At 48.1% G+C, this 57671-nt stretch carries 48 protein-coding genes, 2 tRNA genes, 3 rRNA genes and 3 pseudogenes (2 of these 56 cut by a window edge); 38 read left to right on the top strand and 18 right to left on the bottom strand.

Going from position 1 to position 57671, the window contains the following annotated elements:
- From PT300_02265 to PT300_02250, 4 genes are all read right to left on the bottom strand, one after another.
- Positions 1 to 140 carry the start of an OprD family outer membrane porin gene (locus tag PT300_02265; protein MDF7679499.1) on the bottom strand. The gene continues 1201 nt to the left of window position 1, outside the view, so the window shows 140 of its 1341 coding nt (coding positions 1-140); its start codon is at positions 138 to 140; the stop codon falls past the left edge of the window.
- Positions 141 to 425: 285 nt separating this feature from the next.
- Positions 426 to 1607 (bottom strand): nucleoside transporter C-terminal domain-containing protein, encoded by a 1182-nt coding sequence (locus tag PT300_02260; GenBank protein MDF7679498.1) that lies wholly within the window; start codon positions 1605 to 1607, stop codon positions 426 to 428.
- A gap of 251 nt (positions 1608 to 1858) precedes the next feature.
- Entirely contained in the window at positions 1859 to 2731 is an 873-nt protein-coding gene (locus PT300_02255; protein MDF7679497.1) for a transcriptional regulator, read from the bottom strand.
- Positions 2732 to 2896: 165 nt separating this feature from the next.
- On the bottom strand, positions 2897 to 4201 hold the full coding sequence (locus PT300_02250) for an SLC13 family permease (protein MDF7679496.1): 1305 nt from the start codon (positions 4199 to 4201) through the stop codon (positions 2897 to 2899).
- Positions 4202 to 4644: 443 nt separating this feature from the next.
- On the opposite strand from PT300_02250, the gene PT300_02245 reads away from it, so the two are divergent.
- The 3 genes from PT300_02245 (at position 4645) to yiiM (ending at position 7362) form a co-directional block, all read left to right on the top strand.
- Positions 4645 to 5730, top strand: a complete 1086-nt coding sequence (locus tag PT300_02245; GenBank protein MDF7679495.1) for a tyrosine-protein phosphatase — start codon at positions 4645 to 4647, stop codon at positions 5728 to 5730.
- A gap of 257 nt (positions 5731 to 5987) precedes the next feature.
- A complete protein-coding gene (sodA, locus tag PT300_02240; GenBank protein MDF7679494.1) occupies positions 5988 to 6608 on the top strand; it encodes a superoxide dismutase [Mn] in 621 nt (206 codons plus the stop codon).
- A 79-nt stretch (positions 6609 to 6687) separates the two neighbouring features.
- Positions 6688 to 7362, top strand: a complete 675-nt coding sequence (gene yiiM / locus PT300_02235; protein MDF7679493.1) for a 6-hydroxyaminopurine reductase — start codon at positions 6688 to 6690, stop codon at positions 7360 to 7362.
- Between the two features lie 54 nt (positions 7363 to 7416).
- On the opposite strand, the gene cpxA is transcribed toward yiiM, so the two are convergent.
- Together cpxA and cpxR are read right to left on the bottom strand one after the other, a co-directional pair.
- Entirely contained in the window at positions 7417 to 8790 is a 1374-nt protein-coding gene (cpxA, locus tag PT300_02230) for an envelope stress sensor histidine kinase CpxA (protein ID MDF7679492.1), read from the bottom strand.
- Positions 8787 to 9485: an envelope stress response regulator transcription factor CpxR gene (gene cpxR / locus PT300_02225; protein MDF7679491.1), complete on the bottom strand. Its 699-nt coding sequence runs from the start codon at positions 9483 to 9485 to the stop codon at positions 8787 to 8789. Before cpxR ends, cpxA begins: the two co-directional genes overlap by 4 nt.
- 143 nt (positions 9486 to 9628) lie before the next feature.
- Here cpxR and cpxP point away from each other — a divergent pair, with 143 nt between their 5' ends.
- Positions 9629 to 10129 carry a cell-envelope stress modulator CpxP gene (cpxP, locus tag PT300_02220; GenBank protein ID MDF7679490.1) on the top strand — a complete coding sequence of 167 codons (501 nt, stop codon included), beginning with the start codon at positions 9629 to 9631 and terminating at the stop codon, positions 10127 to 10129.
- 179 nt (positions 10130 to 10308) lie between these two features.
- On the opposite strand, the pseudogene PT300_02215 reads toward cpxP, so the two are convergent.
- Positions 10309 to 10443: pseudogene (locus PT300_02215) on the bottom strand (site-specific integrase).
- 348 nt (positions 10444 to 10791) lie between these two features.
- Between PT300_02215 and PT300_02210 the strand changes: the two are divergent.
- The 8 genes and pseudogenes from PT300_02210 (at position 10792) to PT300_02175 (ending at position 18108) form a co-directional block, all read left to right on the top strand.
- Positions 10792 to 11223, top strand: a pseudogene (locus tag PT300_02210) (integrase core domain-containing protein).
- Between the two features lie 116 nt (positions 11224 to 11339).
- Complete coding sequence (gene ysgD / locus PT300_02205; protein ID MDF7679489.1) at positions 11340 to 11396, top strand: YsgD/CorL family protein; 57 nt, start codon at positions 11340 to 11342, stop codon at positions 11394 to 11396.
- A 147-nt stretch (positions 11397 to 11543) separates the two neighbouring features.
- Positions 11544 to 12494, top strand: a complete 951-nt coding sequence (gene corA, locus PT300_02200) for a magnesium/cobalt transporter CorA (GenBank protein MDF7679488.1) — start codon at positions 11544 to 11546, stop codon at positions 12492 to 12494.
- Positions 12495 to 12684: 190 nt separating this feature from the next.
- Positions 12685 to 14511: an ATP-dependent DNA helicase RecQ gene (gene recQ, locus PT300_02195; protein MDF7679487.1), complete on the top strand. Its 1827-nt coding sequence runs from the start codon at positions 12685 to 12687 to the stop codon at positions 14509 to 14511.
- A gap of 65 nt (positions 14512 to 14576) precedes the next feature.
- Complete coding sequence (gene rhtC / locus PT300_02190) at positions 14577 to 15194, top strand: threonine export protein RhtC (GenBank protein MDF7679486.1); 618 nt, start codon at positions 14577 to 14579, stop codon at positions 15192 to 15194.
- A gap of 89 nt (positions 15195 to 15283) precedes the next feature.
- Entirely contained in the window at positions 15284 to 16306 is a 1023-nt protein-coding gene (pldB, locus tag PT300_02185) for a lysophospholipase L2 (GenBank protein ID MDF7679485.1), read from the top strand.
- 14 nt (positions 16307 to 16320) lie between these two features.
- Entirely contained in the window at positions 16321 to 17124 is an 804-nt protein-coding gene (yigL, locus tag PT300_02180; protein ID MDF7679484.1) for a sugar/pyridoxal phosphate phosphatase YigL, read from the top strand.
- 84 nt (positions 17125 to 17208) lie between these two features.
- Positions 17209 to 18108: a carboxylate/amino acid/amine transporter gene (locus tag PT300_02175; protein ID MDF7679483.1), complete on the top strand. Its 900-nt coding sequence runs from the start codon at positions 17209 to 17211 to the stop codon at positions 18106 to 18108.
- Here the strand turns inward: PT300_02175 and metR are convergent.
- The gene (gene metR / locus PT300_02170) at positions 18014 to 18949 is read right to left on the bottom strand and encodes an HTH-type transcriptional regulator MetR (protein MDF7679482.1); all 936 of its coding nucleotides are present in this window, start codon (positions 18947 to 18949) and stop codon (positions 18014 to 18016) included. The two genes, PT300_02175 and metR, sit on opposite strands and share 95 nt — an antisense overlap.
- Positions 18950 to 19245: 296 nt before the next feature.
- On the opposite strand from metR, the gene udp reads away from it, so the two are divergent.
- From udp to tatC, 8 genes are all read left to right on the top strand, one after another.
- Entirely contained in the window at positions 19246 to 20007 is a 762-nt protein-coding gene (gene udp / locus PT300_02165; GenBank protein ID MDF7679481.1) for a uridine phosphorylase, read from the top strand.
- A 137-nt stretch (positions 20008 to 20144) separates the two neighbouring features.
- Positions 20145 to 21596, top strand: coding sequence for a DNA recombination protein RmuC (gene rmuC / locus PT300_02160; GenBank protein ID MDF7679480.1), 1452 nt, complete (start codon positions 20145 to 20147; stop codon positions 21594 to 21596).
- A 79-nt stretch (positions 21597 to 21675) separates the two neighbouring features.
- Positions 21676 to 22431, top strand: a complete 756-nt coding sequence (gene ubiE / locus PT300_02155; GenBank protein MDF7679479.1) for a bifunctional demethylmenaquinone methyltransferase/2-methoxy-6-polyprenyl-1,4-benzoquinol methylase UbiE — start codon at positions 21676 to 21678, stop codon at positions 22429 to 22431.
- A 12-nt stretch (positions 22432 to 22443) separates the two neighbouring features.
- Positions 22444 to 23049, top strand: a complete 606-nt coding sequence (locus PT300_02150) for an SCP2 domain-containing protein (protein MDF7679478.1) — start codon at positions 22444 to 22446, stop codon at positions 23047 to 23049.
- Complete coding sequence (gene ubiB / locus PT300_02145; GenBank protein MDF7679477.1) at positions 23046 to 24689, top strand: ubiquinone biosynthesis regulatory protein kinase UbiB; 1644 nt, start codon at positions 23046 to 23048, stop codon at positions 24687 to 24689. Before PT300_02150 ends, ubiB begins: the two co-directional genes overlap by 4 nt.
- Positions 24690 to 24835: 146 nt before the next feature.
- Positions 24836 to 25087 carry a Sec-independent protein translocase subunit TatA gene (locus tag PT300_02140; GenBank protein ID MDF7679476.1) on the top strand — a complete coding sequence of 84 codons (252 nt, stop codon included), beginning with the start codon at positions 24836 to 24838 and terminating at the stop codon, positions 25085 to 25087.
- 3 nt (positions 25088 to 25090) lie between these two features.
- Positions 25091 to 25540 (top strand): Sec-independent protein translocase protein TatB, encoded by a 450-nt coding sequence (gene tatB, locus PT300_02135; protein ID MDF7679475.1) that lies wholly within the window; start codon positions 25091 to 25093, stop codon positions 25538 to 25540.
- Between the two features lie 2 nt (positions 25541 to 25542).
- Positions 25543 to 26319 (top strand): Sec-independent protein translocase subunit TatC, encoded by a 777-nt coding sequence (gene tatC, locus PT300_02130; GenBank protein MDF7679474.1) that lies wholly within the window; start codon positions 25543 to 25545, stop codon positions 26317 to 26319.
- A 96-nt stretch (positions 26320 to 26415) separates the two neighbouring features.
- Here tatC and rfaH read toward each other — a convergent pair whose 3' ends face one another.
- A complete protein-coding gene (rfaH, locus tag PT300_02125) occupies positions 26416 to 26904 on the bottom strand; it encodes a transcription/translation regulatory transformer protein RfaH (GenBank protein ID MDF7679473.1) in 489 nt (162 codons plus the stop codon).
- Positions 26905 to 27179: 275 nt separating this feature from the next.
- Here rfaH and ubiD point away from each other — a divergent pair, with 275 nt between their 5' ends.
- The 11 genes and pseudogenes from ubiD (at position 27180) to rrf (ending at position 39083) form a co-directional block, all read left to right on the top strand.
- Positions 27180 to 28649: a 4-hydroxy-3-polyprenylbenzoate decarboxylase gene (gene ubiD, locus PT300_02120; GenBank protein MDF7679472.1), complete on the top strand. Its 1470-nt coding sequence runs from the start codon at positions 27180 to 27182 to the stop codon at positions 28647 to 28649.
- A 54-nt stretch (positions 28650 to 28703) separates the two neighbouring features.
- The gene (gene fre, locus PT300_02115; protein ID MDF7679471.1) at positions 28704 to 29405 is read left to right on the top strand and encodes an NAD(P)H-flavin reductase; all 702 of its coding nucleotides are present in this window, start codon (positions 28704 to 28706) and stop codon (positions 29403 to 29405) included.
- Positions 29406 to 29548: 143 nt separating this feature from the next.
- Complete coding sequence (gene pepQ, locus PT300_02110) at positions 29549 to 30880, top strand: Xaa-Pro dipeptidase (protein ID MDF7679470.1); 1332 nt, start codon at positions 29549 to 29551, stop codon at positions 30878 to 30880.
- Positions 30880 to 31495: pseudogene (locus PT300_02105) on the top strand (IMPACT family protein). The gene pepQ and the pseudogene PT300_02105 overlap by 1 nt, the downstream one beginning before the upstream one ends.
- Before the next feature lie 40 nt (positions 31496 to 31535).
- Positions 31536 to 32987: a Trk system potassium transporter TrkH gene (gene trkH, locus PT300_02100; GenBank protein ID MDF7679469.1), complete on the top strand. Its 1452-nt coding sequence runs from the start codon at positions 31536 to 31538 to the stop codon at positions 32985 to 32987.
- A gap of 11 nt (positions 32988 to 32998) precedes the next feature.
- The gene (gene hemG, locus PT300_02095; protein MDF7679468.1) at positions 32999 to 33544 is read left to right on the top strand and encodes a menaquinone-dependent protoporphyrinogen IX dehydrogenase; all 546 of its coding nucleotides are present in this window, start codon (positions 32999 to 33001) and stop codon (positions 33542 to 33544) included.
- Positions 33545 to 33883: 339 nt separating this feature from the next.
- A 16S ribosomal RNA gene (locus PT300_02090) occupies positions 33884 to 35422 on the top strand.
- A 73-nt stretch (positions 35423 to 35495) separates the two neighbouring features.
- A tRNA-Ile gene (locus tag PT300_02085) sits at positions 35496 to 35572 on the top strand.
- 63 nt (positions 35573 to 35635) lie between these two features.
- A tRNA-Ala gene (locus PT300_02080) sits at positions 35636 to 35711 on the top strand.
- A gap of 154 nt (positions 35712 to 35865) precedes the next feature.
- Positions 35866 to 38868: ribosomal RNA gene (locus tag PT300_02075) — 23S ribosomal RNA — on the top strand.
- Positions 38869 to 38967: 99 nt separating this feature from the next.
- A 5S ribosomal RNA gene (gene rrf, locus PT300_02070) occupies positions 38968 to 39083 on the top strand.
- Together the 16S, 23S and 5S rRNA genes with 2 tRNA genes alongside form the textbook arrangement of a ribosomal RNA operon.
- 64 nt (positions 39084 to 39147) lie before the next feature.
- Here the strand turns inward: rrf and mobB are convergent.
- Positions 39148 to 39663: a molybdopterin-guanine dinucleotide biosynthesis protein MobB gene (mobB, locus tag PT300_02065; GenBank protein ID MDF7679467.1), complete on the bottom strand. Its 516-nt coding sequence runs from the start codon at positions 39661 to 39663 to the stop codon at positions 39148 to 39150.
- Positions 39660 to 40238 (bottom strand): molybdenum cofactor guanylyltransferase MobA, encoded by a 579-nt coding sequence (mobA, locus tag PT300_02060; GenBank protein ID MDF7679466.1) that lies wholly within the window; start codon positions 40236 to 40238, stop codon positions 39660 to 39662. Before mobA ends, mobB begins: the two co-directional genes overlap by 4 nt.
- Positions 40239 to 40309: 71 nt before the next feature.
- Between mobA and PT300_02055 the strand changes: the two genes are divergently transcribed.
- From PT300_02055 to dsbA, 3 genes are all read left to right on the top strand, one after another.
- A complete protein-coding gene (locus tag PT300_02055) occupies positions 40310 to 40579 on the top strand; it encodes a YihD family protein (GenBank protein ID MDF7679465.1) in 270 nt (89 codons plus the stop codon).
- A 120-nt stretch (positions 40580 to 40699) separates the two neighbouring features.
- Positions 40700 to 41686 carry a serine/threonine protein kinase gene (locus tag PT300_02050; protein MDF7679464.1) on the top strand — a complete coding sequence of 329 codons (987 nt, stop codon included), beginning with the start codon at positions 40700 to 40702 and terminating at the stop codon, positions 41684 to 41686.
- Positions 41687 to 41790: 104 nt separating this feature from the next.
- On the top strand, positions 41791 to 42414 hold the full coding sequence (gene dsbA, locus PT300_02045; GenBank protein ID MDF7679463.1) for a thiol:disulfide interchange protein DsbA: 624 nt from the start codon (positions 41791 to 41793) through the stop codon (positions 42412 to 42414).
- 36 nt (positions 42415 to 42450) lie between these two features.
- Here dsbA and PT300_02040 read toward each other — a convergent pair whose 3' ends face one another.
- Positions 42451 to 43359: an acyltransferase gene (locus PT300_02040; GenBank protein MDF7679462.1), complete on the bottom strand. Its 909-nt coding sequence runs from the start codon at positions 43357 to 43359 to the stop codon at positions 42451 to 42453.
- Between the two features lie 394 nt (positions 43360 to 43753).
- On the opposite strand from PT300_02040, the gene polA reads away from it, so the two are divergent.
- A complete protein-coding gene (polA, locus tag PT300_02035; GenBank protein MDF7679461.1) occupies positions 43754 to 46540 on the top strand; it encodes a DNA polymerase I in 2787 nt (928 codons plus the stop codon).
- A 420-nt stretch (positions 46541 to 46960) separates the two neighbouring features.
- Here the strand turns inward: polA and yihA are convergent, their stop codons facing one another.
- A complete protein-coding gene (yihA, locus tag PT300_02030; protein MDF7679460.1) occupies positions 46961 to 47590 on the bottom strand; it encodes a ribosome biogenesis GTP-binding protein YihA/YsxC in 630 nt (209 codons plus the stop codon).
- Between the two features lie 224 nt (positions 47591 to 47814).
- Between yihA and yihI the strand changes: the two genes are divergently transcribed.
- Both yihI and hemN read left to right on the top strand, forming a co-directional pair.
- A complete protein-coding gene (yihI, locus tag PT300_02025; protein MDF7679459.1) occupies positions 47815 to 48315 on the top strand; it encodes a Der GTPase-activating protein YihI in 501 nt (166 codons plus the stop codon).
- Positions 48316 to 48497: 182 nt separating this feature from the next.
- On the top strand, positions 48498 to 49871 hold the full coding sequence (gene hemN / locus PT300_02020; GenBank protein ID MDF7679458.1) for an oxygen-independent coproporphyrinogen III oxidase: 1374 nt from the start codon (positions 48498 to 48500) through the stop codon (positions 49869 to 49871).
- 50 nt (positions 49872 to 49921) lie between these two features.
- On the opposite strand, the gene glnG is transcribed toward hemN, so the two are convergent.
- The 3 genes from glnG to glnA all read right to left on the bottom strand — a co-directional run bounded on the left by glnG (position 49922) and on the right by glnA (position 53977).
- Positions 49922 to 51331, bottom strand: a complete 1410-nt coding sequence (gene glnG, locus PT300_02015) for a nitrogen regulation protein NR(I) (GenBank protein ID MDF7679457.1) — start codon at positions 51329 to 51331, stop codon at positions 49922 to 49924.
- An 8-nt stretch (positions 51332 to 51339) separates the two neighbouring features.
- A complete protein-coding gene (glnL, locus tag PT300_02010) occupies positions 51340 to 52389 on the bottom strand; it encodes a nitrogen regulation protein NR(II) (GenBank protein MDF7679456.1) in 1050 nt (349 codons plus the stop codon).
- 178 nt (positions 52390 to 52567) lie between these two features.
- Positions 52568 to 53977 carry a glutamate--ammonia ligase gene (gene glnA / locus PT300_02005; GenBank protein ID MDF7679455.1) on the bottom strand — a complete coding sequence of 470 codons (1410 nt, stop codon included), beginning with the start codon at positions 53975 to 53977 and terminating at the stop codon, positions 52568 to 52570.
- A gap of 383 nt (positions 53978 to 54360) precedes the next feature.
- Here glnA and typA point away from each other — a divergent pair, with 383 nt between their 5' ends.
- Positions 54361 to 56184 (top strand): ribosome-dependent GTPase TypA, encoded by a 1824-nt coding sequence (gene typA / locus PT300_02000; GenBank protein MDF7679454.1) that lies wholly within the window; start codon positions 54361 to 54363, stop codon positions 56182 to 56184.
- Between the two features lie 212 nt (positions 56185 to 56396).
- On the opposite strand, the gene PT300_01995 is transcribed toward typA, so the two are convergent.
- Together PT300_01995 and PT300_01990 are read right to left on the bottom strand one after the other, a co-directional pair.
- Positions 56397 to 56864, bottom strand: a complete 468-nt coding sequence (locus PT300_01995) for a DUF6392 family protein (protein ID MDF7679453.1) — start codon at positions 56862 to 56864, stop codon at positions 56397 to 56399.
- Positions 56861 to 57671 carry the 3' portion of an S-type pyocin domain-containing protein gene (locus tag PT300_01990; protein ID MDF7679452.1) on the bottom strand. Its footprint extends 59 nt past the window's final position, so only the last 811 of its 870 coding nucleotides appear in the window; its start codon lies off the right edge, out of view; it ends in the stop codon at positions 56861 to 56863. The genes PT300_01995 and PT300_01990 overlap by 4 nt, the downstream gene beginning before the upstream one ends.

Raw genomic sequence — 57671 nt, 5'->3', positions numbered from 1 at the left:
ACTTTCATATGGCTATCGGTGACCACACGTTTCATACCATCGGGAATGGTCACATCAGCCGCATACAGCGCGGGTGATATCGCTGATAGCAACGCGATAGCGATCAGCGATCTTTTTCTGACGAAATTCGAGGTAGACATATTAAAAACTCCAGGAATTGTTTAAATATATAATGTATGCCTTTACTATTGCTCCGTGACAACATTTATGCTCATAGTTTTTATAGTTGCTGGTACTCGTATTCGAACTAAAAAATTTTCTTCATAGTGATAATCAGAAAACCAATAATTATCCTAATCAACACCCACATAATCATTGCAATGAAAATAAATCCCATGCCGAATAAGTGGTATGACTTAATTGCTGAATTCGCGATAACAAACACACCATACACAATCCATGAAGTTTTGTGATACCGCTATTAGTCAGAAAAACAGACCGACAATGGTCGCATTCAGGAAACTGACCAGCGTCGCACCATATAATAGTTTTAATCCAAAACGTGCTGCCACATTCCCTTGCTGATTATTGAGTGCCTTAATTGCGCCAACAATAATACCGATAGAAGAGAAGTTAGCGAATGACACCATAAACACAGACAGTATCGCGATAGTACGTTCGCAAAACAACGCTTTTGTCTCTGCCAGATTCAGCATGGCGACAAACTCATTACTGACAATTTTTGTTGCCATCAGTCCCCCGGCATGCACGGCTTCATGCCACGGTATACCCACCAGAAAGGCCAGCGGCGCGAAAATATAGCCGAGGAAATCCTGGAAAGAGATACCTAAAATCGAGGTAAAGATAGCGTTTAGCATAGTAATTAATGCGATAAAACCGATCAGCATCGCCCCAACGATAACCGCAACCTTGAATCCATCGAGAATATAATCGCTTAACATTTCGAAAAAGCTCTGACGCTTCTCTTCTGCGGCGCAGAGGATATCCTCTTCCGGACTCACCTGATACGGATTCAGTACAGAGGCAATAATAAAACCACCAAATAAGTTAAGAACCAGTGCCGTCACGACATAACGTGGTTCCAGCATCGACATATAGGCGCCCACAATAGACATCGACACGGTTGACATGGCAGAGGTGCAAAGTGTGTATAGCCGGTGTGCGGGAAGCTGGCCGAGCTGCTGCTTAACGGAAATGAAGACCTCAGACTGACCGAGTATCGCAGAAGCAACAGCATTATAGGATTCAAGCCGTCCCATTCCGTTGATTTTACTCAGTGCAAGACCAATATAACGAATCAGGATATCCAGTATTTTCCAGTGTTGCAGAATACCGATCAGTGCCGAGATAAAGATAATAGGTAACAGAACGGAGAGAAAGAAGGTAATTTCGCCATGATTCTGCAGGCCACCAAAAACAAAGCTAACCCCCGATCCGGCATACTGCATTAAGTGGGCGAATCCTCCGGAAACCAGCTCGATAGCGTGGTTACCGAACTCTGTCCTCAGCAAAAATCCGGAGAGCAGAAACTGGCAGCATAACATGACCAGCAAAGGCTGGTAGCGAATCGCACGGCGATTATTACTAAGTAGCATCGCAAGGACAAAAATAAACAGAATACTTGCGATACCAATGAGATATTTCATTCCATTCCCCAATAATCTGGTCTGAGCCAGCAAACTAATGTTAGGATTATAACATTACCGCTGGCGCTTAAAGTGATTTGCATCACATAATTACCGGAGATATCGGTTAATTTTGTGGTTTAAATGACATGATAATGTTATTTAAATAACAATTCTGGTATGATTTCTTTCAGAAGTATTAAGAGTCTATCCACCCGGCGTTGCTGGCTGCGCCGGGCAGGGATAGGCTTTGAGTTTACAGGCATCTCTTTTCAGCAGAGGGTGCGCCCGACACTCACCGGATGACACCATCGTTTTTTATATTGACCCGACATCATGCCATAGGAATAGGTCAGTGGTTTTTTTATATCGTTAGCTAAACATAAATTTTCCCACATCAACATAGTACCTATCGGGTGTTGGTGCAGGGAAATATCGTAGCCGATATTAATAAAATCTAAAAAATGTGATTTTTCAGTTTCTGTCGATAAGATTAACTGGATCCCGACAGCTTCTCCGGCAAAAAACGCGATATGACCAAAGAAATGTGATTTTTCGTGTAACTGACAGAACAGGGATCGAATTAATGGATCGGGTTTAATCGTTAAATTTCTTCTTATGGCATAAAGGCGGTAATAATTTTCAAACAAAAAATCAGCATCCACCGTGTTGATATTTTTAAATTCCCCCCCTTGCTCGATGAATTTCCGTACTTCTCTTTTGCGGGTCGATTTTGTTTTTGATGATAATTCATTAATATTTTTTGCAATGGCTACCTGTCTTTTTGAAAATAATGAAAACGAGCTGTTATAAAATTGTTTATTTCTTAGGGATAGTGATTTTGTTTTAAACGGCAGTATGCATTTAATGTTCTCATTAAATGGCAGGTAAATAGCGTATTTGGGCAACGACATCCAGCCAAGACTATTTTTCGGGTTTTTGTGATCATGAGCTAACCAGCCATTATCGGTACACACAGCCCCTTCAGTGATCCCATTTTTAATATATGCGTAAAACTTCAGACTGGCGCCGTGAGCTAACGCCATCTGTATATATTCTGGCGAGCTTTCGGCATTGAAATCGAATTTCCGGCAGGCACGTTCATATTCGCTGAAATCACATTTTTCCCATCTCAAAAATTTCATACTCTACCCATCACTCTGTTTTTACTTGTTTTCTTGCCGATAAGGTTAACATAAAACGGACAGCGCAATAGTTTGTTAATATCACAACAGAAAATTGAACATAAAAACAGCGTTTCTTTTTGGGCTGAATCAGATTTGTGGCATAAAGCGGACTTTCAGCTTATCTCACAGCATCTCCAGCCACTGATACCATAAATAATTCAGCGGTAAGAGCAGTAGATAACTGGCCGCAGCCAGCGAAAGACACAAGACGATTCCGGCACGAGCGGGGACTTTCCCCAATGCCATCGCCACCACGATGGGCGATGCCTGATAAGGCAGAAGGGGTGTCGAATAGCCCAATACCTGAATCATAATCACACTTAACAACGGAAAACCTGTCACATCAGAAAAACTTTGCGCAAACGTGGTGTACAAGGCCGGGACACCATTCGCCGTCATGATAAAATCCATCGCGCTGGTGATAGCGGTCAGGGCGAGAAAACTGGTAAACGGGCTGGCTTTATCCAGCGGCATAATATGGAGCAATGTATTCCCCACCACGTTACCCATTCCGGTATGGGTGACGGTCATTGCCAGCCCCAGTATCCCGGCAACATAGATACAGGCACGAATATTGACACCGCTGGAAAATTCTTCGCCACTGATAAACCCTATCCGTGGTAACAGCGTGATCACCACCGCGACCAGTCCGATCCAGGCCGGGCCGATCCCATGCCAGCTCTCACTGACCCATAATGCCAGCACGGTAGCCAGCAGCCACGCCAGCCGTTTTTCATCCTGGCTTACCGGCGGTTGTGGTGGCAACTGATGAGGGGCAACGGGATGCCCGGGAAATAGCCAGCAAATGAGGGCAATTAATATTCCCCCCTTTAGCCAGCCGAGTATTGGCGTGTGCAGGAATAAATAGGGCAGATAGTTAAGGTGAATGCCATAAGCGCCTTCGGCAGTGCCACTCATCACCAGGTTCGGCACATTAGCGGGCAGAATGGTGGCGGATAACTGAAAGGTGCCAAAACCCGTCGCCAGCGCCAGTCCATACCAGGGGCGTGTTCCGCTTTCGATGCCTGCGCGTTTCGCCATTGCCGCGACAACCGGCATTAACAATGTAATACGCCCCATGTTTGATGGCATGACGAAAGCCAGGGCATAACTGAGAAGGACGATACTGGCGACCATTAAAGGCCAGGAGTCAGTCAGACGTGTCGATAACATACAGGCCACCCGATCAGCCAGTCCGGTTTTACGGATGGCAATACCGAGGACAAATCCGCTGAACACCAGCCAGAAGGCTGATGATGTAAAGCCACCAAAGAGGATCTCTGCGGGCACAATTCTGGCTATCATCGCGGCAGCGAAAAAAAGTAGTGCGGTAATAAATTCTGGCAGTAATGAGGTGGCCCACAGCAGAATAGCAATAGTGACAATCAGTGAGGAAAGAAAGAGCGGATGAGAAAGCCAGAATAACATACCTGTCCCCTGTTATTTTTTAACCATCATACGATCTCAGTGAAAACAGGTAAACATCTGTTATGATTTGTTATTCATCAGCGGTACGCTTTTCGGTGCGGATACACCAATAGCGGTATATTCGCACGCTTTTTTGTCGTGGTAATGGTAGTGTAATTGGTATCATCTGGCAGAGACGGGATAATCACCGCTATTGTTATTTTTTGTGCGTGAGTTCAATTTTTAAATATTATCAATGAGCGTATCCTGTTTATCGTCAATAAATAATGCAGTATTTTTCACAATATCAGCTCAAATAGACTCAGAAATAACTTAGCGCCTGGCCTATTAGTGACCATTCTGGCTCTGTATCCGGTGTCACATCTACGCTGCGGTTTCCCGGCGCTGTCGGTGTCTGGATGGGTTATGCCACGAACGCAGGCTCACATCAGGAGTACAAGGTAATGAAGAGAATACTGGTTTCAGGAATTTTACTGGCTATCACCTCACATCCGTTATCGGCACAAAGTAGTGAGCGCCAGAATGATAAATTGACAGCTTCCTCTGCTGGCGAAGAAAATAAAGACCCGGCATCAGAGTATAACAGGCTGGATGTCACCACAATGGCTAAGGTTGTCAGAGATAAAGCGACTAAAAATGCGTTGCTTATCATTAATATTAGTGAATCCTGGAAATTATATGCCGGAACATCACCTGAAAATATAAATGAGGATACCCCGATCCTTACTGGTATTGGTAAAGGACAATTTCCACTCAATATAGACAATAATACACGTTCATACTTCAGACTGGTGACGGAGAACGGAAGTGGTATTATCTCGGAAAATCATCTCCCTATGGCGGGTGGATACAATTTTCGTGATTTAGGTGGTATCCGAACGAAAGATGGCCATCATATAAAATGGAATAAACTCATCCGTTCTGATGAATTAGGCCATCTGACAGATAGTGATTTATCCTATCTGGCAAGTTTACCGCTTAAAACCGTGGTCGATTTCAGAAGACCTGATGAAATTCGTCAGTTACCTGACCGCTTACCACTAACGGTAAAAAATGATATATCATTAAATATTGTCTCTGCCAATCTCAAGCCGGGTTCTAATTCAAAGGAGGATGTGCGAAAATGGATGGTTTTTATTAATGAGGAGCTGGTAACCGATAAAAAAATTCAGCATACCTACAAAGAATTTTTTAAACTGGTACAGGATCAGACACAATTACCTCTCTTATTTCATTGTTCTGCAGGAAAAGACAGAACCGGGATGGGCGCCGCTCTGATACTTTATGCATTAGGTGTCGATGAAGAGACGATCTTTCAGCAGCATATGTTATCTAATCAATACCTGAAAGAAAAATACGCCCCCATTATTAAAGCACATCCCGAATTACAACCTCAGTTTGAAGTTCAGGAGGCTTACTTCAGAAAGGCATTTGACAGAATTAAGAAAGATCATGGTACAGTGGAAAATTATTTAACCACGGTTCTCGGTGTGAATATCGCTGAGATGAAACAGATCTATTTATATTAAGCGCCTGGCCCATAAGGCTATTTGACCGGCCATTTTGGCCCTGGGCAGTGGTCAGAATCACATCCACGCGCGCTGTCGGTGTGCGTCAGTAACGCCTGGTGGGCCTGGCTCTGATGACGAAAACAGAGCATAATAGATATAACAGTATAAAAAATAGGTCATTGATAAGCGTTTTCAATATCAGTTAATTAACTATAATGGGCTAACTGATGATGCGGTTTTAACATTAACTACCGCCTGACAATATGGAGATGATGATGAGCTATACACTTCCTGCCCTGCCATATGCCTATGATGCCCTCGAGCCTCATTTTGATAAACAAACGATGGAAATCCACCATTCGAAACACCATCAGGCTTATGTTAACAATACCAATAGCGCACTGGAGAGTTTACCGCAATTTGCCGACCTGCCTGTAGAAGAGCTGATCACCCGACTGGATCAGCTCCCGGCCGATAAAAAAACCTTTATGCGTAACAATGCCGGAGGGCATGCTAACCATAGTCTGTTCTGGAAGGGCCTGAAACTGGGCACCACCCTGAAGGGCGAACTGAAAGCCGCCATCGAACGTGATTTTGGCTCGGTTGATAATTTTAAGGCTGAGTTTGAAAAAGCAGCGGCTTCGCGTTTTGGTTCCGGCTGGGCGTGGCTGATACTGAAAGGCGATAAACTGGCGGTTGTTTCTACTGCTAATCAGGACTCTCCCCTGATGGGTGAAGCTATCGCGGGTGTTTCTGGCTTCCCGATTCTGACGCTGGACGTGTGGGAACATGCTTACTATCTGAAGTATCAGAACCGTCGTCCGGACTATATTAAAGCGTTCTGGTCTGTGGTTAACTGGGATGAAGCTGCCGCGCGTTTTGCGTCTAAAAAATAAGGTAGCGTAGTACTTGCACTGTTGGTGAAGCGAGTCCTGATGGCTCGCTTTTTTTATCGGGATTATCAGGGGAAGTGAAGTGCGTTATCCGTTAAATATCTATATTGGGTCTGTTCGTGACTATCCCTGTGGGGATCCAAGTGCGATCGAAAAAATTCAGGTCAATGGTCAGTTAACACTGACTCCGACGGGATTGTCCGGCGATCACCAGGCGGAAAAGGGGGTTCATGGTGGGCCAGATCGTGCGCTTTGTCATTATCCGCGCGAACACTATCTTGACTGGTGCCGCCAGTTTCCGCAACAGTCGGATCGTTTTTGTGCTCCGGCCTTTGGGGAGAATATCTCCACGACAGGATTGACTGAGGAAAATGTCTGCATTGGTGATATTTTCCGCTGGGGTGAAGCATTGATTCAGATCACCCAGCCACGATCACCCTGTTTTAAGCTCAATTTCCATCTTGATATAAAGGATATGTCGCAGCGAATGCAGGATAGCGGTAAAACTGGCTGGCTTTACCGCGTGGTGATGGGCGGCCAGGTCTCCAGCGATATACCCCTGGAGCGGATATCCTGCGTGAGTGATGTCAGCGTCTATGAAGCTGGCAGAATTGCCTGGTATCAGCCGTTTGATACCGAGCAATATCAGCGTCTGCTATCTGCCGCCGGGCTGTCGGTAAGCTGGGTTCGCACCCTACAGAAGCGACTTCTGAACCGGAAAATCGAGGACTTCTCTCCCCGGTTATGGGGAAAATAAAGGTTCGCTGGCGGCGCGGGTGACACTCGCGCACGCCGCCCTGTTTGCGTCGTATCAGGTACGTTTGTACAACGGCAGCCAGAGCGTCAGCCGCAAACCGCCTAACGGACTGTCATCTGCTTTGACCCAGCCACGGTGCTGTTGTATTGCCGCTTCGACAATCGCCAGTCCCAGCCCTGTACCGCCGGACTCCCGATCCCGGGCCTCATCAGTACGATAAAAGGGTCGGAATATCTGCTCACGATCTTCTTTGCTGACACCCGGCCCGTCATCATCGACGTTGACGGTAATGCCGCTTTTATCGACCGAGAAGCTGACCTCAATCCTGTTATGCGAGTAACGTAGCGCGTTGCGGATGATATTTTCCAGCGCACTCTCCAGTGTATTGGCATTACCATACAGTGGCCAGGGGGCGGGTGGATAGGCGACGGTGAAAAGCTTCCCTACCTGCTCCGCTTCGAATGCCGCATTATCCAGCACTTCCTCCCATAACTGACTGGCTTTTATCGTTTTACTCATCAGGGCACTGCTTGCCTGATTGCGCGACATCACCAGCAGATCGTTGATCATGCTGTCCAGGCGCTGAGCTTCGGTGCCGATACGTTCAAGCTCATTACTCTCACCACTGCGGCGGCGTAGTAAGGCGACGCCGAGCTGCAAGCGGGTAAGTGGTGTGCGTACTTCGTGGGAAATATCGGACAACAAACGTTGCTGGCTGGTCATCATGCGTTCCAGTGCAGTCACCATCTGGTTAAAACTGGCTCCCGTAGCGACAAATTCCTGGGGACCAGCTTCCAGTTCAGGATGCTGGCGCAGATTCCCCTGTGCCACTTCATCGGCCGCATTTTTCAACTTACGTGCGGGTTTGGCCAGACTCCATGCAAGCCATAGCAGCAGGGGGGAGCTGACCAGCATCGTGACCATCAGCAGTAATAACGGGCGATCAAACAGTAAGTTGATAAAATCTGATTGTGAGGTACTGGCAGGGCGAATCATATAGAGCTGGTAGCTGTCTTCGCCATCTCTGACGAAGAAAGGGCCGACCATTTCCAGACGACCATAGCTTTTCTTTTGCGGATGTTCGGCATTATCGGATTGACCGATAAAGTTACGAATAATCTGCATCTCATTGCGTTCCGCACCGATGATACGCCCTTCACTGGTGACCAGCAGTAAACGTTGCCCGGGGGGGGCCCATTTTTCAATCGCGTGCGACAGACGACGCCACCACATCAGATCGTTGGGTGGATTGGTAGCGAGTTCTGCCTCAACGTGTTGTTCAATCATGATACCCTGACGCTGCTCACTTTCCAGCAATTCAGTCATCTTGCGCATATCCAGCTTAGGCAGCATTAACACCAGCATAAGCACCAGTGCCAGAGTGAGCCAGAAAATAGCGAATATGCGAGCCGTTAAACTTCCGATCATGAAGCTGAGACCATCAGATAACCGCGACCACGTAGTGTCTTAAACCACGGATGACCATCTTTGCGCTCTGGCAGCTTACGCCGTAGATTAGAAATATGCATATCGATAGCGCGGTCAAAAGGCGTCAGCCGTTTGCCAAGCACCTCCTGGCTCAGATGTTCACGGGATACCACCTGCCCAAGGTGTTGTGCCAGCAGATAGAGTAGTGTGAACTCCGTACCGGTCAGTTCCAGCGTTTGACCATCAAAATTAGCCTCCTGGCGACCCGGATTCAGACTCAATGCATCAACCTCCAGCGTCGATGAACCGACATCGGTCGTTTGTTGTTGTTCACTCCAGTATGAGCGCCGCAAAATAGCACGGATACGCGCCACCAGTTCACGATCATTAAAGGGTTTCGGTAAATAATCATCCGCCCCTAATTCAAGACCGAGCACCCGATCCAGCTCGCTACCACGCGCCGTTAACATAATAACAGGTGTCTGGTGGGTCTGACGTAATTCTTTCAGCGTATCGATACCGTTTTTCTTTGGCATCATGACATCAAGCAAAAGCAAATCAATACTTTCATCCATAAGGGCCAGTGCCTGCTCTCCATCATGCGCCAGCAGCACATTAAACCCTTCCAAATCGAGTAACTCTTTTAATAAAGCCGTGAGTTCCCGGTCATCATCAACTAACAGGATTTTATTCATCGTTTAGAAACCTCCGAGGCAGAAAGTACGTCATCAACGCGCGCTAATCCATGAATTTACGTTGTTTTACACCCCCTGACGCATATTTGCAGCCTGGATTGTAGACTGATTTACATCGAATCACGATAAGAAGCGCTGGGGAAATGATGTGCAATGTTATTACTGCCGTCATCATTGCCTCGATGTTGATGCTCAATCTGTCTGTTCCGGTCGCTCAGGCTAGTAATAACTGGCTTATGGGGGACGACAGAACGCAATGCAGCGGTCAGGATGACATATTCGATGGTGTAAGCTTAACCGAACATCAACGTCAGAAGTTACGCGATTTGATGCAGCGAGTACACCGTACAAGGTGGCATATTAATATCAGCGAAGCAGAGGCTATGTATCGTCTTGTTACCGCAGAAGATTTTGATGAGATAGCGGTACGTGATCAGGTCAATAAGATAGCCCAGAAGCAAATTGCCGGGCAGGTAGAACTGGCGAAGATTCGCAATTATATGTACTACCAGTTAACGCCGGAACAGCAATCTGTTCTCAATAGGGAGCATCAGCAGTGTATGAATCGACTGCGTAAAATGATGACGCAAGAAAATTCCGCCACGATGTTGTCAGCGAACGACAACCTCATGGAAACCAGGTAGTAAACACAGAGTTGTTAATGTATTTTTCCTTGCCATAGACACCATCCCTGTCTTCCCCTCCTTAATGGAGGGTTTTTTTTGTCGGTTACTTAGAAAAAATCCCTTATAAATCAATCCTTCTTACAACAGCGATAAGCAGTTACAAGAAGAATATAGCGTTACGGATGTAGACAACATTGTCACGCCGCCAGCCCGCCGCCGAGAGGGTTTAACGTTACTGCGTGTTGCAGGTAATCGGGGGCCAGGTGAGCATAAACCATCGTCTGTTGTATGCTGGCGTGCCCCAGAATTTGCTGTAACGCAATAAGGCTCCCCCTCAGTGTCAGGATAGTTGTCACTCCCTCTGAAAAATCAGTCTGAGGGCTATGGAGTGACAAATGAAAAGAATATAACTGGCGTAATCAGGCCAAATCAGAGGGAAAACCCGTACCCGGAGCAGACAAAAATAGTGAACAGTGGCCTGCGGAAGCCCGCTTCGCCGCCATCGTGGAAACCGCCACGCTTTCTGAGGTGGAGAAGAAGCAGCATACTGCCGTAAAAAAGGCCTGTATCCGGAACAACTGACGCAGTGGAAGCAGGCCTTTTTACAGACATCTGCGCCGGAAGATAAAGCAGCCCTGAAGCAGAGCCAGAAAGAGATTAAACAACTGAAGAGGGAGCGGGTCCTGCATGCGGACAATGGTGCGGCGATGAAATCACAGACGCTGCAGGTGAAGCTGCATGAGCTGAATATCACGCCGTCGCACAGCCGGCCACGGGTAAGTAATGATAATGCGTATGTGGAATCGCTGTTCCGGACGCTGAAGTATGTGCCACAGTGGCCGTCATCGGGGTTCGCAATACTGGAAGCAGCCCGGGAATGGGTGGAGAAATTGACCCGCTGGTATAACGAAGAGCATCGTCACAGCGGAATACGTTATGTCACGCCCGCAGAACGGCATCGTGGTGAAGACAGGGCTCTGCTGAAACAGCGTGATGAGCTGTATCGTCAGGCACAGAAAGCGCATCCGGAGCGCGGGTCAGGGAAGACAAGAAACTGGCAGCCGGAGGGCCAGGTGACATTAAATCCGGAACGGGAAAAACAGGCAGTTTAAATTAAACAGGGGTGACAACTGTCTTGACACTTACCGGATAAAACAGTTGCTTTGTTGACGCGGTTTTAGCTCTGGCGTACCATGCGGCCAGTATTATAAATAAGAGGACGATTGCCTTGGACACACCCAGTAGATACTGGCTCACCTTCCTGTCCATCAGGAATAACCGCTAAGGCTTTCCTCCTGTGCTGATAGCCTTAGCGGTTGTCAGCGACGTTTTACCTTTCCTGTCGCTCAGAGTCAGACATCATGGTCTGAAAATAAAAAATTTTCAGTGTGCCCAAACCAACGTCCGGTAATTTTTATCTGGGGGCCTGGCGATGCTGAGTGCATTTCAACTGGAACATAACCGTTTAACACGTCTTGAAGCGGGGGATATCGATCATCTTGCGAGCTCGATTTGGGTGGATTTGGTCGCGCCTGATGATGAAGAACGATATCGTGTGCAGGTAGAGTTAGGACAGAACCTGGCAACCAGCCTGGAACTGGAAGATATTGAAGCATCAGCGCGTTTCTTCGAAGATGAAAATGGCTTACATATCCACTCTTTTTTCTTTTTTGAAGACGCGGATGATCATGCGGGAAATTCCACGGTAGCATTTACCCTTCGCGAAGGACGGTTGTTTACCCTGCGTGAGCGCGAAGTGACAGCCTTTCGTCTGTACCGTATGCGTGTACGTAACCAGTTACTGGTTGATGGTAACGCTTATGAACTGTTGCTTGATTTATTTGAAACTAAAATTGAACAGCTGGCGGATAAAATCGAAAGTATCTACAGCGATCTTGAGCAACTTAGTCGCGTGATTATGGAAGGCCAGCAGGGCGATGCGTTTGATGAAGCACTTTCGACGCTTGCTGCACAGGAGGATATTGGCTGGAAAGTCCGTTTGTGTCTGATGGATACCCAGCGTGCGTTAAACTTTCTGGTCCGCAAAGCCCGTTTGCCGGCTGGACAGCTGGAGCAGGCACGGGAGATCCTGCGCGATATCGAATCGCTGTTACCACACAACGAATCGTTGTTCCAGAAAGTCAACTTCCTGATGCAGGCGGCGATGGGATTTATTAATATTGAACAGAACCGCATCATTAAAATTTTCTCGGTTGTTTCAGTGATATTCCTGCCGCCGACGCTGGTGGCTTCCAGCTATGGGATGAACTTCGAATTTATGCCGGAATTACACTGGCGCCTGGGCTATCCGGGGGCCGTCATGCTGATGATGCTCGCTGGTCTGGCACCGTATCTCTACTTTAAACGTAAAAAGTGGTTGTAGCCTGACAGCTTCCCCCCTGATCGGTCACCGATGCCAGCGTGGTGAATGTTGCGCGATAAAATCGTGGCTGGAAGTGAAACATCGTCAGTCATTGTGGGCAGCGACTCGTGATAGTCCGTTTTAATGATTGCACTCTGTGGCGTGGGCGCTGAAAATAGCGCCTGTTTTCTTTCGGTCAGATGGAGTCAATGTGGCGCAGGCGCAAGCATTAAATAAAATGTTGCTGGCAAAGCGAGTTTTACAGGAAACTTTCGGCTACCAGCAATTTCGCCCAGGCCAGCAAACCATTATTGAGACAGCACTTAGTGGTCGCGATTGCCTGGTGATTATGCCTACCGGTGGGGGTAAATCACTGTGCTACCAGGTGCCCGCCCTGGTAACAGGGGGGCTGACGGTGGTGGTATCGCCATTGATTTCGCTCATGAAAGATCAGGTCGATCAGTTACTGGCCAATGGTGTGCCAGCGGCTTGCCTTAACTCAACACAGAGCCGAGAGCAACAACAGCAAGTCATGGCCGACTGTCGTCGCGGGCAAATTCGTTTGCTGTATATCGCTCCTGAACGTTTGATGCTGGATAACTTCCTTGAGCATCTCAGTGGCTGGGCTTTGTCTATGCTAGCGGTGGATGAAGCGCACTGTATTTCGCAATGGGGGCATGATTTCCGCCCGGAATATGCCGCTCTCGGCCAGTTGCGCCAGCGGTTGCCGCAAATTCCATTTATGGCGCTAACCGCCACCGCCGATGAGACCACCCGCAGTGATATCATTCGACAGTTAGGACTGATTGATCCCCTGATACAAATCAGCAGTTTTGATCGTCCGAATATCCGCTATATGCTGATGGAGAAATTCAAGCCCTTCGATCAACTCCTGCGTTATATCCAGGGACAGCGCGGTAAATCGGGCATTATTTACTGTAACAGCCGGGCAAAAGTGGAGGATATTGCCGCCCGTTTGCAAAATCGCGGTATGAGCGTTGCGGCTTATCACGCTGGGCTGGAAAACACCCTGCGCGCTGGGGTACAGGAAAAGTTTCAGCGTGATGATCTGCAGCTTGTTGTCGCCACTGTTGCTTTCGGGATGGGAATTAATAAACCTAACGTACGTTTCGTGGTGCATTTTGACATTCCGCGCAATATCGAATCTTACTACCAGGAAACCGGGCGTGCTGGCCGTGACGGGCTGCCCGCAGAAGCGATATTGTTCTATGATCCGGCTGATATGGCCTGGTTGCGTCGCTGTCTCGAGGAGAAATCTGCCGGGCCATTGCAGGATATTGAACGTCATAAACTCAACGCGATGGGCGCTTTTGCTGAGGCGCAAACCTGTCGACGTCTGGTATTGCTGAACTATTTTGGTGAGGGACGTCAGACGGCGTGTGGTAACTGCGATATCTGCCTCGATCCGCCAAAACAGTATGATGGTTTACTGGATGCACAAAAGGCGCTGTCAACCATTTACCGGGTTAAGCAACGGTTTGGGATGGGTTATGTGGTCGAAGTGCTGCGCGGAGCGAATAATCAGCGTATTCGTGAGATGGAGCATGATAAGTTACCCGTATATGGTATTGGCCGTGAATACAGCCATGAATATTGGGTGAGTGTGATCCGCCAGTTAATTCATCTGGGGCTGGTGACGCAAAATATCGCCTGCTATTCGGCACTGCAATTAACGGAGGCGGCGCGTCCGGTGTTACGTGGCGAGATACCATTGCAACTGGCTGTACCGCGGATTGTTTCGCTGAAGCCGAAGATCATGCCAAAATCGTTTGCTGGCAACTACGATCGCAAGCTATTTGCCAGATTGCGTCAGTTGCGTAAAACGATTGCTGATGATGAGAATATCCCTCCCTACGTCGTATTTAATGACGCGACACTGATCGAAATGGCGGAACAGTTACCGGTAACCGCGAGTGAGATGCTCAGTATCAATGGTGTTGGAACCCGTAAGCTGGAGCGTTTTGGTAAGGCATTTATGGCGCGTATCCGGGCGCATATCGATGGCGAAGATGAGTAGCCAGCTAAAGAAAAAAGTGTCACGATAATGGCGGTATTGTTGGCGCTATTATCTGGGAGCGAATTATGTTAATGCTTTTTTTCACCGTGGCACTGGTGCATATGGTGGCACTGATGAGCCCCGGCCCGGATTTTTTCTTTGTTTCCCAAACGGCAGTCAGTCGTTGTCGTCAGGAAGCGATGATGGGGGTGCTGGGGATTACCTGTGGCGTTATGGTCTGGGCGGGTGTTGCCCTGCTCGGCCTGCATTTAATCATCGAAAAGATGGCCTGGTTGCACACCATTATTATGGTTGGCGGAGGGGTGTATTTGTGCTGGATGGGCTATCAGATGCTGCGTAGCGCGCTACAGAAAAGCACGGTAACCACAACACAGGTGGCACTGGCGCATAATAGCGGTCATCGTTTTATCAGAGGATTATTGACCAATCTCTCTAATCCCAAAGCGATTATCTATTTTGGGTCGGTGTTCTCATTATTTGTTGGTGACACTATCGGCGCGGGGGAACGCTGGGGTATTTTCCTGCTGATTATTATTGAAACATTTGTCTGGTTTAGTATTGTAGCCAGTCTGTTTGCACTTCCTCCGATGCGTCGTGGTTATCGACGTATGGCCCGATGGATTGATGGCATTGCCGGAACGCTGTTTACCGGTTTTGGTATTCATCTAATTATCTCGCGTTAATCCATCATCAGTGACTATATCATGAGGAGCTGTCGGCGCAGATATATCATCAGGGTATAACTTCGGTATCAGGAAGAGGCATAAATTAAATGTTTCAGCAGCAACAGGATTGGCTCACGCGAGAAAATACGTTTTCCGCTTTTACTCACGGCGCATTGCACGATTTCTGGCAGCGACGGGAAGAAGACATATTTAATGGCACAGATAATCTTCCGGTACATTTTATTCGATTTCGTGCCAGTGATCATGATCGGGTTGTCGTCATTTGCCCTGGGCGGAAGGAAAGTTATGTCAAATATACAGAGCTGGCCTACGACTTATTTCATTGCCATTTCGATGTGGTGATTATCGATCACCGGGGTCAGGGATATTCCGGACGACTATTAGCAGACACGCAACGTGGGCATGTGGCGTGTTTTAGTGATTATGTTGATGATCTGGCGTTATTCTGGCAGCAGCAGATCGCTTCAGGCCCCTGGCGGAAACGGTTTATTCTCGCGCATTCGATGGGGGGGGCTATCGCGACGCTATTTTTACAGCGTTATCCACAGCATTGTGATGCGATAGCACTCTGCGCGCCGATGTTCGGGATTAGGTTCCTGCTTCCGCCCCGCATGGTGCGCGCGATACTGCGCTGGGCAGAAAATCACCCGCAAATGCGGGAAAAGTATGCCTTCGGTACGGGTCACTGGCGGGGATGGCCTTTTTTTGTCAATATGATGACTCACAGCCGTCAACGTTATTATCGAAACAGAGCGTTTTACACAGACGATCCGCAGATCCGCATTGGTGGCCCAACCTGGCACTGGCTTCAGGAAAGTGTTTTCGCCGGTGAAGTTGTGCTGGCTGGCGTTGCGAAAGAGACGACACCCGTTCTGTTACTGCAGGCAGAGAATGAGCGCCTGGTCGATAACCGTATGCATGATCGCTATTGCGCGCTACGCGCCGCCGCTGGTCATCCTTGTGAAGGGAGTAAACCACAGGTGGTAAAGGGCGCATACCATGAGATTCTTTTGGAAAAGGACGCCATGCGCGCTATGGCACTCACTGCCATTGTTGACTTTTTTAATCGACACGATGAAGCCGACAACCCTGCTCGTCGTTCTGTTTAGAGGTGAATATTGATATGTATCAGGTTGTCGCATCTGACCTGGATGGCACGTTGCTTTCCCCCGATCACTGTTTAACACCTTATGCCAAAAAGACGCTGAAACAGCTCACAGACCGGGGGATTCATTTTGTTTTTGCTACTGGTCGCCACTATGTGGATGTTGGGCAGATCCGCGATAATCTGGCCATTAAATCTTACATGATTACTTCTAATGGTGCATGCGTACACAATAGTGAAGGGGATCTGATCTTTGCCCATCATCTCGACAGCGATATCGCCGCTGATCTGTTCGCTATTGTGTATCATGATCCGTTGATCTTCACCAATGTTTATCGCGAAGAGCAATGGTACATCAACCGTCCTCGCCCACAGGAGTTAGATTTTTTTAAAGAGGCAGTATTTAACTACCAGTTATTTAGCCCGGCGGATCTTGAACCGCAGCAGGTCAGTAAAGTCTTTTTTATCAGTGAAGATCATCAACATCTGCTGGCTCTGGAAGAGAAAATCAATGCCCGTTGGGGCACGCGTGTGAATGCCAGTTTTTCAACACTCTCCTGCCTTGAGGTTATGGCGGGAGGGGTGTCGAAAGGGCATGCACTGGAAGCCGTCGCTAAAATACTGGGCCACAGTTTGCAGGATTGCATTGCTTTTGGTGATGGTATGAATGATGCGGAGATGCTCTCTATGGCAGGCAAGGGATGTATTATGGCGGGAGCCCATCAGCGCCTGAAAGATCAATATCCACACCTGGAAGTCATCGGCAGCAATACGGATGACGCGGTGCCGCATTATCTACGTAAACTCTATCTGAGTGAATAAAATTGACGACTGATTATTAGTTAGTCAGATGTCAACTTAGCTCTTCGCTACAATGGGTGCTCTTTTTCCTGATGAGTATTCATTGTGGCGTTATTAATCATTACTACCATTCTGTGGGCTTTTTCTTTTAGCTTAATTGGTGAATACCTGGCTGGCAGTGTGGATAGCTACTTTTCCGTACTGATACGTGTAGGCCTGGCCGCGCTGATGTTCCTGCCATTTTTACGCACTCGTGGTCAGTCATTATCGACGCTCATCGCTTACATACTGGTCGGTGCCATACAGCTTGGCATCATGTATCTGCTGGCGTTCCGTGCTTATATGTATCTAACGGTCTCCGAATTTCTGTTGTTTACGGTATTAACACCGCTCTATATCACCCTGATTTACGATTTACTGCGTGGTCATAAATTACGCTGGGGCTATTTGTTAAGTGCCGGTCTGGCGGTACTGGGAGCGGCGATTATTCGTTATGATCAGGTTAGTGAGCATTTCTGGACCGGACTATTATTAGTTCAGTTATCAAATATCAGTTTTGCGATTGGGATGGTGGGGTATAAGCGTCTGATGGAATTGCGTCCGATGCCACAATACAATGCTTTTGCCTGGTTTTATCTGGGCGCGTTACTGGTCGCCGTCATTGCCTGGCTGACACTAGGTTCTTCGCAGAAACTCCCCACCACCCCGGTGCAGTGGGGTGTGCTGGTATGGCTTGGCGTTGTGGCCTCGGGGCTGGGCTATTTTATGTGGAATTATGGTGCCACGAAAGTAGACGCGGGGACGCTGGGGATCATGAATAATATGCACGTTCCTGCCGGGCTGCTGGTCAATTTTGTTATCTGGCAGCAACGACCCCACTGGCCGAGCTTTATTAGCGGTGCGGTGGTGATCATGCTTTCGCTATGGGTTCATCGCCGTTGGATCGCGCCGCACACCGCACAAATGGCAAATGATCGCGGGCGTGCTCCCGTGCTAAGCGAATAAATGCTTCGATTGCAGGCTGATGCTGCTCGCCATCGCGTACCGCAGCGTACAACCGACGCCATAATCCTGCGCCCAGGGTTTTAGTGACCACCAGACCCTGGCGTTCCGCGTTTTCTACCACCCAATGTGGCAGCGCGGCAATACCCATCTGTGCGGCGGCCATCTGAATGAGCAACAGCGTATTATCAACGCTTTTTAATTGCGGGGTGATCCCGGCGGGTTGCAGGAAGTGTCGCCAGATATCGAGGCGATGGTGCTGTACCGGGTAAATCAGCAGCAGTTCAGTGGCCAGATCTTCTGGTGCGATAGTCGCCCTGGTGGCCAGCGGATGCTGTGGCGCCACCACCAGCCGCATTTCAAAGTCAAATAGAGGCGAATAATGCAAAGGACAGCCTGGCAGGATATCGGATGTCATCACCAGATCCAGTTCATTTTGTTGCAAGGCCGGTTGAGGATCAAAGGTGACGCCAGACTGAAAATCCACTTCGATGTGTGGCCAGTGATAACGGAAATTCGCCAGCGCAGGCGTCAGCCATTGAATACAGCTATGACACTCAATAGCAATACGCAGACGAGTCCGTTGCGGCTGGCGACAGTTTTGCAACGCGTGATGAATTTGCGGCAGGATCTGGGTGGCGAGCTGGAGGAGGATCTCCCCTTGTGGTGTAAAGCACAGTGGCTGACTTTTACGTACAAACAGACGAAAGCCAAGCCGTTGTTCCAGATCGCGGAACTGGTGGGATAACGCAGACTGGGTTTGATGGACAATGGCCGCGGCACCCGCCAGCGATCCGCTGTCACGCAGTGCTTGCAGCGTTTTCAGGTGTTTAATTTCAATCATAAAAATTTTTTCACCCCGGAACCAGGCATGAATGCTTGAGAACGATACAGTACCTTCACATTGTGGATGTGTAAACATCTGGACGTCTAAATATAATGATGTTTTACTGACAGAGATACCCGGTGTATTGTCATTAATGGCAGACAGATACCCTGTTGGTTAATGTGATATAACACTCATAATGACAGAATGTAGTTGCCATAATATTTATCACAGGTGATTGTTATTACAATTCTAAATTAATAAGTTAGATGGGCTGGGTCTTTTCTTATCATTCAGCCTGTAGAGGAATTTTTATGTCTCAATCTGATGTTTTTCATCTTGGCCTCACCAAAAAAGATTTACAAGGAGCTCAACTTGCTATTGTTCCTGGTGATCCTGAACGTGTAGAAAAGATCGCGGCACTCATGGATAAGCCAGTAAAACTGGCATCACATCGTGAATTTACCTCCTGGCGTGCAGAGCTGGCGGGAAAACCGATCATTATTTGCTCGACCGGAATTGGCGGTCCGTCAACGTCAATTGCCGTTGAAGAACTGGCACAGCTGGGAATTCGTACTTTCCTGCGTATTGGCACAACAGGCGCGATTCAGCCACATATTCAGGTCGGGGATATTTTGGTGACGACAGCTTCTGTGCGTCTTGATGGTGCGAGCTTACATTTTGCCCCGATGGAATATCCTGCCGTCGCTGACTTTGCCTGTACCACCGCCCTGGTGGAAGCCGCGAAATCGACCGGCGTGACTCCCCATATTGGTGTTACTGCTTCATCGGATACTTTTTACCCGGGGCAGGAGCGTTATGATACCTTCTCTGGCCGTGTGGTCAGCCGTTTTCAGGGGTCGATGAAACAGTGGCAGTCAATGGGCGTCATGAACTACGAAATGGAGTCGGCGACACTTCTGACAATGTGTGCCAGCCAGGGATTGCGTGCTGGAATGATTGCCGGCGTGATCGTGAATCGTACCCAACAGGAAATACCGAATATCGAAACGATAAAACAAACCGAGAATCATGCAGTAAAAATTGTTGTCGAAGCTGCGCGTCGCCTGCTGTAACTGTGCGTTTTTTTACACTGAGCCGGAAAATATCCGGCTTTTTTTGCGTAATATCTCCCAGAAAATATCTTTTCAACTGGACGTTTGTACAGCACAATTCTACTTTAGATTAAGCGTTGATAATCCCGGGAGAGCAGGTGGATATCTCACTGATAATAAGTTCTTTTTTGGCATTGATGGTGGGGCTGGTGGTGGGGCTGATAGTAGGCTGGTTACTGGCCAAATCAAGATCCTGGCAAATTCGTTCTGCTCTGATGGAAGAGCAGCGTGATCTGGATATTGCGCTAAGTGCCGCACGTCAACAGCTCGCCCAGCAAAATGGCTGGCGTGATGAGTGTGAATCGCTGAATAACGAACTGCGTAATCTGCGGGCAATCAATAGCGCTCTGGAGGCGGATCTGCGTGAAGCGACTACCCGTCTGGAAGCGACGCAGTTACATGCGGAAGATAAAATTCGTCAGATGGTCAATAGTGAGCAGCGTCTGAATGAGCAGTTTGAAAATCTGGCTAACCGTATTTTTGAGCACAACAATCGTCGGGTGGATGAACAAAACCGTCAGAGTTTACACACCTTGCTGACGCCATTGCGTGAACAACTGGATGGTTTCCGTCGTCAGGTACAGGAGAGCTTTGCTCAGGAGTCACGGGAACGGCATACCCTGGAGCATGAACTGCGTAACCTGCAGCAGCTTAATGCCAGAATGGCTCAGGAAGCACTGAATCTGACCCGGGCATTAAAAGGCAATAATAAAACGCAGGGTAACTGGGGAGAGGTGGTTTTAGCGCACGTCCTCGAAGCTTCCGGTTTACGGGAAGGCTATGAGTATCAGACTCAGGTCAGTATAGAAACCGAAAACCGTTCGCGTATGCAGCCTGACGTTATTGTGCGTCTTCCTCAAGGAAAAGATGTGGTGATTGACGCCAAAATGACCCTGGTGGCTTATGAACGCTATTTTAATGCCGGGGAAGATGACCCTACTCGTGAAGAGGCATTACGGGAACATATCGTCGCAGTGCGCAACCATATCCGCCAGCTGGGTCGCAAGGACTATCAACAGCTTTCTGGCTTGCAATCCCTTGATTATGTCTTGATGTTTATTCCGCTAGAGCCCGCTTTTCTGCTGGCAATAGATAGACAGCCTGATCTGATTAGCGAAGCATTACAGCATAATATTATGCTGGTCAGCCCAACCACGCTACTGGTGGCACTGCGTACCATCGCCAATCTCTGGCGCTATGAACACCAAAGCCGCAATGCACAAGATATCGCTGAGCGTGCAGGTCGTCTATATGACAAAATACGCCTGTTCATTGATGATATGTCTGATATCGGACAAAGTCTCGATAAAGCACAGGATAACTATCGTCAGGCAATGAAAAAGCTCACTTCCGGACGTGGCAATCTGTTGATCCAGGCAGAGGCATTCCGCAACCTCGGTGTTGAGGTAAAACGCAGAATTAATCCTGATTTAATTGCGCGATCTACGGAACAAGGTAGTGGATATTATCCCGATAAAAATAAAAATGGGCAGGAAAATAGCGAATTACACTCTTCTTCAGCATCTGATGATATATCAGACAAGCCATAACAGTGATGCTGAATCATAGGGGAAATACGCGGGATCTGTTACACTCGGCAAATCCTTTCTTGATAAGCAGGCAACCAGGATGGCTAAGGATTTACAAGAAACAACACACTTTGGTTTTAAAACTGTCGCTAAAGATCAGAAGGTTGGTATGGTAGCCCACGTCTTCCATTCTGTCGCGACAAGATATGACGTGATGAATGACCTGATGTCATTTGGCATTCATCGTTTATGGAAGCGTTTTACTATTGATTTCAGTGGCGTTCACCAAGGGCATACCATTCTGGATCTGGCGGGCGGAACGGGGGATTTGACGGCGAAGTTTTCCCGACTGGTCGGTGATAATGGTCGTGTTATGCTGGCAGATATTAACGATTCAATGCTGAAAACTGGCCGTGAGAAACTCCGTAATATCGGCATTATCGGTAATGTTGATTACATTCAGGCCAATGCCGAAGCTCTGCCATTTGCCGATAATACGTTTGACTGTGTGACGATTTCATTTGGTCTGCGTAATGTGACTGATAAAGACAAAGCGCTGAGTTCGATATATCGTGTGCTAAAACCCGGTGGACGTTTGCTGATACTGGAGTTTTCAAAACCGATAATTAAGCCACTGAGCAAAGTCTATGACGCCTATTCTTTCCATATACTGCCACGAATAGGGGAACTGATTGCAAATGACAGCGAAAGCTATCGCTATCTGGCGGAATCTATCCGTATGCATCCGGATCAGGATACACTGAAAGTGATGATGCAGGACGCCGGTTTTGAGAATGTCGAATACTATAATCTGACGGCGGGTATTGTGGCGTTACATCGTGGTTATAAGTTCTGAGAAGGGGAGTCTATGCCTTTCACCCCGCTGATCGCGGCCGGTATTGAAACTGCACTGAATACAGTTCTCTGGCGTGATAAAGCGTTAAAACCAGTTCGTCAACGTTTACTGGGAAAAGTGTTACGTATTGAGCTGAAAGAGTTATCAGTGCCTGTTGTACTGGTATTTAGCGAATGTCAGCTGGATATATTAAGCGAATGGGAAGGTCATACTGACTGTACTGTCATCACTCATCTCAGTGTGCTGCCACAGCTGCGTCATCGCCAACAGCTTATGACACTGATCCGTCGTGGTGATTTACAGGTTCAGGGTGATCTGCAAGTGGTACAGAATATGGCCACTTTATGCGACCAGGCTGAATTCGATCTGGCAGAATTGCTCTCTCCCTATACCGGAGATATCGTCGCAGAGGGCATCAGCAAAATCCTGCATGGTGGAGAACGTTTCCTGCGACGTAATATACAGTATCAGCGTCGTCATATAGCAGAGGCGATGACTGAAGAGTTGCGTCTGGCGCCCGGCGCGCTGGAGGTTGCCTGGTTTATTGAAGAAGTTGCCGCCGCCGACCATTCACTGACAGCGCTGGAAAAACGGCTGGAAATATTGGAGGGCCAATGACCCCAGGAGAGTTACGGCGTCTGTATTTGATTATCCGTACCTTTTTGAGTTATGGGCTTGATGAGCTTATTCCCAAATTGCGTATTACGCTGCCGTTACGTATCTGGCGAAAAGTGTTATTTTGGATACCGAATCGCCATCCGGATCAACCCATTGGTGAGCGTTTACGCCTGGCACTCCAGGAACTAGGCCCGGTGTGGATAAAATTTGGTCAGATGCTTTCAACCCGTCGTGACCTGTTTCCCCCTCATATTGCTGATCAGCTCGCTTTACTCCAGGATCGGGTGACGCCTTTTAATGGCCAGCTGGCTAAACAACAGATTGAGCAGGCAATGGGCGGCCTTGCTGTCGAAACCTGGTTTACAGACTTCTCCATTGAACCACTCGCCTCAGCTTCTATCGCTCAGGTTCACACCGCGACACTGAAAGAAAATGGTAAAGAGGTGGTCATCAAAGTGATCCGCCCGGATATCGTGCCAGTGATTAAAGCGGATATGAAACTTATCTATCGTCTGGCGCGCTGGGTACCACGTTTATTGCCTGATGGCCGTCGCTTACGCCCACAGGAAGTGGTACGTGAATACGAAAAAACATTGCTGGGAGAGCTTAACCTGCTACGTGAATCGGCCAATGCCATTCAGTTGCGGCGTAACTTCGCAGGTAGTCCGATGCTCTATATACCGGAAGTTTACCCGGATTATTGCAGTGAAAATATGCTGGTGATGGAGCGAATATATGGCATTCCGGTTTCTGATGTTGCTGCGCTGGAAGCACAGGGAACGAATATGCAATTGCTGGCGGAACGTGGTGTGCAGGTTTTTTTCACTCAGGTATTTCGTGACAGCTTCTTTCATGCAGATATGCATCCTGGCAATATTTTTGTCAGTCATCGTCATCCTGGAAATCCGCAATATATTGGGATCGACTGTGGCATTGTTGGTTCGTTAAATAAAAACGACAAACGTTATCTGGCAGAAAATTTCATCGCTTTTTTCAACCGCGATTATCATAAAGTTGCAGAGTTGCATGTGGATTCTGGCTGGGTACCTGCGGATACTAACGTTGAAGAGTTTGAATTTGCGATTCGTACTGTTTGTGAGCCCATCTTCGAAAAGCCGTTGGCGGAAATTTCGTTTGGTCATGTACTGCTGAACCTGTTTAATACAGCCAGGCGTTTTAATATGGAAGTTCAGCCGCAATTGGTTCTGTTGCAAAAAACGTTACTTTACGTAGAAGGAGTAGGTCGACAGCTCTATCCTCAGTTAGACTTGTGGAAAACAGCGAAGCCTTTTCTTGAGTCATGGATTAAAGAGCAGGTGGGTATCCCATCGTTGATACGGGCTTTTAAAGAAAAATCACCTTTCTGGATCGAAAAAATGCCGGAAATACCAGAACTGGTATACCAGACATTGCAACAAAGTAAACAGTTACAGGCCAGCGTCGACAATCTGACACGTGATCTTCATATCTTGCGTGTGCGTCAGGGGCAGTCGCGTTATTTGTTTAGTATCGGCGCTGTTTTGTTACTAAGTAGTACACTGCTCTTCATTGAATGCCCGGAATGGGGCATGATACCTGGCTGGCTTCTCGTCGCGGGTGTGATGAGCTGGCTGATTGGCTGGTGGAAGATGCAGGGATGATGATACCTGAAATTATCCAGAGCTTGCGTCATCTTAACCAGATAAGAAGCGCATCCGCAGTACAGGCAGGGATTGCAGCATGTCAGCCAGCAGAGAAGCAGTTTGAAGGATAAGTAGAGAGATCACGGGTTATTAAGGGGAGAAGTATGGGTAGTATCAGTATTGGAAAGTTATTAATTGTTGCGGTCATTGTGATTCTGATTTTCGGTACCAGAAAACTGAGTTCGCTGGGGTCAGATTTGGGTGCATCGATCAAAGGCTTTAAAAAAGCGATGAGTGATGATGAACCATCGAAAGAGGACACGCAGGATGCTGATTTTATGGCTGAACATATTGTTAATAAACAAGATGATACCACAAAAGATGAAGTAAAACATCACGACAAAGAGCAGGTATAATTCGTGTTCGATATTGGTTTTAGTGAACTACTTTTAGTCTTTGTGATCAGTCTCATCGTACTGGGACCACAGCGGTTGCCTGTGGCAGTAAGAACGGTAGCGACCTGGATTCGTACCCTGCGATCGCTGGCTGCTACTGTACAAAATGAGATCACTCAGGAATTAAAATTGCAGGAGTTTCAGGAGAGTCTGAAGAAAGTAGAAAAGGCAAGCCTGGATAATCTGACGCCGGAACTAAAAGAGTCGATGGATGAACTCCGCCAGGTGGCAGAATCCATGAAACGCTCTTACTCCCTTCATGAACCTGAGAAAGAAAGTGACGAAGCAAATACCCTTCATAACCCGGTGGTGAAGGAAAATACCGTACCATCTGAATCGCTCACAGCCAGCAAAGAAGACGACAGTATGGTAACCGCTACCGATCCCTCTACTGAATCAAGTGATAAATCGTAAATATGGGCGTAGATGATACTCAACCACTCATTGGGCATTTGATTGAGCTGCGTAAGCGCCTGATCAACAGCATTATCGCAATTACTGTGATTTTTCTGGCGTTGGTTTATTTTTCCAACGATATTTATCAGCTGGTATCCGCGCCGCTTATCCGGCAGATGCCGACGGGTGCGACGATGATTGCTACCGATGTAGCTTCACCTTTCTTTACGCCGATTAAACTGACCTTTATGGTATCGGTTATCCTGTCAGTGCCGGTGATTCTCTATCAGGTCTGGGCATTTGTTGCTCCCGCCTTATATAAACATGAGCAGCGCCTGGTGCTACCGCTATTAGTTTCCAGTACCCTTTTATTTTATATCGGTATGGCGTTTGCTTATTTCGTTGTATTCCCGCTGGCGTTCGGTTTTCTGACCCATGCTGCGCCAGAAGGCGTGCAGGTTTCTACGGATATTCGCAGCTATCTTGATTTTGTCATGGCGTTATTTATGGCTTTTGGTGTGTCATTTGAAGTGCCTGTTGCCATTGTACTGCTGTGCTGGATAGGAGTGACGACACCAGAACAGTTGCGTAAGCAGCGGCCTTACGTACTGGTGGGAGCATTTGTCATTGGTATGTTACTGACACCACCGGATGTGTTCTCGCAAACGTTACTGGCTATCCCGATGTACTGCTTGTTTGAGATTGGGGTTTTCTTTGCGCGCTTCTATACCGGTAAACGTCTCACCCGTGATGAAGACGCAGAGACTGAAGCAATGGAAAGCCAAAAACAAGAGTAATATCATCACCTGCCAGTGCATGCTGGCAGGTGATCTGCGATTAATGATCATCGCGGTGGTTTACGAGTGATGCTGAAATTAGCCTGAGTGATATCGTCAGACTTTCTGAAAGTCTGTATTTTTGACACTTTTACGTATCTGTTGATTAAGCAGGCTCAGCAGTAAAATAGAACGTGTTTCACCATCTGGCTCGCTAAATATCGCTTGCAGACCCGCAAATGCACCATCGGTAATCAGGACATCATCGCCTTCGTAGGGTGTCTGGGGATCAGTAATACTTTCTGGCTTATAGGTAGATAGCTGGTGGATAATAGTAGAGGGGACAATGACCGGTTGTGCGCCAAAGCGAACGAAACATTTGACGCCACGTGTCGCGCTGATGGTCGTCGTGTGGATAATCTCTGGATCGAATTCGACAAACAGATAATTAGGGAATAGTGGTTCTGTAACAGTCATGCGTTTGCCACGAATAATTTTTTCTACCGTGGTGGTCAGCAACAGGCAATCCACCGTCTGGCGCTGGAGATGTTCCAGAGCACGCTGAATTTGTCCACGTTTGCAGTATAGTAAATACCAGGCTTGCATAATAACCTTTTCCATTCTACGGCCAGAAAGCATAACAAAATCTGGTAGTGATAGCGAAAGCCAAATGAGTAAAATCAAAATGGTATGATGTTTTATGTCACATTGAATGACAATACGATATTGGTTCTGGCCAGTAGCGTATCCCTCAAATTCAAACTGCTTCTGTGCAGGTTATGTGCTGCATGCTATCGCTGATTTCCTGGCTGAGCATTTCGAGGCAACCTGAATGATTACAGGTATATTCAGCTATCCGTTTAGAGGTCAATAATAACGCTATGAAATATCATGATCTACGCGATTTTCTGACATTGCTGGAACAACAAGGGGAACTGAAAAGAATATCCCTGCCAGTCGATCCATATCTTGAGATCACTGAAATTGCAGATCGTACTTTACGGGCTGGAGGGCCAGCGCTGCTTTTTGAAAATACTGAAGGATATAGCATGCCGGTATTATGTAACTTGTTTGGGACACCACAACGAGTTGCTATGGGAATGGGGCAGAAAGAGACGAGCTCACTGCGTGATGTGGGTCAGTTACTGGCTTTTCTTAAAGAGCCAGAACCGCCAAAAGGGTTTCGCGATCTGTTCGATAAATGGCCACAGTTCAGACAGGTGTTGAATATGCCAACAAAACGTTTGCGTATGGCACCTTGCCAGCAAAAGGTTATTGCGGGGGATGACGTTGATCTGACGCGCATTCCTGTGATGACCTGTTGGCCGAAAGATGCTGCACCGTTGATCACCTGGGGGTTAACCGTCACCCGTGGCCCGAATAAAGAACGACAGAATCTGGGTATTTATCGTCAACAGGTGATAGCAAAGAATAAACTGATTATGCGCTGGCTCTCCCATCGTGGGGGGGCACTGGATTTTCAGGAGTGGTGCCAGAAACATCCTGGAGAACGTTTCCCTGTCTCTGTAGCGTTAGGGGCCGATCCGGCAACCCTTCTTGCCGCCGTTACGCCGATCCCCGATACGCTTTCAGAATATGCCTTTGCAGGTTTGTTACGCGGCACAAAAACAGAGGTAGTAAAATGTGTTTCTAATGATCTTGAGGTGCCTGCGGGGGCAGAAATTGTACTGGAAGGATATATTGAACCTGGGGAAATGGCGCTGGAAGGTCCCTATGGCGATCACACCGGTTACTATAACGAAACAGATAATTTTCCTGTATTTACGGTGACTCATATCACTCAGCGGAAAGATGCTATCTATCATTCGACTTACACCGGACGCCCGCCCGATGAGCCAGCGATATTAGGTGTGGCGTTAAATGAAGTATTTGTTCCCATTTTACAAAAGCAGTTCCCTGAAATTGTCGATTTTTACCTGCCGCCAGAAGGATGTTCTTATCGTCTGGCGGTAGTGACGATAAAAAAACAATACGCCGGACACGCTAAACGTGTGATGATGGGGGTCTGGTCGTTCCTGCGTCAGTTTATGTACACGAAACTGGTCATTGTCTGCGATGATGATATCAACGCACGTGACTGGCAGGATGTTATCTGGGCGATCACGACACGCATGGACCCGGCTCGCGATACCGTGATGGTGGAAAATACACCTATTGATTACCTCGATTTTGCTTCGCCGGTTTCCGGTCTTGGTTCAAAAATGGGGCTGGACGCGACAAATAAATGGCCAGGGGAAACCCAGCGTGAATGGGGATGTCCCATCCAGAAAGATCCTGAGGTCATTGCGCGTGTCGACGCTATCTGGGATGAGCTGGCTATTTTTAAATAACAGAAAATAGAGTACGACCACTGCTTTATTTTACAGATTTACCAGAGGGAATGAATGACAACTTTAAGCTGTAAAGTGATCTCGGTAGAGGAGATGACAGCGACGGTATATCGCGTTCGATTAGCGCCACAGGCAGCCTTTTCTTTCCGTGCGGGTCAATATTTAATGGTCGTCATGGGCGAACGTGATAAGCGTCCGTTTTCTATCGCCTCAACGCCAGTGGAAAAGTCGTATATTGAACTTCACATCGGTGCTTCTGAACTCAATTTATATGCGATGGCGGTCATGGATCGGATACTGAAAGAGCGTGAAATTGTAGTGGATATCCCCCATGGAGACGCCTGGTTACGTGAAGATAATGATCGCCCACTTCTTCTTATTGCCGGAGGAACCGGCTTCTCTTATGTGCGTTCTATTCTTCTCACTGCTCTGGCACATCATCCGGATCGTAATATCGCCGTATACTGGGGAGGACGTGAGTCTAAACATCTCTATGATTTAGCGGAATTAGAAGCGTTAAGAATGAAATATCCTCATCTGAGCATTGTCCCAGTCGTTGAGCAACCGGACGCGGACTGGCAGGGATACACAGGGACGGTACTGGATGCGGTTATGCAGGATCATCACATGATGGAGGCATACGATATCTATATCGCGGGTCGTTTTGAGATGGCCAGAATTGCCCGTGAAAAATTCTGTCAACAATGCCATGCCCGGCAGGATCGCCTGTTCGGTGATGCATTTGCTTTCGTTTGATCCGGTTTGCTGTGTTGATTGCCTGTGATAGTAAGGCAATCAACACTGACTGAAACTGATATCCCTGCTGCCGTGTTATCACCTTGTCAGAGAGCAATATGTTAAGATGCACAGGATCACTGTCTCATAAAAAAAGGTGAAAAATGGAATTACTGGCTGCGCACTATAAAAATCATATTGCTACTCTACAGGAACGGACGCGCAACGTTTTATCACGCTTCCATTTTGATGCATTACTGATCCACTCTGGCGAACTGGTGAATATTTTTTTAGATGATCACCCTTACCCTTTTAAAGTCAACCCGCAGTTTAAGTCCTGGGTTCCGGTGACGCAGGTTCCAAACTGCTGGTTATTAGTCGATGGGGTTAATAAGCCGAAATTATGGTTCTATTTACCGGTTGATTACTGGCATAGCGTTGAGCCATTGCCAACGGCTTTCTGGACGCAAGAGGTGGACGTTATTGCGCTGGCGCGAGCGGATGACATAGGTCGCCAGCTACCCGCATCACGTCACAATATCGCCTATATTGGCCCCGTCCCTGAGCGGGCAAGAGGGTTAGATATCGCTACTGATAATATCAATCCACAAGGTGTTATCGACTATCTGCATTACTACCGTGCTTTTAAGACCGATTATGAACTGGCCTGTATGCGTGAAGCACAAAAACAGGCAGTCAATGGCCATCGGGCCGCAGGTGAAGCTTTCCTTTCTGGAAAAAGTGAATTTGATATCAACCAGCGTTATCTGACTGCGACGGGTCAGCGTGATACTGGTGTCCCCTACGATAATATTGTCGCACTCAATGAACATGCTTCGATACTGCATTACACCCGACTGGATCATCATGTACCGCCGGAAATACGCAGTTTCTTGTTAGATGCTGGTGCGGAATATCATGGTTACGCTGCTGATATCACCCGTACCTGGGTCACCGATCCTGATAGTGATTTTGCTCATTTGCTCGCAGATGTTAATGCTGAACAACAGGCGCTGATTAGCACTATGCGGGCAGGCACCCGCTATGTGGATTATCATATTCAGTTCCATCAGCGTCTTGCCAGACTGTTGCATAAGCACCAGATCATCATGAATATGAGCGAAGAGGCGATGGTCGAAAACGATTTGACCGGGTCATTTATGCCGCACGGTATTGGCCATCTGCTTGGTTTACAGGTACATGATGTGGCGGGTTTTATGCAGGATGATACGGGTACTCATCTGGCTGCGCCATCACAGTACCCTTGGTTGCGTTGCACCCGCATGCTTCAGCCACAGATGGTCATGACTATCGAACCGGGTATCTACTTCATCGAGTCACTGTTAGCACCGTGGCGTGCCGGTCAGTTCAGCAAATATTTCAACTGGCAAAAAATTGACGCACTCAAACCATTTGGTGGTATTCGTATTGAAGATAATGTTGTCATCCACGAAAACAGGATTGAAAATATGACTCGTGATCTGAAGCTAGCGTAATGGATAGCTGGTTGATACCGGCCGCACCGGTAACGTTTGTTGAAGAAATCAGGAAAAGCCCGTTTTATTACGCAGTTGATGCATACAGATGGCATTACCGCTGCCAGAGCCTTTATCGAATCTATTAAGAAAGATCACCCGCAAGCCCGCCATCATTGTGTGGCGTGGATAGCCGGGCCGCCTGATGACTCCCGGCAATTCGCATTTTCTGATGATGGAGAGCCGCCAGGTACGGCAGGTAAACCGATGATGGCTCAGTTAATGGGGAGCGGTGTGGGCGAAATCACTACGGTAGTGGTACGTTACTACGGTGGTATTTTGTTAGGTACCGGTGGGCTGGTAAAAGCTTATGGAGGTGGCGTTCGCCAGGCACTTGCTGACTTGACAACGCAGCGTAAAACAGCGTTGACTTTTTATGATTTACAGTGTGAATACAGCCAGCTGGTCGGGATAGCGTCGTTATTGTCGCAGTTCTCGGGGAAAATTATTAGCAGTGAATATCAGGCATTTATCCAGCTTCGTATCGCGTTGCCAGCCACTGAAGTTGCCTCATTTTCGTTAAAGCTGACTGATTTTAGTCGTGGCTCATTGCAATTATTGACGATTAACCAATAATTCCCGGCTGATTTTTTAGACATCAAAGGAAGCGCCAGAGATGCATTTTCGCGCGATAACCCGAATTGTTGGACTGCTGGTCATGCTCTTCTCGGGAACCATGATCCTGCCAGGGCTGATAGCGCTGATATACCGTGATGGCGCAGGCCGGGCGTTTACTCAGACCTTTTTGGTTGCCCTGGCAATCGGTTTACTTTTATGGTGGCCGAATCGTCATGAAAAGAGAGAACTCAAATCCCGGGAAGGTTTTCTGATTGTTGTCCTGTTCTGGACGGTGCTCGGCAGTGTTGGTGCGTTACCATTTATCTTCTCTGAGCAACCGAATCTGACCGTCACGGATGCTTTTTTTGAATCTTTTTCAGGGCTGACAACCACCGGAGCGACGACGCTGGTAGGGCTGGATTTCTTACCTCATGCCATTCTTTTCTATCGTCAGATGCTACAGTGGTTTGGCGGTATGGGAATTATCGTGCTGGCAGTAGCGATACTCCCGATACTGGGTGTCGGCGGGATGCAGCTTTACCGGGCAGAAATGCCTGGACCGCTGAAGGATAATAAGATGCGTCCGCGTATCGCCGAAACAGCAAAAACGCTATGGCTAATCTATGTCCTGCTAACCATAGTCTGTGCGCTTGCACTATGGTTTGCCGGAATGTCTGCGTTTGATGCTATCAGTCACAGCTTTTCGACTATCGCAATCGGTGGCTTTTCTACCCATGATGCCAGCATTGGTTATTTTAACAGCCCGATAATTAACTCAATTATTGCTATTTTCTTGCTGATCTCCGGTTGTAACTATGGCTTGCACTTTTCATTACTGAGTGGGCGTAGTCTCAAGGTTTACTGGCGTGATCCAGAATTTCGCATGTTTATTGGCGTACAACTCACCCTGGTACTGATTTGTATGCTGGTATTGTGGTTGCATAATGTATATGGCTCGGTGCTTGCTACGCTGAATCAGGCTTTTTTTCAGGTTGTCTCAATGGCGACTACGGCAGGCTTTACGACCGACAGCATTGCCCATTGGCCGCTATTCCTGCCAATACTATTGTTATTTTCAGCATTTATCGGCGGTTGTGCGGGTTCGACAGGCGGAGGATTGAAAGTTATTCGTATCCTGTTGTTATTTAAGCAAGGGAATCGAGAGCTTAAACGCCTGGTGCATCCGAATGCCGTTTATAGCATCAAATTAGGCAGCCGTGCGTTGCCCGAGCGTATCCTTGATGCCGTATGGGGATTTTTCTCTGCCTATATCCTGGTTTTTATCGTCGGTATGCTGGCGATTATTGCGACAGGTATTGATAATTTTTCTGCTTTTGCTTCTGTTGTCGCAACATTAAACAATTTGGGGCCAGGATTGGGTGCCGTGGCCGATAATTTCGCGACGATGAATCCTGGCGCAAAATGGATACTGATTACCAATATGCTCTTTGGCCGTTTGGAAGTATTCACTTTACTGATACTCTTCACTCCCACTTTCTGGCGCGAATAACAGGAATATCTGTGAAAGCATTGATTTTATTCTCCACACGCGATGGACAAACTCGCGAAATAGCCGCCTTTCTGGTATCTGAATTAAAAGAGCTTGGCGTTGAGGCAGACATGATGAATCTCAACGACACGAAAGAGATTGCATGGCATCACTATCATTGTGTGGTAATTGGCGCCTCAATTCGTTACGGGCGATTCCATTCGGCGGTATATCATTTTGTGGAAAAGTACCATCAAATTCTGAATGCATTACCAACAGCCTTTTTCTCGGTTAATCTGGTTGCACGAAAACCAGGTAAACGTACCCCTCAGACGAATATTTATACGCGCAAATTTCTGTCCCGTTCTTCCTGGCAGCCACAATGCTGCGCGGTATTTGCCGGAGCACTGCGTTATCCACGTTATCGCTGGCATGATCGTTTTATGATCCGTTTGATCATGAAGATGACTGGTGGTGAAATAGATATCAGCAAAGAAGTGGTGTATACCGATTGGCAGCAGGTCACGCTTTTTGCCCATGAATTAGCCGAACTGGTAGAAAAGAGCGCGAAAAAATAGCCTGCTGGCGAGAATCTGAGCAGTTAAGAGAATTTTTACAAACAGGGCTTGTCAACGGCGAAGAACAGCCTATAATGCGCCCTCACTGACCCGGAATAACGGAGCGAATCCACCGGAAATCAGGCAGAGGAAGTGAAAAAGCACTTGACTCTGAAGCGCGTGAGAGTATTATATGCGCCCGCTTCATTGAAGCGCAGCTCTTTAACAATCAGTCAGACAATCTGTGTGGGCACTCAGGAAGACAGAGCCTGACCGTCGGTGACGGTCAAGCAAATTTAAAAAGTCTCTGAGTGAACACGTAATTCATTTACGAAGTTTAATTCACGAGCGATCAGACCTGAATTGAAGAGTTTGATCATGGCTCAGATTGAACGCTGGCGGCAGGCCTAACACATGCAAGTCGAACGGTAACAGGAAGCAGCTTGCTGCTTTGCTGACGAGTGGCGGACGGGTGAGTAAAGTCTGGGAAACTGCCTGGTGGAGGGGGATAACTACTGGAAACGGTAGCTAATACCGCATAATGTCGGAAGACCAAAGTGGGGGACCTTATGGCCTCACGCCACCGGATGTGCCCAGACGGGATTAGCTTGCAGGTGAGGTAATGGCTCACCTGGGCGACGATCCCTAGCTGGTCTGAGAGGATGACCAGCCACACTGGAACTGAGACACGGTCCAGACTCCTGCGGGAGGCAGCAGTGGGGAATATTGCACAATGGGGGAAACCCTGATGCAGCCATGCCGCGTGTATGAAGAAGGCCTTCGGGTTGTAAAGTACTTTCAGCGGTGAGGAAGGATGGAAGTTTAATACACTTTCATTTTGACGTTATCCGCAGAAGAAGCACCGGCAAACTCCGTGCCAGCAGCCGCGGTAATACGGAGGGTGCGAGCGTTAATCGGAATAACTGGGCGTAAAGGGCACGCAGGCGGTGTGTTAAGTCAGATGTGAAATCCCCGGGCTTAACCCGGGAACAGCATTTGAAACTGACAGGCTGGAGTCTCGTAGAGGGGGGTGGAATTCCAGGTGTAGCGGTGAAATGCGTAGAGATCTGGAGGAATACCGGTGGCGAAGGCGGCCCTGGACGAAGACTGACGCTGAGGTGCGAAAGCGTGGGGAGCAAACAGGATTAGATACCCTGGTAGTCCACGCTGTAAACGATGTCGATTTGGAGGTTGTTCCCGTTGAGGAGTGGCTTTCGAAGCAAACGCGATAAATCGACCGCCTGGGGAGTACGGCCGCAAGGTTAAAACTCAAATGAATTGACGGGGGGCGCACAAGCGGTGGAGCATGTGGTTTAATTCGATGCAACGCGAAGAACCTTACCTGGTCTTGACATCCACAGAACCCTCCAGAGATGGAGGGGTGCCTTCGGGAGCTGTGAGACAGGTGCTGCATGGCTGTCGTCAGCTCGTGTTGTGAAATGTTGGGTTAAGTCCCGCAACGAGCGCAACCCTTATCCTCTGTTGCCAGCGGTTTGGCCGGGAACTCAGGGGAGACTGCCAGTGAAAAGCTGGAGGAAGGTGGGGATGACGTCAAGTCATCATGGCCCTTACGACCAGGGCTACACACGTGCTACAATGGCGCATACAAAGGGAGGCGAGCCTGCGAGGGTGAGCGGAACTCATAAAGTGCGTCGTAGTCCGGACTGGAGTCTGCAACCCGACTCCACGAAGACGGAATCGCTAGTAATCGTGGATCAGAATGCCACGGTGAATACGTTCCCGGCCTTGTACACACCGCCCGTCACACCATGGGAGTGGGTTGCAAAAGAAGCAGGTAGTTTAACCGAAAGGGGGGCGCCTGCCACTTTGTGATTCATGACTGGGGTGAAGTCGTAACAAGGTAACCGTAGGGGAACCTGCGGTTGGATCACCTCCTTAAAGTGAAGGGTTCTGGATTTCTGAAGTGTTCACACAGATTGTCTGATGAGAGATGAGCAAAAGGGATCTCAGCAGGCTTGTAGCTCAGGTGGTCAGAGCGCACCCCTGATAAGGGTGAGGTCGGTGGTTCAAGTCCACTCAGGCCTACCAGATTTTGCGCATGCAGTGTTGCTGCGGCGGAAATCAGGAAAAGGGATCACCTTATCGCTGTATGGGGCTATAGCTCAGCTGGGAGAGCGCCTGCTTTGCACGCAGGAGGTCTGCGGTTCGATCCCGCATAGCTCCACCATATAAAAAATGTCAGAGTACGCTGAGACAGCGTGCTGTGAGATTTTGCTCTTTAACAAACTGGATCAAGCTGAAAATTGAAAAGAGGACACACGAAGAAGTGTGTCCGGGTCTCTCAAAGCGAAGCGACCGGAAGAGACATCTTCGGGTTGTGAGGTTAAGTGACTAAGCGTACACGGTGGATGCCCTGGCAGTCAGAGGCGATGAAGGACGTGCAAATCTGCGAAAAGCGCCGGCGAGGTGATATGGGCCTGTGACCCGGCGATGTCCGAATGGGGAAACCCGGTGTGAGTAATCACATCATCGTTAACTGAATTCATAGGTTAACGAGGCGAACCGGGGGAACTGAAACATCTCAGTACCCCGAGGAAAAGAAATCAACCGAGATTCCCCGAGTAGCGGCGAGCGAAAGGGGAGGAGCCCGGAGTCATAATCAGCATGGGTGTTAGTGGAACGGTCTGGAAAGTCCGGCAAAAGAGGGTGACAGCCCCGTACACGAAAGCGCGCATGCTGTGGACTCAAAGAGTAGGGCGGGACACGAGAAATCCTGTCTGAAGAAGGGGGGACCATCCTCCAAGGCTAAATACTCCTGACTGACCGATAGTGAACCAGTACCGTGAGGGAAAGGCGAAAAGAACCCCGGCGAGGGGAGTGAAAGAGAACCTGAAACCGTGTACGTACAAGCAGTGGAAGCCCCACCACTAAGCCAGTGGTGAGATTCCACGAGGCATCCTTTGCTGTAAGGCAGGGCAGGCGGAGCGTGAGCGACGCCCAGCCGCCAAAAGAAGCAGAGGGGGCTTAGTGGTGGGGTGACTGCGTACCTTTTGTATAATGGGTCAGCGACTTGTATTCTGTAGCGAGGTTAACCGAATAGGGGAGCCGCAGGGAAACCGAGTCTTAACTGGGCGACTAGTTGCAGGGTACAGACCCGAAACCCGGTGATCTAGCCATGGGCAGGTTGAAGGTTGGGTAACACTAACTGGAGGACCGAACCGACTGATGTTGAAAAATCAGCGGATGACCTGTGGCTGGGGGTGAAAGGCCAATCAAACCGGGAGATAGCTGGTTCTCCCCGAAAGCTATTTAGGTAGCGCCTCGTGGGTTCATCTCCGGGGTAGAGCACTGTTTCGGCAAGGGGGTCATCCCGACTTACCAACCCGATGCAAACTGCGAATACCGGAGAATGATACCACGGGAGACACACGGCGGGTGCTAACGTTCGTCGTGGAGAGGGAAACAACCCAGACCGCCAGCTAAGGTCCCGAAGTCATGGTTAAGTGGGAAACGAAGTGGGAAGGCTTAGACAGCCAGGATGTTGGCTTAGAAGCAGCCATCATTAAAAGAAAGCGTAATAGCTCACTGGTCGAGTCGGCCTGCGCGGAAGATGTAACGGGGCTAAACCATGCACCGAAGCTGCGGCAGTGGCGCAAGCTGCTGGGTAGGGGAGCGTTCTGTAAGCTGAAGAAGGTGTGCTGAGAGGCATGCTGGAGGTATCAGAAGTGCGAATGCTGACATAAGTAACGATAATGCGGGTGAAAAACCCGCACGCCGGAAGACCAAGGGTTCCTGTCCAACGTTAATCGGGGCAGGGTGAGTCGACCCCTAAGGTGAGGCCGAAAGGCGTAGCTGATGGGAAACGGGTTAATATTCCCGTACTTTATGTTACTGCGAAGGGGGGACGGAGAAGGCTATGTTATCCGGGTGACGGAAGTCCCGGTTTAAGCGTGCAGGTGGGTGTTTCAGGCAAATCCGGAACACCATAACACTGAGGCGTGATGACGAGGCACTGAGGTGCCGAAGTAACAGAAGCCCTGCTTCCAGGAAAAGCCTCTAAGCGACAGGTAACATGAAATCGTACCCGAAACCGACACAGGTGGTCAGGTAGAGCATACCAAGGCGCTTGAGAGAACCCGGGTGAAGGAACTAGGCAAAATGGTGCCGTAACTTCGGGAGAAGGCACGCTGACGCAAGGTGAAGCGCTTAACGCGTGGAGCTGAGGTCAGTCGCAGAGACCAGCTGGCTGCAACTGTTTATTAAAAACACAGCACTGTGCAAACACGCAAGTGGAAGTATACGGTGTGACGCCTGCCCGGTGCCGGAAGGTTAAATGATGCTGTAATCTGAAAGGAGAAGCAGCTGACTGAAGCCCCGGTAAACGGCGGCCGTAACTATAACGGTCCTAAGGTAGCGAAATTCCTTGTCGGGTAAGTTCCGACCTGCACGAATGGCGTAATGATGGCCAGGCTGTCTCCACCCGGGACTCAGTGAAATTGAACTCGCTGTGAAGATGCAGTGTACCCGCGGCAAGACGGAAAGACCCCGTGAACCTTTACTACAGCTTGACACTGAACCTTGAGCCTTGATGTGCAGGATAGGCGGGAGGCGAAGAAGTGTGGACGCCAGTCTGCATGGAGCCGCTGTTGAAATACCGCCCTTTAATGTTTGATGTTCTAACGCGGGTCCCTGAGCGGGGTTGCGGACAGTGTCTGGCGGGTAGTTTGACTGGGGCGGTCTCCTCCCAAAGAGTAACGGAGGAGCACGAAGGTCAGCTAATCCTGGTCGGACATCAGGAGGATAGTGCAATGGCAGAAGCTGGCCTGACTGCGAGCGTGACGGTGCGAGCAGGTGCGAAAGCAGGTCATAGTGATCCGGTGGTTCTGAATGGAAGGGCCATCGCTCAACGGATAAAAGGTACTCCGGGGATAACAGGCTGATACCGCCCAAGAGTTCATATCGACGGCGGTGTTTGGCACCTCGATGTCGGCTCATCACATCCTGGGGCTGAAGCGGGTCCCAAGGGTATGGCTGTTCGCCATTTAAAGTGGTACGCGAGCTGGGTTTAGAACGTCGTGAGACAGTTCGGTCCCTATCTGCCGTGGGCGCTGGATAACTGAGGGGGGCTGCTCCCAGTACGAGAGGACCGGAGTGGACGCATCACTGGTGTACGGGTTGTCATGCCAATGGCACAGCCCGGTAGCTAAATGCGGAAGAGATAAGTGCTGAAAGCATCTAAGCCCGAAACTTGCCCTGAGATGAGTTATCCCTGATATGAAAATATCCTGAAGGGACGTTGAAGACGACGACGTTGATAGGTCAGGTGTGTAAGCGTGGTGACACGTTGAGCTGACTGATACTAATGACCCGTGAGGCTTAACCTTACAACGCCGAAGGTGTTTTATCGGAAGCGTGGAGCGGAGAGAGAGAAAGATTTTCAGCGAGGTCCGGAAGAAGAGCGAGGAATGATTAGAAAGAATCAGCCTGGCGGTGACAGCGCGGTGGTCCCACCTGACCCCATGCCGAACTCAGAAGTGAAACGCCGAAGCGCCGATGGTAGTGTGGGGACTCCCCATGCGAGAGCAGGGAGCTGCCAGGCTTTAAAACAGCGGAAAGGACCCGGTCGGAAGACCGGGTCCTTTTTGTATGTGTCTTACAGGGGATTATGAGGATTTATTCCCTGCCAGCCAGTGCTGAATAAACGCGGCAATCTGTGGAATATCATTTAAATCTAAGTGGGGAAGTGGCGTTGCAAGGGGAATGTCGCAGGCTATCGCAATGACATTTTCATCCGGTAACAGGGCGTCAATATCGTGTCCGCAGTTCTGGCGAAAAAGAAGGATCTTTGCCACCGCTTCATGTTTAAATCCCTCGACCAGCACTAAATCCAGTTTTGATGTATCCATGCGACTAACCAGCCAGGCTAAATCTGGCGGCTCTTCATCGGGTGTTTCTGTCATTAGTGCCCAGCGTTGTGAGCTGGCAACAATGGTCTGCTTTGCGCCAGCCTTACGCAATTCATAGCTATCTTTACCCGGTTTATCAATATCCATCTGATGATGAGTATGTTTGATCAAACCCGGGCGCAGACCGGCTTTGCATAACAACGGGATCAGCTTTTTTAATAATGTGGTTTTACCCGTACCACTCCAGCCTGAAATCGCGAGAATCGGGATCATGATTCCACCTGCATATTATGTAACTCATCAAGCGTATTCACGTTAATAAATGCGGACTGAGCATCACTGAAGTCAATATGATGTCCACCACAGTTACGCATAAAATTCATCACTCTTCGCTCGCCTGCGGCAAGGTAGTCAGTCAGATCAGGAATTAATCGCCGATGCATCAGGGCAATCGCCGGGTGATCGCGTGTGCCGTCGTAAGCCCAGACGACAGGAGCATTTTTTCTTTGCTGCGCGAATCGTTCCGCCAGGAAGGTGGGAATAAATGGTGTATCGCATGGACAAAACAGAAACCATTCACCCGATGTCTGTTGCATAACGGATAGCATACCAGCCAGTGGTCCCGGAAAACCGGTAAGTGTATCGGTATACACCGGATACCCGCTGGCATACCATTGATTGAGATTACGGTTAGCGCTGATCGCCAGGCGGGTGACCTGGGGAGATAATGCTGCGGCAACATAGCGCCAGAGTGGCTGGCCATTCAGCAATTGCAATCCTTTATCTACCCCGCCCATCCGTGTGGCCTGGCCACCCGCTAACACCACGCCGGTTATAATCTCATGCATATTAATATTGCCTCTTTCATTGTGAGATTGACCCTGTTAACGTGTCTCTATTAAGAGTAAGGAATATCACTATGAAATGTAAACGTTTGAATGAAGTTATCGAACTGCTGCAACCTGCCTGGCAGAAAGAGCCTGAATTGAATTTACTACAGTTTCTACAGAAACTGGCAAAAGAAGCGGGCTATAGCGGTGAACTTGCTGATCTTTCGGATGATATACTGATTTATCATCTTAAAATGCGTGATTCGGCAAAAGAGGCCGTTATTCCTGGGATCCAGAAAGATTATGAAGAAGATTTCAAAACAGCGTTATTGCGCGCGCGTGGGATAATTAAAGAGTAGAAAGCTGTCTGTACGAGCCCGGTTCGGGGTCATGATGATTTATTTTTCGTCATTTGACCCCGAATGGTGCCTGAAGTTATTACCTAATACTGAACTGCCTCTAAATTATCAGATATCAGAATGCACGATAACACTTTTAGTTTTCATACACTTAATCCAGATATCATCATCAATGGATTATTTGATTTAGGTATTCGTGTCGATTCAGGACTGACGGCACTTAATAGCTATGAGAATCGCGTTTATCAGTTTCAGGATGAAGATCGCCATCGTTATGTCGTGAAATTTTATCGCCCTGAACGTTGGTCTATGGAACAGATCAGCGAAGAGCACTCATTTACGCTCCAGCTTAAGCAGGGGGGAGTGCCGGTTGTTGCACCGTTATTTTTTAATAACAATACACTTCATCAATATCAGGGATTCTGTTTTGCTGTTTTTCCGAGCTTTGGTGGACGCCCCTTTGAGCCTGATAATCTTGATCAAATGGCATCGGTGGGTGGTTATCTTGGGCGTTTACATCATATCGGGCGAAAGCAGCGTTTTATGGCACGCCCGGATATTAGCGTCAATGAGTATTTGCTCATACCGCGTGATATTTTTGAATATTCAACGCTAATACCTGCAAGTCTGAAAGCCGATTTTCTGCATGTCGTCGATCAACTGATCGTTGCTGTGATGGCGCGATGGCAAGAGAACACCGATACTTTGCGTTTGCATGGTGATTGCCATGCAGGCAATATTCTCTGGCGCGATGGCCCTTTTTTTGTCGATTTAGACGATGCCCGTCATGGTCCGGCTATCCAGGACCTGTGGATGCTATTAAATGGCGATAAGGCAGAGCAACGGATACAACTGGAGATGATCATCGAAGCTTATGAAGAGTTTACGCCATTTAATCTTGATGAGATTGCACTTATTGAACCTTTACGCGCCATGCGCTTAGTTTATTATTTGTCATGGTTACTGAAACGCTGGGAAGACCCTGCTTTTCCAGTTAATTTTCCGTGGTTAACTGAAGAAGATTACTGGCGCAGGCAGATAACCACTTTTCTTGAGCAGATAAAGGTGTTACAAGAGCCTCCTTTACGGCTAATGCCTGTGTATTAGAGTTTACCCTATCTTACTTGCTATTTTGGCTCTGGGAGTGTTCGAAATCCTCTAACGCCTGGTGGGCAGGCTCTTAATTCAACTATTCTATGAGAGAGTAAAAAATGAAGAAATTTTGGCTGGTACTGGCAGGTATCGTTTTATCTTTTAGTGCATCGGCAATGCAAATTACTGAAGGCAAGCAATATGTTACGCTAAAAAACCCGGTGGCAGGAGGACCGCAAGTTGTTGAGTTTTTTTCATTTTATTGTGGACACTGTTATCAGTTTGAGGTCGTATTACATGTTGCTGATCAGGTGAAGAAAAAATTACCCGAAGGGGTCAAATTGACCAAATATCACGTTGAATTGCCGGGGCCTTTGAGTAAACAATTATCTTATGCATGGGCAATTGCGATGGCGCTGGGTGTTGAAGACCAGGTGACCATACCGATGTTTGAGGCTGTGCAGAAGACACAGACGGTACGCACAGTGGCTGATATTCGTAAAGTATTCGTTGATGCTGGCGTCAGCGGAGAAGACTATGATGCGGCCTGGAATAGCTTTATGGTGAAATCTCTGGCCGCCCAGCAGGAAAAAGCGGTGGATGATTTTCGGATAGAAGGTGTGCCAGCAATGTTCGTTGATGGTAAATATCAACTGAGGCCACAGGGAATGGATACCAGTGATATGGATACCTTCGTTCTTCAGTATGCTGATACCGTTAGACAACTTATTGACAAGAAGTAAAGAATAACGCCGGTAATAACCGGCGTATTTTTTGTATTAATGATGCTGTTTCTTTTGTTGTTGCATAATCTCTGTTAACTGATGATCTTTCTCTTCCCATAGCTCATTTAACCAGCGTTGAAAACGACGTTTAAATGCTTTGTCATTCACATAATCACCGTGCAGATTTTCTGCGATAGGTAACAGATTAACGCGGACAACAATGTGTGTGAGTTTGCCACACAGCATGTCATAAAATGGATTCTGATGATTATCAGGATAGCACAAGGTCACGTTGAGCAACTTATCGAACTGCGTGCCCAGAACATTCAATGCCATCGCAATACCGGCCGCTTTAGGCGGCAATAAATTATGATAAAGCGAACGAGTCTGATGCTTTTTTTCCGTGGTAAAACGCGAGCCTTCAACAAAATTGACGATCGTGGTGGGGTGTAAACGGAATTTTTCGCAAGAGCGGCGCGTGGTTTCAACGTCTTTACCGCGATATTCCGGATGGCGAATGAGGTAGCTATGTGAGTAACGGCGCATAAAAGGCATGTCCAGTGCCCAGCAAGCCAGCCCGATGAAAGGTATCCAGGCAAGTTGTTGTTTGAGAAAATACTTATTCATTGGGATACGCTTACGGAATAGCACACAAAGCACGACGATATCCGCCCAGCTACGGTGGTTACTAATAAGCAGATACCAGTTTTTCTTGTTTAACCCTTCAAGCCCCTGTATATCCCACTTCAGCTTAGGATTAAGATACAGTAGCTGTGCTAACAGTTCACACCAGCAATACATCATCAGATTACAAAAACCTGATATGGCACGCCATACTACCGGAACGGGGATAAGAAGCTTAACCATCCCGGCGATAATTATCGGTACGGAACAGATAATAGTCACTAAGATAGTAAGAGCGATACTCAGCGGAAGTGTTATCGCAGCGAGTAATCTTGACATAGTTAGTTTATTCAGAAAGTCAGACCGATAGAGTACACAGTGTCGTCGTATAAAAAACGGATTCTACCAGAAAATATCGCAAATGATGGGACTGACCAGAATAGAAAAAATGTCAAATCTTATATCCACACAGGACACAGCATGATATGTATGAAACTGGAAGGTACTGATTGTTTTTAACTATATGATAAATAAATGATAATTATTTTTTCCATCATTTTTTTTCAGCTGATATAACAAATGCTGTGAAACTATGCACAGATTTATCCACAACTATTACGCCAGGTAATGGTCTGCTTCTGTAGGTATTTTTGTTGATCTGTGGAAAAAAACCAGGATTTTAAGGTTGTCTGTGGCAGACTTTACCTATAGCTGATAAACAGGTACAAAAATTATGGTTCAGATCCCGGAAAATCCTCTTATTCTTGTTGATGGATCCTCTTATCTCTATCGGGCATATCATGCTTTCCCTCCCTTGACTAACAGTAGCGGTGAGCCGACCGGTGCGATGTATGGCGTGATAAATATGCTGCGTAGCCTGATCCTGCAATATCAACCCACACATGCTGCGGTGGTTTTTGATGCTAAAGGAAAGACGTTTCGTGATGAACTGTTTGATCGCTATAAATCTCATCGACCCCCGATGCCCGATGATTTACAGGCGCAGATTTCACCGCTACATGCGATGGTGAAAGCAATGGGGTTACCGTTGATGGTCGTGCCTGAAGTGGAAGCAGATGATGTGATCGGAACCCTGGCGTATGAAGCGGAAAAAGCGGGACATCCGGTGCTTATTAGCACCGGTGATAAAGACATGGCTCAGCTTGTCACACCGAGTATCACGCTGATTAATACCATGACTAACGCTATTTTGGGCCCGGATGAAGTTGTGGCTAAGTATGGTGTACCGCCTGAATTGATCATCGATTTCCTTGCTTTGATGGGAGATAGCTCCGATAACATTCCCGGTGTTCCTGGTATTGGCGAAAAGACGGCGCAAGCGTTATTACAAGGGCTGGGTGGGTTGGATACTTTATATGCGGAACCAGAGAAAATTGCCGGTTTGAGTTTCCGTGGCGCTAAAACAATGGCGGCGAAACTGGCACAAAATGAAGAAGTCGCTCGCCTCTCATATCAGCTCGCGACGATTAAAACCGATGTCCAACTGGCGTTACATTGCGAAGATTTGACCGTACAACAGCCAGTGACTGATGAATTACTGGCACTGTTTCGTCACTATGATTTTAAACGCTGGATGGCTGATGTTGAGTCCGGCAAGTGGTTGCAGGCAAAGCGTCGCTCGGTTGCGGCAGAACAGGGGGCGCCTGCCCTGGATGAAAACCGTGTCAATGAGGTGACAGCCAGATTATCGGCAAAAAACTATGTCACGATCCTGGATGAGAATACCTTAGTAGAATGGATAACACGGCTAAAAGAGGCACCCCTGTTTGCTTTTGATACCGAAACAGATAGCCTGGATAATGTCTCTGCCAATCTGGTGGGATTGTCATTTGCGATTGAGCCAGGAATAGCGGCCTATGTTCCGGTTGCCCATGACTATCTTGATGCACCGGATCAGATCCCGCGTGAACGTGTACTGGCATTATTAAGGCCGTTGCTGGAAGATGAAAACCGGCTGAAGGTGGGGCAGAACCTGAAATATGATCGCGGGATCCTGGCGAATTACGGGATTGAACTTCGGGGCATCGCTTTTGATACGATGCTTGAATCCTACACGTTAAATAGCGTAGCAGGGCGACATGATATGGATAGCCTTGCTGAACGCTGGCTACAACATAAAACCATTACCTTTGCCGAGATTGCTGGCAAAGGTAAAAACCAGCTTACTTTTAATCAGATTGCACTGGAAGAAGCGGGTCGTTACGCAGCCGAAGATGCTGATGTCACCCTGCAGTTACATCTGAAGATGTGGCCAGAATTACAACGCCATAGTGGGCAACGGAATATTTTTGCCCATATTGAGATGCCGCTGGTACCGGTACTCTCCCGCATTGAGCGCAATGGTGTCAAAATTGATCCTGCGGTATTGCATGCGCATTCTCAGGAGATAACCCAGCGTTTGCTTGAGCTTGAGCAGCAAGCCTGGCAGCTTGCGGGTGAGGAGTTTAATCTTTCCTCCCCGAAACAGTTACAGACGATTCTGTTTGAGAAGCAAGGCATTAAGCCCCTGAAGAAAACCCCAGGGGGGGCGCCTTCTACTTCGGAAGAGGTGCTGGAAGAGCTGGCGCTTGAGCATCCGTTGCCGAAAGTGATTCTGGAATATCGCGGCCTGGCGAAACTGAAATCAACCTATACCGATAAATTGCCCTTGATGATTAACGATAAAACCGGTCGTGTGCATACATCTTATCATCAGGCCGTCACTGCGACAGGGCGTCTCTCTTCGACCGATCCCAACCTGCAAAATATTCCGGTGCGTAATGATGAAGGACGTCGTATTCGCCAGGCATTTATTGCCCCACCAGATTATCTGATTGTTTCTGCTGACTACTCACAAATTGAGTTGCGTATTATGGCGCATCTGTCACATGATAAAGGGTTGCTGGCCGCTTTTGCTGAAGGTCAGGATATCCACCGTGCAACGGCGGCAGAAGTATTTGGTGTAGCACTTGATAGCGTCAGCAATGAGCAGCGACGAAGTGCCAAAGCGATCAATTTCGGATTAATTTATGGTATGAGTGCGTTTGGTCTCGCCAGGCAGCTCAATATACCGCGTAAAGAAGCCCAGCAATATATGGATCGCTATTTTGAACGCTATCCTGGGGTGCTGGATTATATGGAACGTACCCGTGCCCAGGCGAAAGAACAGGGTTATGTAGAGACGCTGGATGGTCGCCGCCTTTATCTGCCAGATATCAAATCCAGTAACGGGGTCAGGCGTGCTGGAGCAGAACGTGCAGCGATCAATGCCCCGATGCAGGGTACGGCGGCAGATATTATTAAGCGCGCAATGATTGCTGTCGACATGTGGTTGCAGGTGGAGAAACCACGAGTACGAATGATTATGCAGGTGCATGATGAGCTGGTGTTTGAAGTACACAAAGACGATCTTGCTATCGTGACGGAAAAACTCCATCAGCTGATGGAAAACAGCACGCAACTGTCAGTTCCACTGTTAGTGGAAGTGGGTAGTGGAGACAACTGGGATCAGGCACATTAATCCACTGTTCCATAAGGAGTGTTTGACGTGTCATTTTGTGCCTGGACCATGCCAGTAAGCCGCCCAGACTGCGGTTTCTCTGGGCTGTCTGTGTCCAGACTGGCGGCGCCAGATAGGTAAATTTTATGCAATTAAGCAACATAAATTATCTTATATTGTGACTGAAATCGTTATTTTTTATCTAAAGGATGAAATAGAGCAATAAAATGTGCTTTATTTGTAAGCGAAAGAAGAGTAGAGTGGGTTTTGTAGGGTACAGAGGTAAGATGTTCTATCTTTCAGATCTTTTACTTCACGTAATCGGATTTGGCTGAATGTTTTAGCCGCCCCGGTCATTATGATCGGGGCGTTTTTTTTATGGTGTCAAATAAAATATTCTGTGTGCTACGGTGATCGGGATAACGTCTGCTATTGTGCTGATCACGATGGCTTTGTGTCATTCTGAGCAGGGACATCATTAAACCAGCTATCGAGTTTCTGTCGCAGTGTATCGATACCGGTTTTCTTCAACGAAGAGAAAGCGGCAACCTGCACATCACCATTAAAGGCGAGTATAGCCTCGCGTACTTTTTTCACCTGCGCTTTGGCCGCCCCACTGGATAGCTTATCCACTTTAGTCAGAAGTATCTGCACCGGAATATCACTGTCTACCGCCCATTCGATCATTTGCTGGTCAAGATCTTTGAGCGGATGACGAATATCCATCAGCACCACCAGCCCTTTCAGACACTGGCGTTTTTCCAGATATTCGCCCAGTGCCCGCTGCCATTTGATCTTCATCTCTTCCGGCACCTGAGCGTAACCATAACCTGGCAGGTCGACCAGGCGTTTGCCTTCAGCAACTGCGAACAGGTTGATAAGCTGAGTACGTCCCGGCGTTTTTGAGGTACGTGCCAGGTTTTTCTGGTTAGTTAATGTATTCAGGGCGCTGGACTTGCCAGCGTTCGAACGCCCGGCAAACGCAATCTCAATGCCGGTGTCGGCAGGAAGATGGCGAATATCCGGGGCACTGGTGACAAAATGTGTTTGCTGATAATTCCAGTTAGTCAAGACAGTCATCTCCGTTAAAAAATAGTGTAAAGGATTATACCTGAATAGCAGAAAAAGGCTGTCTTTGGTCATGATAAGTACCTGACAACAGACCGTGCGCAGAAAGTGGGGCAAGAAAAAGGTAAACAGAATGAGTCTGCTGCTTTTTTCTTTGTCCTGTTTCTGCTAGATTCCGCCTTAATTTCTATAATCAAGAAAATGAATCGACAGATGACCTGTATAATATGAAAAAACCGACCGCGCCCTCCCGAAGCAAACAACATCGCAAGACACGTGAAGAGATTAATCAGGAATCCCGTGCGCGTAAACGCCAGAAGAAACATCGCGGCAACATCGCGGGAAGCCGCACCACTGCTGGCAGAGCCAACACAAACGCTAAAAAACCAGAACCACAAAAAGATCCGCGTATTGGCAGTAAAAAACCTGTTCCACTGGGGGGAACGGAACGTACTTCCGTCACGAAGCAACGTCAGAGAGTCAGTGAGAAACCGGCGCTTTCAGCGCAGGATGAACTGGCGTTGCTGGAAAACGATCCACGGCTTGATGCGTTGCTTGATCGTCTGGAAGAGGGGGAGATCCTGAATCAAGAAGAGCAGCGTTGGGTTGATAGCACACTCGATCGAATTGATATACTGATGCAGCAACTGGGTCTTGCCTGTGATGATGAGGAAGAAGAAGAGGTCTACCAGGAAGATATGATGCGTTTATTGAAGGGTGGAAAATAACCGCGGTATCCTGACTTTTTTTCAGCCTGACTTATCACATTTTTGGTTATATGTTATCTGATGTAATTTTTGGTTAAACTACGATGATTGTCGCGGCGTGAAATCAGAAATAGCTGCGCAATCGGCTCATAACCCTGGGTATGGTTGCGCTGGCGGCGGCGACATCATCGGAAGGAGTGAGCATGTCTGTACAGTCCGTTGACTGGGATCTGGCTTTGATCCAGAAATATAATTATTCCGGGCCTCGTTATACTTCATATCCTACCGCACTGGAGTTTTCTTCTGCATTTGGTGCCACTGAATTTAGTGAAGCGGTCGCTCGCTACCCGCAACGGCCGTTATCATTGTATGTCCATATCCCGTTTTGTCATAAACTCTGCTATTTCTGTGGCTGTAATAAAATCGTTACACGCCATCAACATAAGGCTGATCAGTATCTGGATGTTCTGGAACAGGAAATTATCCATCGTGCTCCCCTGTTTAGCGGACGCCAGGTCAATCAGCTGCACTGGGGAGGTGGAACACCCACTTACCTGACGAAGGCGCAAATAAGTCGTTTAATGCAGCTGTTACGCCGCCATTTTGATTTTAATCCTGCTGCTGAAATCTCGATTGAGATTGACCCGCGTGAAATTGAGCTGAATGTTCTGGATCATTTACGTGCGGAAGGCTTCAATCGCCTGAGTATGGGGGTACAGGATTTTAATAAAGAGGTGCAGCGACTGATTAATCGTGAGCAGAATGAGGCGTTTATCTTTTCTTTACTCCGTCACGCGCGTGAGATCGGTTTTACTTCCACGAATATTGATTTGATTTACGGCTTGCCGAAACAGACGGCAGAGAGTTTTGCGTTTACGCTGCGAAAAGTTATCGAACTCAACCCGGATCGTTTGAGTGTTTTTAACTATGCGCATTTACCTACACTCTTTGCGGCACAACGTAAAATCAAGGATGCTGATCTGCCGGTAGCCGAACAGAAACTGAATATCCTGCAAGAGACGATTAATGTACTGACTGATGCAGATTATCAGTTTATCGGCATGGATCACTTTGCACATGCTGATGACGAACTGGCTATTGCTCAGCGCGAAGGGAAACTGCATCGTAATTTCCAGGGATATACTACCCAGGGAGATACCGATCTACTGGGAATGGGGGTTTCGGCAATCAGCATGATTGGCGACTGTTACGCCCAGAACCAGAAAGAACTGAAGCAGTATTATCAACAGGTTGACAATACCGGCGACGCGCTCTGGCGCGGTATCGCATTAACACGCGATGACTGTATTCGCCGCGATGTGATCAAGATGCTTATTTGCCAGTTTGCGCTGGATTTCGCCACGATAGAGAACCTATGGCAATTAGATTTTCAGCGCTATTTTGCGGAAGATTTAGCGCTGCTCGCGCCGCTGGAAAAAGATGGCCTGGTTGATATCAATGATCAATCGATTCAGGTGACAGCAAAAGGTCGGTTATTGATTCGTAATATTTGCATGTGCTTCGATACCTATTTTCGTCAGCGGGTACGAATGCAGCAATTTTCCCGCGTCATCTGAATCAAGCATAATGCCCCGCCAGCCGCAATGTCTGGCGGAGAGTGAAATCGTTATTCTATACCCAGTTCTTTTAATTTGCGCGTCAGTGTATTCCGTCCCCAGCCCAGCAGGCGAGCCGCCTCCTGTTTGTGTCCTTGCGTATGGTGCAGGGCGGCGGTGAGCAATATGCGTTCCATCTCCGGTTGTACCTGATAAAGCAGATTTTGCTGTCCGGACTGGAAAGCCTGCTCAGCCCATTGCCTCAGCAATGTTATCCAGCTATCAGAGGGGCTGTGGGCGGCGGCATCCGGCACTGAGGTTGCAAACAATTCAGCGGGGAGATCCTGAGTCAGAACTTCCTGACTGGCTGCCATGATGGTCAGCCAGCGGCAGGTATTTTCCAGCTGCCGTACATTACCTGGCCAGTTTAACTGCGTTAAGGCATGTTCAGTTTCCGGATGCAGTTTTTTGGCTTCCACTCCCAGATCCCGGGCGGCAACTTGCAGGAAATGGCGCGCCAGACGCGGTATATCCTCACGACGTTCGCGCAATGGCGGGAGTGGAATACGAATAACATTCAGGCGATGAAAAAGATCTTCACGAAATTCCCCTTCCTGCACCCGTAACTCAAGATTCTGGTGAGTGGCGGCAATAATACGGACATCGACTTTCACCGGTGCATAGCCGCCAACCCGATAAAACTGGCCATCGGCCAGCACACGCAGTAAGCGTGTCTGTACATCCAGCGGCATATCACCAATTTCATCAAGAAAAAGTGTGCCGCCATTCGCTTGCTCAAAACGTCCCTGACGCACGGCATTTGCGCCGGTAAAAGCCCCCTTTTCATGACCGAACAGTTCAGACTCAATCAAATCATTGGGAATGGCGGCCATATTCAACGCAATAAATGGCGCTTTGGCGCGCGGGCTATGGCGATGCAGCGCATGGGCGACCAGTTCTTTACCCGTCCCCGATTCGCCATTAATCAATACGCTGATAGAAGAACGTGACAAACGGCCAATAATACGGAACACGTCCTGCATGGCCGGTGCTTCCCCGATAATGTCTGCGGTCGGATTGATAACTGTCACATTGCGCGGTTGTTGCTGTTCCTGATAATGGCTGATGGCCCGATCTACCAGCGCGACCGCCTCATCAATATCAAACGGTTTTGGCAGATAATCAAAAGCCCCTTGTTGATAGGCATTGACGGCGGCATCGAGATCGGAATGGGCAGTCATGATAATCACCGGCAGCATCGGATAATGAAGTTTAATTTGTTTGAGTAATGTCAGGCCATCCATGCCCGGCATACGGATATCGGACAATAAAACATCAGGCATCTTGCTGGCGAGCGCATCAAGCACGTTATTCGCGTTGTCAAAGGTGGTACAACTCAGGCCAGCACCGGTGAGTGCCCGTTCAAGCACCCAACGGATGGCACTATCGTCGTCAACGATCCAGACTATTCCTCGTGGCATAAATACCTCTATTTCCGAATAGGCAGATATACCGAAAATTCGGTATGTCCAGGCCAGCTGGCAAATTCAATTTTACCGTTATGCTGATCAATAAGATTACGGGCGATGGAAAGTCCCAGTCCGGTGCCGCCTTCATGACCACTCACCAGAGGATAAAACAGCGTATCCTGTAAGTGCGGGGGAATACCGGGGCCGTTATCCTCCACATCAATTCGTGCAGCCAGCCGATAACGCACACCGCATAGCGTTAACTGGAAAGCTGTACGTGTCCGTAATGTAATCTCGCCTCCATCTGGCCCCAGCGCCTGTAAAGCATTACGTACAATATTCAATAACACCTGTTCGATTTGCTCAGGATCGTGTGCTAACTCTGGCAGGCTGGGATCATAGTCACGGATAAGTCTGACGTTATCGGCCAGATCCATCGACACCAGTTTGATAACCCGCTCAGCCACTTTATGAATACTGTCAGTGATACGCACGCCGGGATGCTGAGGTCCCAGCAAGCGATCAACCAGATTTCTCAAGCGATCAGCCTGTTCGATGATCACGCTGGTATAATCAAGGAGCGCAGGATCAGGGAGCGCTTTACTTAATAACTGTGCAGCACCCCGCAGACCGCCTAATGGGTTTTTTATCTCATGTGCCAGGCCGCGTACCAGATCACGTGCAGCCACTTGCTGTGCGTGTTGTAACTGTTCCTGACTCAGACGGCGCTGATTATCCAGTGGTGATAATTCCAGCAGGATATAGTTATCTGGCAGTCGTTGTGCGCTCAGTGACAGAATATGAGAGCGACCGTCGATAACCAGCGTGACTTCATTATCAGTAAATCCCTGCCCTGCGCGCAGGTTTTCCTGCATCATTTTGATATCTAATGAAAAATAACTTAATAGCTCCGGAAGCGGTGTCCCAAAGAGTTTGCGCGAGCTTTGTGCCAGCAATTGCTGGGCAGCCGGGTTGGCATAATGTACGGTCAGATCGTCATCGACAAGTAAAATGCTATGGATTAAAGCGTTAAGGATCTGCCCAGCATCGGGCTGAGTGCCTGTTGCCATCTGACAGTCTCCAGAATAAATTTGCACTAATTTGGCGCATTATAGCTTTTTTATGAGTAAAACCATGCACAGAATTAGCATGCTGGTGGAAAAAGCCCATCTGATAAGACAGGCTGAAATTTTCCACGCTTCCGGAGTTTCACGCAGCAAGCGGTGATATCCGCAATTGACAACAAAATCAGACGCTATAGTACAGCTCAAACTCGACCGGATGGGGCGTCATACGTACCCGATCATTTTCTGCAGTACGCAGAGCGATGTAAGCATTAATCGTCTCATTGGTGAATACACCACCGGCGGTCAGGAACTCGCGATCGTTATTCAGTGCGTGCAGGGCTTCTTCCAGCGATCCTGCCACTTGTGGGATCTCTTTCGCCTCTTCTGGCGGTAAATCGTAAAGGTTTTTGTCCATAGCATCGCCAGGATGAATTTTATTTTTAATGCCATCCAGTCCCGCCATCAGCAGCGCCGCGAAGCACAGATAAGGGTTGGCTGCCGGGTCCGGGAAGCGCACTTCAATACGGCGGGCTTTTGGTGAAGTCACTACCGGAATACGGATGGAGGCGGAACGGTTACGGGCAGAGTAAGCCAGCATAACCGGGGCTTCATAACCTGGCACCAGACGTTTATAGGAGTTGGTCGTTGGGTTAGATAGCGCATTGATCGCTTTGGCGTGTTTGATAACGCCACCAATATAGTACAGTGCCAGCTCAGAGAGTCCGGCATATTTATCACCAGAGAACAGGTTGACACCATTCTTTGAGAGTGACATGTGGCAGTGCATACCCGAACCATTATCACCAAACATCGGCTTAGGCATAAAGGTGGCGGTTTTACCAAAGCGGTGAGCAACGTTATGCACGATATATTTATAGATCTGAATTTCGTCCGCTTTTTTGGTCATCGTATTGAAACGTGTCGCGATTTCATTCTGGCCAGCGGTAGCCACTTCGTGATGGTGCGCCTCTACCACCAGTCCCATCTCTTCCATAATCATACACATGGTAGAGCGGATATCCTGAGAAGAGTCAACGGGAGGAACCGGGAAGTAGCCGCCTTTCACACCCGGTCGGTGGCCTTTGTTGCCGCCTTCATATTTGGTATCTGAGTTCCACGCCCCTTCGATATCATCAATAGCAACATGAGAACCGGAGATGGAGGAACCGAAACGGATATCGTCAAACAGGAAAAATTCAGGTTCAGGCCCGAACAGAACGGTATCCGCTAAACCGGTAGCACGCAGATACTCTTCTGCCCGTTTCGCGATAGAGCGAGGATCACGGTCATAACCTTGTAACGTACCGGGTTCCAGAATATCGCAGCGAATAATCAGCGTCGGTTCTTCATAGAAAGGATCGAGCATTGCGGTTGTTGTATCTGGCATCAGAACCATGTCAGATTCATTGATACCTTTCCAGCCGCCGATGGAAGAGCCATCGAACATTTTACCTTCTTCAAAGAAATCAGCATTGATCTGATGAGCAGGGATCGTAACGTGCTGTTCTTTACCTTTGGTATCGGTAAAACGTAAATCGACAAATTTTACATCGTGCTCGTCTAGCATGGTCAAAACGTGTTCAGCGGACATACTTAAACTCTCCCTGATTGCTTTTTGTTGTCGTGGAAAATTCTTATTGCTTAAAGTGGCATAATCGCCTGCAATAACTAAAGCGAAATTTGTGCCAACTTTCAATTTATCGCGGAAATGCGCTATCATGCGTACCATATATGACTATCATAGTGCAAAACTTTTGTGCCGGAAGGGAAGGTGTGCACTAAAATGGTGCATCTGAGGGTGTGTCAGGCACTTATTCAGTGCAAGTTGCTTGTGGCATGCTTTTCTCATCCGTACATAATGACCGCCAGAGAACCTCCGCGCTGTTTATTTGCAGCGGTTCTTTGCGATCTTGTTTAGTCCTTCGTTTATTACGTGTACAATAGCGCGCTATTTCTAATGCCTGAGGCAAAGTTGTGATCGAAAAACTGCGTAATATCGCCATCATCGCGCATGTTGACCATGGGAAAACGACCCTGGTTGATAAGCTGCTACAACAATCTGGTACGTTTGATGCGCGTGCCGAAACGCAAGAGCGTGTGATGGACTCCAACGATTTGGAGAAAGAGCGTGGAATTACTATCCTCGCGAAAAATACTGCCATCAAATGGAATGATTATCGTATCAATATTGTCGATACCCCTGGGCATGCTGACTTCGGTGGTGAAGTTGAGCGGGTGATGTCTATGGTTGACTCGGTATTGCTGGTGGTTGATGCCTTTGATGGCCCGATGCCACAAACCCGTTTTGTGACCAAAAAAGCGTTTGCCCATGGCCTGAAGCCGATTGTGGTCATCAATAAAGTTGACCGTCCTGGCGCACGTCCGGACTGGGTTGTTGATCAGGTATTCGACCTGTTTGTGAATCTTGATGCCACTGATGAACAGCTGGATTTCCCGATCGTTTACGCTTCTGCGCTGAACGGTATCGCGGGTCTTGACCACGACAATATGGCAGAAGACATGACGCCGCTGTATCAGGCGATTGTTGATTATGTCCCAGCACCCAATGTTGATCTCGATGGCCCATTCCAGATGCAGATTTCGCAGCTGGATTACAATAACTATGTCGGGGTTATCGGCATTGGTCGCATTAAGCGCGGTAAAATTAAGCCCAATCAACAAGTCACTATTGTCGATAGCGAAGGCAAAACGCGCAATGGTAAGGTAGGTAAAGTGCTGACCCACCTCGGGCTGGAACGTATCGATAGCGATGTCGCGCAAGCTGGCGATATCATTGCGATTACCGGTTTGGGCGATCTGAATATCTCCGACACAATTTGTGATCCACAACAGGTGGAAGCGTTACCCGCGCTGACGGTAGACGAGCCGACAGTCAGCATGTTCTTCTGTGTGAACACCTCGCCATTCTGTGGCAAAGAGGGTAAATACGTCACTTCCCGTCAGATCCTTGAGCGTTTGCAAAAAGAGCTGATACACAACGTCGCACTGCGTGTTGAAGAAACGGAAGATGCAGATGCGTTTCGTGTCTCCGGACGCGGTGAACTGCATTTGTCTGTCCTGATTGAAAACATGCGCCGTGAAGGTTTCGAAATGGCGGTTTCTCGCCCGAAAGTTATCTTCCGTGAAATAGATGACCGTAAACAGGAACCTTTTGAAAATGTCACGCTGGATGTTGAAGAGCAGCATCAGGGATCGGTGATGCAGGCGCTGGGCGAGCGTAAAGGTGACCTGAAAAATATGCATCCTGATGGCAAAGGTCGCGTGCGTCTTGACTATGTGATCCCAAGCCGTGGTCTGATTGGTTTTCGTTCCGAGTTTATGACCATGACTTCCGGTACAGGTCTGCTGTATTCCACTTTCAGTCATTATGACGATGTGCGTTCAGGTGAAATAGGCCAGCGCCAGAATGGTGTGCTGATTTCTAACGGTCAGGGAAAAGCGGTTGCCTTTGCACTGTTTGGCCTGCAGGATCGCGGCAAGTTATTCCTCGGCCATGGCGCTGAAGTGTATGAAGGCCAGATTATCGGCATTCACAGCCGCTCTAATGACCTGACGGTCAACTGTCTGACCGGTAAAAAGCTGACCAATATGCGGGCATCCGGTACGGATGAAGCAACGGTTCTGGTTCCGCCGGTTAAGATGACGCTGGAACAGGCGCTGGAATTTATTGATGACGATGAACTGGTAGAGGTCACACCGGTTTCTATCCGTATCCGTAAACGTCATCTGACAGAAAATGATCGCCGCCGCGCGAATCGTGGTACTAAAGAGGAATAATTTTCGTTCCTTATCGCTATCCGATGAACCCCGCCTGACTGGCGGGGTTTTTTTCTGCTGCTCTCTATCTCTTTTTCTTAGCCTGTCTAAGGCCTGAAATACCCATCTCACTTGTTTCCGATGCTGGATGATAATCATGATCTTTATCAGGAATAAGAAATGAAGCAGCACCCAGGATTTGTATGCTGCTGCTTTTATGAGAAGAGCGAACGCTACCAGCGAAGGTCTGAAGCAAGGAGAAAAGTCACAGACCTGACTTGATCTGCTATGTCATAGTTTATCTGCATCATTGTAGGTATTGGTCGGTTTTGGATTTCATAAAGATCTGTCCAGCCAAAAGCTCGCCGCATAACTACCTTTGGAGGACTGCTTCTTAATGGCACACCTATATTTTCATGAACCCATGAGCGGGTCATTTTTTTTTGTAATGGAACGGGAAGATCGTTTGGAAATATCCAATTAGAAATATCATCATCCTGAATAGTAAGTGTTATAGCTTTTAAAATTCTCCCGTCACGCCAGAAGGATAAAAATACGCCCTCACGTCCCATGTCCAAACTAAGAACAGGAGAACCTGAAGTTCCTTTCGGAGGTGATTTATATACGATTAACTCAGAATCAATAAGTTCCTGATAGCTTTTCCCTAAACAATTAATTAAAGCATCAATATTTACTGTCATTTATACAACCCCATCTCACTGTTTAGCTTATGCATTTTCAACCTTGCCGCTTCTATCTGGCTTTCTGTTGCCCCATGCTCTTTTAAAGCAGGTTTAATGGCATCCAGATTGCGGTCAAGGGCAGCTCTGAGATTTTTTGAGTCCAGTTCAATTTGTGTAGATGTGTTACGCCCACCGTAGGTTTCACTGATCTGTTGATGCACTTTTTTAGGAATCACAATTGAGGCAACATCATCAGATAGTTTACTTATATCCTTAGGTGCAAGTTCGGGATATAGTTCAGACAGATATGCTTCAACAGCCGCTCTGGATGGCATATGATCTGCCTCATATTTTCCCTGCCTTGAGCGCCGAATAAAATCACTGTAAAGCTCAACCTCCAAAAACTCAACAGGTGGTTTGCTCAGGTATATATAAACCGGCGGAATATTCGGCAATGGCAGAATAAGAATATAATCCGCAAAATGCTTCTCTTCCGGGGCCGGAGTGGTTGTAGCCTCAATACGGGTATCTTCCGGCAGCGGATCAACCATAACCGGATTCGGTATCCTTACCGGGTTCCGGTTGCCTGTATTTAAAGGAACATTGACACCTGAACTCTCTGGCGTCCAGATGATGGTGATACGCGGCTCTTCCTCTGTGGTGAACGTATATGCCTTTCGGCTACTGTCCCACGCCATTTTACGTACACGCACCATATCCTGACCCGGTGGGGTGTGCCAGCCATGAGGAACCGGGTTACCTTTAGCATCCTGTTCCCATGTATAACGCACACGTGTGGGGGCTTCATGCATCTGTTCCAGACGC

Source organism: Enterobacteriaceae bacterium ESL0689 (assembly GCA_029433525.1).
Taxonomy (GTDB): domain Bacteria; phylum Pseudomonadota; class Gammaproteobacteria; order Enterobacterales; family Enterobacteriaceae; genus JAQTIF01.
This window is presented reverse-complemented; position numbering and strand designations above follow the sequence as displayed.

Excerpts from the sequence above, each read along its gene's own strand:
- PT300_02260 (MDF7679498.1), bottom strand. The coding sequence starts at position 1,607 with ATGAAATATCTCATTGGTATCGCAAGTATTCTGTTTATTTTTGTCCTT.
- PT300_02255 (MDF7679497.1), bottom strand. The coding sequence starts at position 2,731 with ATGAAATTTTTGAGATGGGAAAAATGTGATTTCAGCGAATATGAACGT.
- PT300_02250 (MDF7679496.1), bottom strand. The coding sequence starts at position 4,201 with ATGTTATTCTGGCTTTCTCATCCGCTCTTTCTTTCCTCACTGATTGTC.
- PT300_02245 (MDF7679495.1), top strand. The coding sequence starts at position 4,645 with ATGAAGAGAATACTGGTTTCAGGAATTTTACTGGCTATCACCTCACAT.
- sodA (MDF7679494.1), top strand. The coding sequence starts at position 5,988 with ATGAGCTATACACTTCCTGCCCTGCCATATGCCTATGATGCCCTCGAG.
- cpxA (MDF7679492.1), bottom strand. The coding sequence starts at position 8,790 with ATGATCGGAAGTTTAACGGCTCGCATATTCGCTATTTTCTGGCTCACT.
- cpxR (MDF7679491.1), bottom strand. The coding sequence starts at position 9,485 with ATGAATAAAATCCTGTTAGTTGATGATGACCGGGAACTCACGGCTTTA.
- cpxP (MDF7679490.1), top strand. The coding sequence starts at position 9,629 with ATGATGTGCAATGTTATTACTGCCGTCATCATTGCCTCGATGTTGATG.
- corA (MDF7679488.1), top strand. The coding sequence starts at position 11,544 with ATGCTGAGTGCATTTCAACTGGAACATAACCGTTTAACACGTCTTGAA.
- rhtC (MDF7679486.1), top strand. The coding sequence starts at position 14,577 with ATGTTAATGCTTTTTTTCACCGTGGCACTGGTGCATATGGTGGCACTG.
- pldB (MDF7679485.1), top strand. The coding sequence starts at position 15,284 with ATGTTTCAGCAGCAACAGGATTGGCTCACGCGAGAAAATACGTTTTCC.
- yigL (MDF7679484.1), top strand. The coding sequence starts at position 16,321 with ATGTATCAGGTTGTCGCATCTGACCTGGATGGCACGTTGCTTTCCCCC.
- metR (MDF7679482.1), bottom strand. The coding sequence starts at position 18,949 with ATGATTGAAATTAAACACCTGAAAACGCTGCAAGCACTGCGTGACAGC.
- udp (MDF7679481.1), top strand. The coding sequence starts at position 19,246 with ATGTCTCAATCTGATGTTTTTCATCTTGGCCTCACCAAAAAAGATTTA.
- ubiE (MDF7679479.1), top strand. The coding sequence starts at position 21,676 with ATGGCTAAGGATTTACAAGAAACAACACACTTTGGTTTTAAAACTGTC.
- PT300_02150 (MDF7679478.1), top strand. The coding sequence starts at position 22,444 with ATGCCTTTCACCCCGCTGATCGCGGCCGGTATTGAAACTGCACTGAAT.
- ubiB (MDF7679477.1), top strand. The coding sequence starts at position 23,046 with ATGACCCCAGGAGAGTTACGGCGTCTGTATTTGATTATCCGTACCTTT.
- PT300_02140 (MDF7679476.1), top strand. The coding sequence starts at position 24,836 with ATGGGTAGTATCAGTATTGGAAAGTTATTAATTGTTGCGGTCATTGTG.
- tatC (MDF7679474.1), top strand. The coding sequence starts at position 25,543 with ATGGGCGTAGATGATACTCAACCACTCATTGGGCATTTGATTGAGCTG.
- rfaH (MDF7679473.1), bottom strand. The coding sequence starts at position 26,904 with ATGCAAGCCTGGTATTTACTATACTGCAAACGTGGACAAATTCAGCGT.
- ubiD (MDF7679472.1), top strand. The coding sequence starts at position 27,180 with ATGAAATATCATGATCTACGCGATTTTCTGACATTGCTGGAACAACAA.
- fre (MDF7679471.1), top strand. The coding sequence starts at position 28,704 with ATGACAACTTTAAGCTGTAAAGTGATCTCGGTAGAGGAGATGACAGCG.
- pepQ (MDF7679470.1), top strand. The coding sequence starts at position 29,549 with ATGGAATTACTGGCTGCGCACTATAAAAATCATATTGCTACTCTACAG.
- trkH (MDF7679469.1), top strand. The coding sequence starts at position 31,536 with ATGCATTTTCGCGCGATAACCCGAATTGTTGGACTGCTGGTCATGCTC.
- mobB (MDF7679467.1), bottom strand. The coding sequence starts at position 39,663 with ATGATCCCGATTCTCGCGATTTCAGGCTGGAGTGGTACGGGTAAAACC.
- mobA (MDF7679466.1), bottom strand. The coding sequence starts at position 40,238 with ATGCATGAGATTATAACCGGCGTGGTGTTAGCGGGTGGCCAGGCCACA.
- PT300_02055 (MDF7679465.1), top strand. The coding sequence starts at position 40,310 with ATGAAATGTAAACGTTTGAATGAAGTTATCGAACTGCTGCAACCTGCC.
- PT300_02050 (MDF7679464.1), top strand. The coding sequence starts at position 40,700 with ATGCACGATAACACTTTTAGTTTTCATACACTTAATCCAGATATCATC.
- dsbA (MDF7679463.1), top strand. The coding sequence starts at position 41,791 with ATGAAGAAATTTTGGCTGGTACTGGCAGGTATCGTTTTATCTTTTAGT.
- PT300_02040 (MDF7679462.1), bottom strand. The coding sequence starts at position 43,359 with ATGTCAAGATTACTCGCTGCGATAACACTTCCGCTGAGTATCGCTCTT.
- polA (MDF7679461.1), top strand. The coding sequence starts at position 43,754 with ATGGTTCAGATCCCGGAAAATCCTCTTATTCTTGTTGATGGATCCTCT.
- yihI (MDF7679459.1), top strand. The coding sequence starts at position 47,815 with ATGAAAAAACCGACCGCGCCCTCCCGAAGCAAACAACATCGCAAGACA.
- hemN (MDF7679458.1), top strand. The coding sequence starts at position 48,498 with ATGTCTGTACAGTCCGTTGACTGGGATCTGGCTTTGATCCAGAAATAT.
- glnG (MDF7679457.1), bottom strand. The coding sequence starts at position 51,331 with ATGCCACGAGGAATAGTCTGGATCGTTGACGACGATAGTGCCATCCGT.
- glnL (MDF7679456.1), bottom strand. The coding sequence starts at position 52,389 with ATGGCAACAGGCACTCAGCCCGATGCTGGGCAGATCCTTAACGCTTTA.
- glnA (MDF7679455.1), bottom strand. The coding sequence starts at position 53,977 with ATGTCCGCTGAACACGTTTTGACCATGCTAGACGAGCACGATGTAAAA.
- PT300_01995 (MDF7679453.1), bottom strand. The coding sequence starts at position 56,864 with ATGACAGTAAATATTGATGCTTTAATTAATTGTTTAGGGAAAAGCTAT.